Below are 41454 nucleotides of genomic sequence, written 5' to 3'. Positions count from 1 at the left end.
AGTCAACGTCGAGAAGAAGAATAAAATGAGTGTCATAAACGCTGTAAGAAATAAACTTGTACAACGTATTTTCTCCTGTGTAAGACAAAATAGAAAATATGAAAAAAATTATCTCAAATTAGTTGCTTAGATCATAGAAATCGAGGTACGAAGCTATCGCGAACTGTACAGGGTGAATATTAGAGAAGGACATAAGTAGCCATTGCCTTTATTTCTTATACGACATACTTGCGCCAGTGGGGGTAATAAATTTAAAGCTCAATTTCCTGCACCGCTTTAAACATTTTAACAATGCCCACAGGTAAAAATTTGTAATATGTAGTTAAAATTTTTAGTAATTCGGGTTTAATACCTTTTTTGTTTCTGTATTTGTCAAAAAGGTAGCCAAAACTATTAGAATAAGCTTCTTCAATACTCACTTTTTTTAACTCAAAAAACCATAATGGGATTTTTATTTTATAGAGGCATAATAATTCTATTTCCGAATTTTCACTTGGCTGCATTAATTCATCTGATAAATGAATTTTTATGTCGTTGATAACTAAGTTAATTATATTTTGAATTTTTGATTCATCCAAATTGTTATAATCAAGATAATCATCTGTTTTGTTTAACCCAAATCTTTCATTGTGTTTAGGGTATTCTTCTTTTAGCACAAACAAACCGAAAAACAATGGATCAAATAAATAATTTTCTATATTCCTTCTTTCACCATTACCTAAAACCATAACCTTTTCATTTGCTTGATGGTCATCGTCTCTATCAATAATCCCACAGATATTTTTATTCCCTGCAAGGTTTAAATCTTTCACCATTTTAATTACCCGAGTAAATCCACCGGCTGCGTTACCCACAGAGATAAAGTTTAAAATTATTTCTTTATCTAAATGTTGCGTTGATATTTTTTGATAGATAAATCCATAAAAATCTACGTCAAAATCCGCTTCCACAAAGACTTGCTTTTTATGTTCATAATAAATGCTCAAACTTTTTAAACCCGTGGTAAGTGATTTGATAGCAGTACTTTTATCTGTTTCTTTTAATATGCCATCTTCCATAAGAAAAATAGAATCGTCAGGTGCAAGAGCTACTGTAGATGGAGAGTGAGTGGTTATTATTACTTTAACTCTGTCATCTTCCATCAACACATTTTGAATGACATCTAAAAAGTACTTCGTTAAAGAGGGATGTAAACTTGCATCCGGTTCATCTAATACTATAACCTGTGGAATACTTGTAAAACCCTTCTGATTACTGCGTAGGTTATATAAGGCAAATATTAATGAAATAATTGTTTTTTCACCAGATGATAATTCATAAAGTTTGATAGGTATATTTTTAACTTTATGTATGAATATTGGCTCTAAAACCACATTATCAGCATCTAAATCGGGATGCTTAATTGTGTAATTAAAATTAGCGACTTCAACTATTTTTTCTAAACTCAACCAAGGAGCAATCTCCTTTTCCGCCTGTTCTCTATAATTCCAATATTTATAAGCATATTGATGATAAAGCTTTAATAAATTTGAAGAAAATAATTGATGTGTGTCAATCGGACTAAAAATTGTAAAATCAAAATATTTTAATTGTCCGAATTTCTTACCGCTATTTTCAGATATAGCTATAACACTCTGTAAATCTACGCTATTAAATATTTGTGTTCCGTGTGAAATGTTTGGGCTTAACACTGCATTAAACCTGTTGTTAACATTGTCAGCCGTTAATGGAGTCGTTTTGAAATATTCTTCTTGAGAACCTAAAAAGCTGTCTAATATTAATTGTTTTGCATATTGTTGCTGGTCATATTGAATTGAATGGTAATTCCCTAATGTTGGCTCAAAGCCATTTGCCGGGATATATTCAAATTGATCATATGGATTGCCATCGTCATCAAACAAGCATTCAGGGTGCATACTATCTGAAATAACTTCGAGTAATTTTGTTTTACCAGAACCATTTTCTCCGGTAATAAGTACAAAATCGGGCAATTTTAGCGGTGAGTTTTCTTTTAATATCAGATAATTGCGAGGTATTCTAAGTTCCATAAATAAGGCTTATGTGACCAAATATAATTAATTGAAATACTATTTATTGTAAAGGCGCTTCCCTCTGCTGACGCACGCGTGTCGCGTGTGCCAATATCGCAACCTCCCCTACTCCCGCTTGTGGTCCACATGCTAAGTATACACTATGTGATCATTACATTCAATAATTTCCTTGCTTCTCACCAACAAACGCACCACAAGGCAGCGCCTTGTGGTAGCAGTGATACGATTTAATGCACCCACTCACCTTCTAACACATAAGCAAGTTCATGGTCATAGTTCCATACGTACACTTTATTGCTGTAAACTTTTGCTTTTCTAAATGATTCCGTAAAGTCAACCCGGTTTTGTCCAATAGAGCCATCCTTGTTGGTTATATCAATATAAAAGCCTGGGTCAGACCACCAAACGGGTAAACCCCTGAGTTTTACATTTAAATTATTTATGGTATACGGGAGCTGACTAATATTAAAGGGTATGCTAATGAGTGTTTTATTAGGCTCTCTATCAGCATAAGCGTTGTTCCATATTTCGTCAAAATCAAAAGTGAGCTTACTGCCACGACTTAAAAGAACATCCAGCTTGTTTATTGTTATTTTTTTGATGATAAAGTTTTTGAGGGTATCGGTAGTACTGGTTAAATCTAAGTGAGCCGTTTTGCCGCCTATTACTGTATACTTCTTATTTACATCGTTTTGGTTGTGGAAAACCGCAATATCTGGACTGTTACATGAAAATATTTTAAACCAGTAAGTGCCCGGTTTAAATTTGGGATAAATCTTAGTGTATTTATAGGCGTAAGGTCCAAAGCTTTGATTGGTAAATACAGTATCAAAAAGCGGGGTTGCAAAAGGCGTGTTATAATCAATTTCTGATTTATAAATCAAAAGCCGCAAAGTATCAAAAATATTGGATGGCTTATTTTTCCAGGTAATTACCAGGGAGTCTGATTTGGTTAATACAGAATCATGCTTGGCTGGTATGGAATCGGGCTTGGTTATTTTAATAACAGGCTTATCGGCCAAATCGTTACTGTTTTTACTGCAGCTTTGAAAAATCAGCAAAAAAGCTACCAGATAGATGGAGGGTTTAAAATACATTTTGTGATAAAGTTTATATAAATGTACAATAAAAAATATGACAAAAATATTCAAGCGCTACCCTCTGCTGGTTCACGCGTGTTGCGTGTGTCAATTATCGCACCCGCTACCGCGAGCGCCCCGCTTGTGGTCCGCATGCTCAGTATGCATTATGTGATCATTACATTCAATAATTTTCTTGCTTCGTGCTGACCAATCAAACATACCACAAGGCAGAGCCTTGCGGTAGCGGCGACGCATGTCATTCCCGCAAATTGCTGATTCAGAGCTACCAGCTGTGCGATTGTTACCAAATTGGTGTTTTTTCCTGTTGCAAATAACACTATTTTGTGTTATCAATTTATAACCAAATGCGATCCATACGAAAAGACACCATTTAATCGTACTGGCACAAAGCTGCCGGTATTAAGTTCAGCAGATTATGAAAGCTTTAAAAACCCTGTTCATCGCTATAATATTATTAGCTGGCTGCTCCCGGGAAAAAGCCGGAGATATGCCCGCTCCTGTAAAGGACAACCCGAAAATTACGTCGCTGGAATATACCGATCAGCTTTTGTTTGTTAATAAAAATAATTACCAGATACTGACAAGTGAAGCTGCTACTTTTTCCTCCGCAGACCCGCATATTCAAATTACAAATTCGGGTTTGATCAGGCGGTTAACCTCAGCCGAAATCGTGCCTGTTGAAATTACCTGGAAAAATACCACTAAGCCTAAACTTATAATTTACGCGCTGGGTGCAACCGACATCAACCAGGATCTTCCTTATAAACATTACCATGGAGCTTTAGCCACCAATGCTTTTGCTGCTTATCAGCAAGGTTGGAAAACATTACAAACATTTCCGGCAAAGGGTGAAACCTATGCCATCGTGCTCAGGCATGCAGATGCAAGCATTGGTGTTGACTTTCCTGTGAACCATTCCTATATGGGGCCACCCAACTGGTGGAAATCCGCTGATTCTGCACTGGCAAGGCAACTGAACGCTCAGGGAGTACAAAGAGCCACCATATTGGGTCAGGTTTTTAAAGATCTCAGTTATCCGATTAAAAGAGTAATCAGCAGCGAGTTTAACAGAGCGCTGGAAACGGCAAAGCTCATCAATGCCGGCCCTGCGCCAGTCCTCGATGGCAGGATCAATCACCTCAGTTATACAGTATATCCCGATGGCTTGTTTAAAGGGATGCTGTCCATTATTCAGGAACAACCAGTCGATAATCAGATTACCCTCATCATCGCCCACCACCCCATCAATGAACCCCGGTCAGCTACGGGTTATCCCAGTTTCCCTGATGTGTCGCCTTTTAACTGGACGGGCGCTTATCTGATTAAAATAGCTCCTGATAAAACAGTTACTTATCTGGGTGCTGTATCCTGGGCCATGTTTAAATACTGGAGAGATATTAAATTCCCCCAAACCTGATCCTTCGCCGCTACCCGCCAGTTGACAAAAATCCCTCAATTACCACTTTTCGTTAAAATTAACAAAGCCATGGTCATAAAGTATGCAAGGCTTCGTCTATTTATACATTATTGGCTCATATTCATATAATTACAATCTTATGGCGCTTTTTATAATTAACTTTAAAGAAACAGCCAATTATCATGAGAAACATTTACCTGTTATGCATTACCATATGCATCGTTGTTTCGTCCTGTAAGAAAGATTCAACACAAAACCTAATTTCTCCCCCTGAAGTGGGTACAAAGCTCCATGAAGTTAGCTTTACGGTTCCTGGTTTCGAGAGCACCACCCAAAATTTAAGCACCAACAGTACCGGAGCGAACGCATTGTTAAAAGATCAAATAAAGTACCTGCATTTAGTTATTTATAAGGATAGGGGAATTGTAATGGATCCTCCATTCGAACAATATCCTCAATTCGCAGCAGGTCCTGTTAAAGATATTATTCAGAAGTCGACAGATGCCAATTTCGGAACTTTTAAAGCATCTTTAAGTGATGGGCAATATTGGTTTTATATAGTTGGCGATCAGCTGGCGGGTAAAATATCTGGTGATATTACACACGGTTCCGGCGGTATTTACTGGACGCTTCCATATTACCACCTGGATAATGCGCTTTTAACTTCGGGTATATATTTTGGCGGGTTTGATACCCTGATAAAGGCGCCTATCAGTAAAGCGATTACACTTAAGCGTATGGTAAGTAAGCTCACTGTTCGTATTACCGACGCGATACCCGCTAATGCTGCAAAGTTTATTTTAACATTAACCGATTACCCACCTGCTTTTGACCTGTTTAGCGGAAATGGAAAATTCCACGGAAGAGAGGACGTTTTTGATAGCGCGCTCTTTAGTTACAATATTAGTAGCTCACAAATTGGGAAATCAAACTTTGAATTTAGCACGATCGTTCTCCCTTACCACTCTTTCTATTCAAGTGAGATAACTTTAAATTGTGTAGATAAGCTGGGGAATGTTATAAATCATAAGGTTTTGCCGAGTCAGGGGGGTGATGGGGTTTGGATTAAAATAAACACCAATTATATATATACTGGCGCCCTTTTTACAAAGGCAGCACAATTTACAGTTAGTTTGGATACCAAATGGAATGCGCCGGTAAACATACCTTTCAGCGTCAGTTATTCGAAACACATTAAAACCAATTAAATTCATTAATTCCCAAGCGCTTTCAAAGCGTCGTCTTTTCTTCCGCTACCGCAAGCGTCATACTGGTTCGCTTGCTAAGTATGCATTATGTGATCATTATATTCAATAATTTTCTGGCCCGTTGCTACCAGGCAAACGCACACAAGGCAGAGCCCTGCGGTAGCGACAAGAATTATAAAAAGAAGAGCGTAAATTACCTTCCTTGCCGGCGCACATACACCAGGCAGCCATGGCCAAACTACTTTCCTTTTTCAGTTGCCCGAAAGGAAAAGTGGCAAAAAAAGGCTCATATCTTATCCTAATTTATATCTTTACGACAAAACAGGGATTAATTTTAAAAATTATCTAACCTTATTAATTTTTAAATATGTTAGCAAGCGATAAACAAACCAGGAATATAGCGTTAGATGTAATACGAGGTATTGCTGTATTAATGGTAATGTTTTTTCACATAAAAGAACCTATTATCGCGCTTTCGCAAAGTTTTACTGATCAGGTATTCAATATATTTAAATCGGTGATTTTATTCTTGAAAGCCGGCGGCTGGATAGGGGTCGATTTCTTTTTTGTGTTAAGCGGTTTTTTAGTTTCGGGGCTTCTGTTTAAGGAATATAAGTTAACAAATACAATAAATCCCGTTAGGTTCCTGATCAGGCGGGGGTTTAAAATTTATCCTTTATTTTTTGCATTTCTGATAGCAACCTTACTGTTCGAAATAATTTCCCTTCATTTTAATTTACCTGTAGCTGTTGAGGCTAAACAAAAATATTACTGGTGGGGTTACATTCTTGATGCCATGTTTATTCATAACTATGCAAATGGACGATGGGGCCATTCCTGGTCATTGGATGTAGAGGAGCATTTTTATATATTACTTGTACTATATTTTGTTTACCTGATTAAAAGAAAACATTCAAGTAAAAAATCACTTTCGCCTGTCGAAAATAAACTAAACTATATAGTTGTTACCCGAACCTATATATTTTTAACTGTTGTAGGTATATTGGCCCGATTGATAGCTAATATTTATCATCCCGTTTTTAGGGCCCCTACCCATTATGCAGCCACGCATTTCAGACTTGATGCATTGTTTTTCGGAGTTTATTTAGCTTATTTATATCAGTTTTACCCAGAAAAACTCGTGTTTTTTAAAAAGTACAAGGTTTATCTGCTGATACTAAGTATCGGTTATCTCCTAACAAATTACGTATTTGACCGGCAGGTTAATAAGTGGATGTCGGTTATATCCCTTGGTGTTCACCCCTTATGTTTCGGCTCCATCCTAATGATTGCTTTAGAATCAAAAAGCAGGTTTTTCAGGAGCATATTTATGGCCACAATCGGAAAGCTTTCTTATGCAATATATTTATGGCATGTATTTGTAGGCAGTTACATACTGGTTTATTTCCCTATTGTTGCAACTAACAAATTATATTGGATTTATTACCTGTTGGGCTATTTTATCATTTCATTGGTGGCTGGTAAGCTATTTACGGCATGGCTTGAAGTTCCCTTTTTAAATATCAGGAACAAATATTTCCCGGCTAAAACCCCGGCTCCTGTTATTGCGAACAGTGTAACAAGTGAATCACCCGCGGCTTCGGTACCGGTTGTTTAACTACTGAGGTGTGTCGTAATCAGGCTAAACACCCAAAAAGATGGACGGGAGGTGAACACCACCGAAACTTAAACCTGTTTAACAAATAAAACAAGCACTATGGCATTCCCGCGTTAGGGATGGCAGCGGATACCGGCCCTGTGCCTAACGCCTGCAGCAGTATGAGCGTACAGCCCGGCCCAAAGGAAACGCCCAAATCCTTCCCTTTACACACTTTACAATTTGTGTAAATAAAGTGTATAATTGGTTTACAATTTATACCGTCAATTGCAACTTAGTTTAATTAAAATTAACTTGTACTTAATACTGATTATAAATAAACCTAATACTAATTTGTTGCATCATGGCTGATTCACGCAAAGAGATCCAGGACGACAATAATCATTGGGATAAGCTGTTCAAATTATGTGCATATGTAATTGGTTGCGTTATCGTTTACTGCTTTTTAATAACTTTTGTTCCGATACCGAAAGATAATATAGAAACGGCGAGGCAGGTATTGATATTTTTTATAGGCACCCTGGTGGGTTATTGTTTTAACTTGCTGAGTCCGGGAATAACTTCAAAAAAATCCGTGCCATCACAACTGAATGTTACAGGCGATAATACCAGCATAGGCGGTACCACCACTACTGATATTGACCTTACCTCAAACGATCCTAAAAAACCGGCTTAAAGGGCCAAAGACATGCAGAGGGAACAAACCCCTCCCTGCCATTGCGCTCATAACAGCAGCACCCCTGCCTTAGGGAGGGAATTTTGGAAAAACTTCCGGCCCCTCCCTCGCTGCTGCACCCGGCTCCAGAGGTATTCGGAAGAATAAATTTCTAAAAAAACTTGTCATTTCGATAAAGCGGAGTTGGCAAGGGCATAGGGGCGAAAGAGAAATCTTCTACATAATGCAAAGCTTTAATTGCAAGTCTCATAAGATTTTTCGCTATCGCTCAAGAGATAGTTTCTCCTCGTACCTTGTTCGAAATGACAGTCCTTTTATTTCTTCCGAACAACTACCCGCACCCGGCTCCACGGAACCCCGAACCTAAAACAAATTCCGTATCTTTGCCGCAAATGCAATTAACAGACTCCATAACACCAACCTGGGAAAAGGGCTATAACAATTATGGACCCTGGCTGCGCGATAAATATAAAGGGCAACGGGTGTTTAAAGTTATTGTTGACGGTGGCTTTACCTGCCCCAACCGCGATGGCTCCAAAGGCTATGGCGGCTGTACATATTGCAATGTTGATTCGTTTACACCATCAGTAAGCCGAAACGCACCTACCGTGCGTGAACAGGTGATACAGGGTATGGAACGCGCCCGCAAAGGCAACAAGGCCGATAAGTTCATTATTTATTTTCAACCTAATACCAATACCTACGCCCCGGCGCATTATTTAAAGATGATGTATGACGAGGCGCTGAGCTATGGCACCGAGGATATTGTGGGCCTGAGCATAGGTACCCGTCCGGATTGTATTGATATGGAAAAGATAGCCCTGCTCGAGAGCTATACCGACCGTTTTGATGTTGACCTGGAAATGGGTATGGAATCGATATATAACGATACCCTGGCGCAGATAAACCGTGGCTGCAACCATGAGGAACTGATAAAAGCCCTTAAACTGGTTGAAAATACCAAGCTTGATATTTGCGTGCATACTATATTTGGTTTCCCCTGGGAAACACATGATATGATGCTAAAATATGCCGACGAGATAAACCGTTTCCCGCAAATTAAGTTCGTTAAATTTCACCACCTGCACATTGTTGAGGGTTCGGTAATGGGTGTAAAATACAAACGCGAGCCTTTTAAGGTTTTCAGCATTGATGAATATGCCGATTTCCTGTGCGAACTGTTACCCCGTGTGCGCCCCGATATTGTGATCCAGCGCCTCTTCGGCCTGAGCGACAGGGAACTGCTGATAGCACCCAACTGGGGCCTCAAAAAATCAGAGATACAATATTATATAGACCAAAGGATACTGAGCCGGGGCGTAGTGCAGGGTAGCAGCCTCACCTAAACGGCGAAGCCCACATGAACGTCGTAAAAATAAATTAAGTGTGAATAATCCTCTCCAAAGGAGAGGACTTTACTATGCAGGTTCAGATTTTTCTTCTTTGATGAGTATTTATTAAGGATGTTCTTACTCCCTCTCCTTTGGAGAGGGCCGGGGTGAGGCTCTTTGGTATCAGTTTTGTAAACCCCTGGTTGAAAAATATTGGTGTAAATAGTTAAATTTATAGCTACTTTGTCACAACGAGCGCAACAAAATTACATTCCTGCCCTAACCGGTGTACGCGCATTGGCCGCTTACCTGGTGTTTATATCGCATTTTGCCTATGTTTTTGATGAAAGTTTTCCTCATATTATGCAACGCTTTTTTGGCGAGTTTCACATAGGGGTAAGCATTTTCTTCGTGCTATCGGGCTTTTTAATCACTTTTAGATATTATAATAATTTTCATGGTTTAAGTAAGGATTGGTTTTTGCAATACCTCAAAAACCGGGTAGCCCGCATTTACCCCATGTACTTTTTACTTACCGTAGCGGCCTTTGTTTATTACTTTATCACGAAGGATCAAACCATTACCAAAGGCTATGCGCACCCGGTTGCCTTAATGCTCATGAACATTACTTTTTTACGCGGTTTCTTTTACCAGTTTTGGGATACCGGCATAGCCCAGGGCTGGTCACTAACGGTAGAGGAATGTTTTTACTTTTCGGCACCCATCATATTTTTAATAGCCAAGCGCTTTAATAAATTTTATATACAGCCGGTTATTATTACCTGTGCGGGCATTTTGCTGTACTTTATATTCAGCCATGTAAACTGGTTTGGCTTTTTTGGCAATTTTACGTTTGTAATGTTGTTTACCTTTTTTGGGCGCTGTTTTGAGTTTTTTGTGGGGATGCAACTTGCCCGTTATGTACTTAAAAAAGGGTTTAAACGTACCAATAAAGTAAATTATACCTATACAGGCTTTGTACTGATATTTGTTTGTGTGTTTGTAATGGCATTGCAGCCTGTGCCCAAAGGCTGGAACGCCGGAGTGGAGAGTCCGGTGGGCCTCATTGTTAATAATTACTTTTTATGCATTGCGGTAGCGCTTTTCTTTTACGGCATACTTACCGAAACCACCTTATTTAAAAAATTCCTGGCATTGCCTTTTATTGAGCTGCTGGGCAAAAGCTCCTACATATTTTACCTGGTACACCTGGGCTGGATATATAACCTGCTGCATGCGCAGTTTGATAGCTTAAATGATCATGTTTTTGAATTGTATGATAAATGGGGAGTAGCGTGGCATTCGCCTTTTGAATACGATAGCCTGAACCTCTTGTATGCTTTTATAATATTAAATATCATCTCTGTAACCCTGTTTAAACTTATTGAGGAACCGGTTAATCATTATATCCGCAAATCGGGGTTTTTGATCAAATATAAACCAACGCATACCAAATCAATTGTTTAAAACAGTTTTAATTAAATAACAATTAAAGCGGAAGGCATAACCTTGTTAATATTAATTAGCTGTTTCATTACTGTAGGCATAGCAATTTCTATGCTGTAAAAAGCGTATAAGCATATCGTATACCCGCTCTTGGCCGCGGGAGGGCCAGTTACTTTTGTCGCCACAAAAGTAACCAAAAAGGCTGTCAGCAGAAATGCTTCTTTGTGCTCTTAGCCCTTACCCTGCAAATCAATCAGAACCACGGGCTGCTAAATTTTGCCCTGCTACGCACGCTCAATTCCATTGCTTCTGCAAAATTACTAATGCCCCCTCCAACCCACACGGCCACCAAGTTCTGCCTGCTTTCGCCCGAAGCTTATCTGCTGACATGGGAGTTGAATAATTAAAAGTAAAATCTTGGCAATCTCTTAATCCTATAAATCCTGGTTCAGACAGTAGCCGCACAAGCCATCATGTTCTGCCTGCTTTCACCCGAAGCTTATCTGCTGACGGGGAAGAAGGTTCTACTAATTCTTTTCAGGGAACGATTTTGATTTGCTTGCATGATATTATCTAAATTCTAAAGTTCAGAAAATTCCATATAGATAAATGCAGCTCGCTTTGGGTGAAAGCAGACAGAACATTGGTGGCCCTTGAGCGTGGTAAAGGGCATAGCTAATATTTGCTGAAGCGGTGGAATTGTGTGAACGCAGTGGGGCAACTTTTTGCAGCCCGTGGTTCTGCCTGATTTGCAGGGCGAAGGCCTTGTGCGGCAAAAAAGCCTAAAAAGAAAAAAGCATTTTTGTTACTTTTGTTGCGACAAAAGTAAAGGGTCCCCGCGGCCATAGCGGTATTGAACTATTATCCTTTATAAACCCCAAACATCCTTTCAATAGCCCTTTCGCGAAAGGCGAATATTTGTTTAACCTTATTGCCAACAAAAACGCTATTGCTTAATCGGCCTATTACACCATAAGGTATGGCATAGTGTAAAATATCGTTCATTATAACACCACCAGCTACCTCCTTAAAATGATGCTGGTGGTGCCATAGCGCGTAGGGTCCGAAGCGTTGCTCGTCAACAAAATATTGTTTTTCTACAACGTGGGTGATCTCGGTCATCCAGTCCATCTTTATACCCAACAGCGGCGCTATTTTGTAGGTAATGATCATGCCCGCGTACACTTTGGTGCTGGTGGTTTGGTCAGACGTTACCACGAAGCTCATGTCGGCCGGCGTAATTTTGGCCAGGTTCAATGGCGACGAGAAAAATTCCCATGCCTCATCTAAAGTAATGGGTATGGCCTGCTCTGTTTTTAATACGTATATTTTCACCAATTGCTGACAAACTGTAAGGACTAATTGTTTTAAGCAGCCAGCAATTTACCGCCTGGTAGTGCCCACAGGCAGGTCACGGCGCGACCACTCGCTCCAGGAGCCAACGTAAAGTTTTGCCCCGCTGATGCCCGCATACTCCATTCCTAAAAGGGTATGGCAAGCTGTAACGCCCGATCCGCAGTGTACAATAACGCCGGTGTGCGCTACCTGATCAATGGCATCGTCATAAAGCTTCCGTAAAGTTTCGGCAGGCAGATATTTGCCATCGGCATCAAGATTATATATATAAGGCAGGTTAAACGCCCCGGGGATATGGCCTGCTATCAGGTCTATTGGTTCTGTTTGGCCCTGGTAACGCGGGGTTTCACGCACATCAATTACAATGCGGTTCGCGTCATGCGCGGCAACTCCGGTCTCTTCAATATCTACTGTGCCTTTAAAGCCATCAGTAACAGGGTATGGGCTAACCGGGGCTGGTGTATAAACATCCGTACTCAATGGGATGCCAGCGTTTATAGCAGCCTGTAAACCACCATTTAATACCTGTACATTGGTATGGCCAATTGCCCGGAGCATCCACCAAAAACGGGCACCGCCAAACGCGCCTGCTTTATCATCATAAATAACAACATGGCTTTGGGGTGTAATGCCTAATTTGCCTAACAAGGCTGCAAAGTCCTCAACATCAGGCAAGGGGTGCCTTCCGCCTATGGATGCATCGGTAACCGAGGCTGCCAGATCTTTATCCAGATCAACAAACGCCGCGTTTTTTAAATGACCGTCAAGATAGCGTTGGTGGGTATTTTGCCCGGCACGGGCGTCGATAAGAATGGTGTTCGCGCCGGACAAAGCCGGATCGTTGATTTCAATTAGTGGCGACATAGCATATTCGATTTATAGAAAAATCAAATATAAATACACCGCGGGTGTTTTACACTTTTTACTGCACTATTTTATTGGCACAGTATGAACTTGCAAAAGCCTCGGGTTTGGCCTTAAATACAAAGCCCATGCTTAAAATATAACCCATAGCCTCATGCAGCGCCTGGTTTGATTTAAACATTGGGTTGGTATTAATATCGGCATGTACCTCCAGCTCCACATCGTACAAATCAAGCAGATCGCAAAGTTTGTAGGCAATATCAATTGATTTTTGAACCTCGCTCAGCATACGCTCCTTAATGCTCATTTTTTGCGATGTACGCTCCTGATGGATGAACATAAAAGCTCCCCGCTGCTCGCGCACGAAAACAATAACGGTAGCAAAATCAGTAACGGTGCCTTTTACTTGTGAGTCGGTGCCTATACATACTTTGAGTTTGTTACCGAGGGCGGCTTCGCGTTCAATTGCCTTTTCAACCTCTTCCATAATGGGTGATTGGATCACCTCTCCACTGAATTTTCTCCAGGTCATAAAAATTGTTTTAAGTAAATTTTAGCTGACCTTTTTTATCGGTCTATAAAAATAAGCGATAAGATTCCATATTAACGTAAACAAGATATGATTTATTTGTTAACATTTAACTGAATATTAACAAGTTGTGGAATTTGTGTGAACCCTGGCTTTATGCCAATAACCTCAATATACACAGAAAATCGTTGTTTAAACAATCTAAAGCATAAATCAATAGAATGATTTACTGTTTGAGGGGACGCAAACAGCAGTAATAAAAAAGTATTCTGAAAATTCTATAATTCCGAAAATTCTGATTCAGACAAAATATCAGGATCCCAACGCTGCCCTGATCCGGTTTTCGGCTTCAAGCACAAGTTCTTCAATCGGGGCATTACCTGGTTCAATGGGGCTAAGTACTTCCCAGGTTATAGGGGTAAAAGTATTTAGCGGATACATGCCATATTGTATCATTTTCCAGGAATCTTTAATGGCGATAGGTACCAGCAGGGCTTCGGGGCACTTTTTTAGTATGGTAGCAATACCACCTACCTGGAAACTTTTCACCTCGCCATTTTTGGAACGTGTGCCCTCAGGAAATATCACTGCCGACCATTGATTCTCTTTCATGCGGTTGGCCAGTTTTATAATTTCGGCAACGGATTGACGCGAGTCTTTACGGTCGATATTGGCGCCGCCGCCATATTTTAAATTATAAGAGATAGAGGGAATGCCTTTGGTCAATTCAACCTTCGAAATAAATTTAGCATGGTATTTACGCAGGTACCAGATGAGCGGCGGTATATCAAACAGGCTTTGATGGTTGGCCAAAAATATAATTGGGCGACCGACTGGCAGGTTTTGCTTATTGATAAAAGTAATCGTATTGCCCAGCAGGTAAGCGGTACTTAGCAAACACAGGTTTAAAACATCAACAGCCCTTTTATGTGCTGCATAGCCAAATAAGCGGAAACATACCCACTGTATAGGGTGAAAAATAAGAAGTGCTAAAAAAAATGCTGCAGTAGCAAGCGGGGACAAAATATAGCCTAAAAACTTTTTCATCGACCACCAAATTTATACTTTTTTAAGTAAACCCATTGTTTTTATAAACGGTTTTCTGACAAAAGCAATTGTACTTTAAGCACAGCTGCTACCGTTATAGAATCGGTGATGCTGCCGTCACAAACCATGCGGTACACTTCAGCAAAAGGTACTTTGTTAACTATTAGCTGCTCAGTATCTTCGGGTTCGGCTTCAAACTGGGCCAGACCGCGGGCCAGGTAAATAATGCTCAGTTCATCGCTTACCGAGTTGCTCAGGTGCATACGCTGTATTTCGGTCCATTGGGTGGCTTTAAGACCGGTTTCTTCCAGCAGCTCACGCTTAGCAGATTCCAGCGGATCGGTACCTTCTGGTGCGCCGCCCTCGGGCATTTCCCAGCTATATTGATTCAACGCAAAACGGTATTGCCCTACCAGGTAGGTGTTCATTTCATCATCAAGCGGTAAAACGCCAATGGCCATGTTTTTAAAATGCACCTTGCCATAAATACCCGGATTACCCGATGGATTGATAACCTGGTACTCGGTAACGTTTATCCAGGGGTTATTATAAATAGTTTTTTCGGAGGTGATTGTCCAGGGATTTTCTTCGGGGTGATGCATGGCGTTAAAAATAGTAAAAGCCCCTCTAAATCTCCCCTAAAGGGGAGACTTTTATATAAATAGCAAGCTATTTCAGAAAGCTCCCCCTTTAGGAGGCTGGGAGGCTCTTATTTAAAAAACGACAAATAAATCTGTTTCACCACATGGTACGCCGCGAATGAGAAAAACAGTATGGCAATACCGGTATTGATGAACCGTGTGCTCAGGGCAAACTTTTCTTGAATATACTTAGCGAATTTGGCATAAAGGAACAGGCACAGGAAAGCCCCCGCTGCAGAGCCGATACTGAATATCACCAGGGCAATCCTTCCGTCCAGTATCCATTCATGGGTGATGAGGTAAGTACCTGTTACCATCCAAAAGGGTACCTGCATAGGGTTTAAAAAACCAAGCAGTATACCGTATTTGATGCTGGCATGTTCAGAATAATGTGTTTCGGGTGGTTTTTTACGGTGTATCCAGGTAATAGTACCCAAAACACCAAACAGGATCACCATGATCCAGTCAATAATAACGGTCAGCCTTAACTCGCCGGATAACCACCTGGCGGCGTGCATAATAAAGTAGGTGAAAAAAAATTCAACGCATGAAAAAGCTATAATAAAACGTAAAGCTTCTTTTAAGCCACGGTTTATGGTGATCTGTATTAAAGTAAGATTAATATTTCCGGGTGGTATATAACCAATAAAATTTGCAATAAGCCCGATAAAAAAGGTTAGGAAAATCATCGGCGCAAAGATAAGTTGTAAATGTGCAAATTTCAAATGTGCAGATGATGGATGTGCAAATGTGCAGATATGTAGATGTGCAGATGGTGGATGTGAAGATTACAGATGTGCACATCAAAAAATCATCCGCACATCTACATATCTGCACATCTGGTTTAAATCTGCACATCAAGACAATCATTTGCACATCAAATAAATCATCTGCACATTTGCACATCTGAAATCTTCACATTGATTAACATGCCAACTGATAAAATAGTTTCCTTACTGCCATCCGCTACCGAAATAGTTTGTGCCCTGGGTCTTGAAGATAACCTGGTAGGCCGCTCACATGAGTGTGATTACCCCGCATCGGTAAAACAATTGCCGGTATGTACCGAAGCTAATTTTCCCGATAACCTGGGCAGTGCCGAAATTGATGTGCGGGTAAAAGAGATCCTGGCCGATGCCCTATCAGTGTATACGGTAAAGCGCGAACAGATAAAACAGCTTGCGCCCGATGTAGTGATCACCCAGGACCAGTGCGAGGTTTGCGCTGTTTCATTAGCCGATGTGGAATTGGCATTGGATGATTATCTGGATAAAAAGGCACGTATCGTTTCCTTACAGCCCAATAGCCTGGAAGATATTTTTGCTGATATCACCACTATTGCCACAGCGCTCAACGTGCCCGAAGCCGGTGCCGATCTGCTGGAACGCCTCATAGAACGGGTTGATATCATTAAACATAAATTAAAATTCAGCGAAAGCAGGCCAACCGTTGCCTGTATTGAATGGCTCGACCCGATGATGGTATCCGGTAACTGGGTTCCGGGACTGGTGAACATTGCGGGTGGTACACCTATATTAGTTGCGCAGGATGGCAAACATTCCCCTTATGTGCAATGGGAAGATATTCGCACACAAGACCCCGAGTTTATAGTAGTAATGCCCTGCGGTTTTTCCATAGAGCGCACCATGAAAGAAATTAACCTGCTGCTGGAGCTCCCCGGCTTTGCCGATATGAAGGCGGTAAAGAACAACCAGCTTTTTATAGTTGATGGCAACCAATATTTTAATCGCCCCGGTCCGCGTATCGTTGATTCTATCGAGATACTGGCCGAGATCATCCGCCCCAAACAATTCGCATTTGGTTATGAGGGTGAGGGATGGATCAGGTTTGGGGTGTAGAGCGGAGACGACTCACCCCGACATCGCTACGCTTGTCGCCCCTCTCTTCAGCTTCGCTGGAAAGAGGGTTAGGGAAACTTATGCACGCGTCATTGCTGTAAGGCACGAAGCAATTAGCCCCACCCAACCCTCCCCGGAAGGGAGGGCTTAAAAAACAAAAGTCTCAGGGGGCTTCCTCGCAATGACGCCTTTTTTACGCCCTCTTTCCGCCGAAGGCGAAGAGAGGGATGGCGAGCGCAGCGATGCCAGGGTGAGTCTACCCACTATAGGTGTTGGGAAGAAATAAAAAGAAAGCTTGGGCCTAGTGCGATTCCTTCCTTGGGGAAGGGGGAGGTAGGGGTTTATTGAACATTACAGGTTTAATCGCACGTATAAACCCCTCCCTGCCATTTCACAATCCACGGCACCCCTCCCAAGGGAGGGAATATATACTGCAATTACAATCTTCCGAACACCTATGGTCTACCCACTGACTAGTTCCCACTTATTAAAATTATTTAAAAAGTATAGTTGAAATTTTGAAAGGTTATTTATATTTACCTTTCAATTCATTATCAATCAATACTAAACTATGCGCAAAATTTTTACAACGATGCTGATCGCGGCATTTTTTATGAGCACTGCTTTTACAAATACTGATGAAATAAAGTTTAAAGTGGCCGATCTGCGTATGACCTGGCAGGTGGTTGATAATAATTATCAAAACAAAAACCGGGCGCTAACTGCGTTGGTGATCACCAATAGCGGGCATGATGTATTGCCTGCCGGCGGGTGGAAATTCTATTTCAATTCGGGCCGGGGTTTTACCGAAAACGCGGTGAGTGGCAATGCAAAAATAAACCAGGTAAACGGCGATCTGTACAGCATCACCCCAACCGATGGTTTTAAGGAACTGAAACCCGGTGCATCTACACGCATTGAATATATTAATGACGACCCGGTAGTAAATGCTACTGATGCCCCCGAAGGCATCTACATGGTTTGGGATGCGCAGCCCGACAAAGGATATTCCATAACATCATTCAACATTGAATCCTATAAACCCACTTACCAGGGCCTGGTAACCCCTGAAATTGTTTTTGACAGGAATAAAACTACTGTCGATATACCTGCCGATCAGTTATCCAAAGTTTTCCCTACACCATTGAGTTACAGCGAAACAAGCGGCAGCTTCAGTATAGATGATAAAACCGGTATTGTTGCTGATAATGATTTTACAAAAGAAGCCGGCTATATTAAAAAAGATCTTGCCGGCTTGTTGGGTAAACAGCTGGTAAATACGGCTAAACCAACCGGTGCAGTTATAAATTTAACTAAAGTGAGCAGCATTGCCCCTGAAGGATATGAGTTAAAAGTAACGCCAAAAAGCATTACTATTAATGCCTCAACCGCTACAGGTGCTTTTTATGGTATCCAATCATTAAAAACATTGATACCAGGCTCCGCACTCGCTAAAACACAAAAATCCATTCAAATACCTTGTGTTGATGTTAAGGACGAACCCCGCTTTGGCTACCGTGCTGTAATGCTTGATGTTGCCCGTAATTTTCAACCTAAAAAGCAGGTATTGAAACTCATTGAGGCCATGAGCATATATAAACTGAATGCCCTGCACCTGCACTTAACCGATGATGAGGGTTGGCGTTTAGAACTGCCGTCATTACCTGAACTCACTTCGGTTGGCGCCAAACGCGGCCATACGCTGGATAGCAAACACTTTTTACCGGCGTCACACGGCTCTGGTCCGGATGTGAATAATACAGTTGGAACCGGGTTTTATACCCGTGCCGATTATATTGAAATTTTAAGATATGCTACCGACCGCCATATTACTGTGATCCCCGAAATTGAAACGCCGGGACATGCCAGGGCACCCATCAAAGCGATGGACGCTCGGTATGAGCGCCTGATGGCCGAAGGTAAAAAGGCCGAAGCTGAAAAATATCTGCTGCGCGATCTGAATGATAAATCGGAATACCGCTCGGTGCAATACTGGAACGATAACGTGATCGATGTATCACTGCCATCAACCTATAATTTTGTAGAAACCGTGGTGAGCGATGTTGCCGGTATTTACAAAGAAGCCGGTGCGCCATTGCCAACCATCCACTTTGGCGGCGATGAAGTACCTCCGCATGTTTGGGAAAAATCACCGGCATATCTGGCTTTAAAAGCAAGTCACCCCGAAATACAAGACACCAACGACCTGTGGTATTATTTTTATGGCAGGGTGAATCAGATCTTAAAAGTCAAAGGCATCCGCCTTTCGGGGTGGGAAGAAATGGCCCTGCGCAAAACCACCCTTGACGGTAAACCGGCATACGTACCCAATCCTGATTTTACGAATGAACATTTACAGGCCGATGTTTGGAACAATGTTTTAGGTGGCGGACAGGAAGACCTGGCTTATCGTTTAGCTAATGCCGGTTACAAGGTAGTGCTTACCTGCGTCACCAATTTGTATTTTGATATGGCCAATTATAAGGCCTTTGATGAGCCGGGCTATTACTGGGGCGCTTTTTTGGGTATCGATAAATTTTACTCATTTATCCCTTATGATTATTTTAAAAATGCCGATGTTGATAAGAATGGCAATCCCATTAACCCATCATTATTTATAGGCAAACAACGCCTAACCGATTATGGCAAAAGCAATATAGTAGGCCTGCAGGGCGCGCTCTGGGCCGAAACAGTAAAAAGCACCGAACGCATGGATTACATGATATTTCCGCGTTTGCTTGCTTTGGCCGAGCGCGCCTGGGCAAAGGATCCGCAATGGGCTACTGAGCCTGACCGGGTTAAAGCACAACAGGAATACCAGCAGGCATGGTCGGGTTTCCTGAATGTGTTGGGTAAACGCGAGCTGCCCCGCTTAAGTTACTATGAGGGCGGCTTTAATTACCGTATCCCAAAACCAGGTATCAGCCTGCAGGATGGCAAATACCTGAGCAATGTGGAGTTCCCGGGTTTAACCATCCGCTACACCACCAACGGTAAAGACCCTGACGAAAAAAGCAAGCTATATACAAGCCCGGTAAATTATAATGGCGGCGTGATCAAATTTCGCGCCTTTGACACCAAGGGCCGCGGCGGCAACATAGCCGAAGGTGGAAGCAACAGTTTGAATCCCTGATCTGTTGCCGGAGGTGTGGTTCGGGTAGCTTAAAATCTAAAATACATGCAGTCGCTCGGCTCCTGCCGAGTGACTATTATTTCCCGGCGTCCCGCCGCCGTATCATGATCATTAATTAACTCGCAGGCCAGAGGCCTGGTAATGGTCGTCACTCGGCAGGAGCCGAGCGACTGCGGAATCTTTTTCTTTTTTATTCTCGCTTCAAATTCCCTCCCCACGGGAGGGGTGTGGTTGGCTTGTGCAGTAGCAGGGAGGGGTTTCTGTGCTCAATTAAACCTGCAATGTTCAATAAACCACTACCCTCCTTCCCCAAGAAGGAATCGCACAAGCCCGTACTTTTATTACCAGTAGCACACAAAAAATCCTAACAATCCCTTAATCCTAAAAATCCCGGTTCAGACAAAATCTAAAAAACAACCCCCATCCCTACGGTATAATTCCGCAGCGGCGATGGATTATAATAGCGGTTGCCAACGGCGTTAAGGTCATTACCCAGGCTGTATTTTTCGTTCAGGATATTATCAGCCCCAGCATAAATTTCCAGGTGCGTTTTACGGCCGATGGTTGGCTGCCAGCTTACTTTGGCCTGTAACAGGTTGTAATGCCCGGCATAAACGGTATTGCCATCATTAAGCGGGATCCTGGAAGTATAGTTATGCTGCGCGAACAACGAAATATCCTGCGGAAATTTCACCTGCAGACTGCTTATAAAAACCTGCTGCGGAACGCCCGTAAGATCATTGCCCGAGTAACTGGTAGTAGCATTGGCATAATCCCTGAACTTAAATTTACTAAACGTGAATGATTCATTAAACTGTAACCCACGTATAAAATGGGTACTGTTTTGGCGGATGAGCCAGTCGGTAAATGACAGTTCAACACCCGGTTGGTTTGTTCCGCCGGCATTAATGTAATGCTCGGTTTCATCGGCATTTACACGGCGCACAATAGCATTGCTAATGCGGTAGTAAAAGGCAGATACATCCAGGAACATGGTTTCGTCCTGGTTGCGCAGGCGAAAACCGGTTTCATAGTTCCATCCGTATTGTGCTTGCAGGGCTGTGTTCACCATATTATCAGTTGGTCTCACTTCGGCAGTAGTTGGGGTAGAGTAACCCCGGCTTACCGATGCCCGCCAAATAAAATCGTTGGTTACCTGGTAGCTCAGGGCCAGCCTCGGCATCAGCTGCGGGGTAAAGTTGCGGTTGGTAAACCCGGTTTGGTTAAGCGGATAAATGTTTTTAAAATCGTACTCGTACCAGTTAAGGCTCAGGGCGGCTTCCAGGTGCAGGCGCTTAAACATATCGGCTGAGTAACGGGCAAATATAAAATGCTGATTGCTGTGTATATCATCACTGGTTTGGGTGGTGTCCTTTACCCCCCTGTTATTGCCGTAATTGCTGATGCGTGAGTTGGTTTGCTGCCACTCCATCCCCAGGTTAACCTTCCAGTTGATGTTTTCATGAGGCAGTCCGGCCAGTTCAAAATAAGTTCTAAAACCGTAGGTGTTTTCGCTGCGCTGTTCAAAATTAGTAATGAACGGATTGGCAAAATCAACATGGTTGCCAAAAACAGCCAGTACGTTACGGATACGGTCGCTGAAATGGTATTCATTAACCAGGCCGCCTAAATACATGGTAGTGGTGATACCAATATGCTGTTGAATAGCTCCCGGAACAACAGGCGTAGGCTGCCTGGCCTGCCGCGGATTGGCAGCTAACTGGGCAAGGTTTAACCCGCCTGGAGTTTCATAAGCCAGATCAGAATACAAGCCCAGGAAACGCAGTTCGTTTTTGCCGCTATAGTTCCATTTATCAGCAACTTGCACATAGTTGCGGCTCATGTTGCTGTTTTGACGATAACCCTGATAAGCCTGGTAACTTTGGTTTATGCTCAGCAGATTTTTGCCGAACTGCTGTTGTATGTTTACCTTTTCATGAAAAAGACCGTACGAACCGGTGTTGATGCCAATTGACCTGTAACTGCTATCGGTATATTTGTTTGTGGGACTTAACAACATAACGCCGCCCGAGTTGGCGCCAAACAAACTGCCATCAGGGCCCTTTAAAATTTCAATACCGGGAACGCTGGCAATATCAATGGCATTTAAATAAGTATTGCCGCCGGCATCGGTAAGCGGGATCTCATCAAAATAGATCTTTACATCGCGCACCCCAAAAGGCGAACGCAGTAAACTACCCCTGATAGATAATCTGTAGCTCCCCGGCGAACGCTCCTCGGCCCTTACGCCCGGGACGGTATTCAGCGCGCTGACAAAGGAATTATCGGGCTGTAACTTTAGCTGCGCCGCACCTAATACGCTTACTGAAGCCGGTACACTTAAAACAGGTTCTTCGCTCAAATAACCTTTAACGGTAACAGTTTGCAAGTGCGTTACTGTATCTTTTTTTTCAGTTGGTCTTTTGATTTGGGCACCGGCGCTTATTGCGGCAGCAAAAATGAAAAATATGGTAGTATAAGTTTTTAGCATGGGCTGATTGGCAGAAAGCCAAAAGTATGTGTTTTGGCCCATAAAACTATATTGCAGGGTGTAAACAAATTGTGACTCGCCAGGGTCATCATTTTTTTCCGCCTGATCCTTATTTATTATGCATGCATAACATCTACCTCAAAACAATTACTAAATTTGTGTTGACCAATTATTGCCCGCATGGAAAGCATTGCCCCATATAAATCCCAATACAAGATCCGTTTTGTAACAGCCGCTTCATTGTTTGATGGGCACGATGCTACCATCAACATTATGCGCCGCATATTGCAAAGCAGCGGAGCCGAGGTGATACATTTGGGCCATAACCGCTCTGTTGATGAAGTGGTTAACTGCGCCATACAAGAGGATGTTCAGGGTATTGCCCTCACCAGCTACCAGGGCGGTCACCTCGAATACTTTAAATACATGCATGATCTGTTGGTCGAGCGCGGCGCAGGTCACATCAAGATATTTGGCGGCGGCGGCGGCGTGTTCCTCCCCCACGAAATTGAGGAGCTGCAGGCCTACGGCATCACCCGCATCTACTCGCCCGACGATGGCCGCACCATGGGTCTTCAGGGTATGATCAACGATATGCTGCAGCAGTGCGACTACCCCACCGTTACCAAACTCAACGGCGAGCTTAAACACCTGCCCGAAAAGGATGCAGGTGCTATTGCCCGGCTGATCACGATGGCGGAGAATAGCCTCACCCCAGCCCTCTCTAAAGAAGCGGACTTCATCATGTATGGTCACCCCCTCTCCTTTGGAGAGGATTTAGGTGAGGCCGTAGTTCTCGGCATTACCGGCACCGGAGGCTCGGGCAAGTCGTCACTGGTTGATGAAATTGTACGCCGTTTCCTGATGGCGACCGACAAAACGCTGGCTATTATCTCTGTCGATCCATCCAAACGTAAAACCGGCGGTGCCCTTTTAGGCGATAGGATAAGGATGAATGCCATTAACAACCCACGGGTATATATGCGCTCGCTGGCTACACGGCAGGCCAACCTGGCGCTATCCAAACATGTGCAGGAAAGTATCGACATCTGTAAAGCTGCCGGGTATGATCTTATCATTGTGGAAACATCGGGCATTGGCCAGTCAGACACCATGATCACCGACTATTGCGATGTTTCCCTCTATGTGATGACCCCGGAATTTGGCGCGGCCACCCAGCTCGAAAAGATAGACATGCTTGATTTTGCCGACCTGGTGGCCCTCAACAAATATGATAAACGTGGCGCCCTTGATGCCATCCGCGATGTGCGCAAACAATATAAACGCAACCACCAGCTTTTTACCGCCAAGGATGATGAACTGCCCGTATTTGGCACCATGGCCTCGCAATTTAATGATCCGGGCATGAACACCCTGTTCACCGCCATCATGAAAACCATCCAGACCAAAACCAGTGTGGATCTATTAGAGCGTGGTTCGGGGAGTGGGGAGCGTGTAGCTGGAATAGAACCGGGTGAGGAATCTGAAAAGATCTACATCATTCCACCCGACCGTAATCGCTACCTGGCCGAAATTGCAGAAAACAGTAAGGCCTACGATGATTGGGTAAACGAGCAATGCAAAATTGCCCAACAGTTATTTCAGGTAAAGGGAGTGATGGAGCTTTTAGCCCCACCCAAACCCTCCCCGGGAGGGAGGGCTTTTGAAAAACAGAGCGGACAAAAAGTCTCCCCTACCGGGGGAGATTTAGAGGGGGCTTTTTCACGCCTCGAATCCCAACTTCATCCCGAATGCAAACGCCTGCTCAAAGAATGGCCCGAAACAGTTAAGAAATACAAAGCTGAAAACTTTATTTATAAAGTACGTGATAAGGAGATCAAACTGCCGTTGTATTATACTTCGCTATCGCAATTGCAGATCCCTAAAATAGCGCTGCCACGATATGAGGCCTGGGGCGATGTGCTGCGCTGGCTGCTTACCGAGAATGTACCTGGCGAGTTCCCTTATGCCGCCGGTGTGTTCCCGTTAAAGCGTGAGGGCGAAGACCCTACCCGCATGTTTGCCGGCGAGGGCGGGCCCGAACGCACCAACAAACGATTTCATTATGTATCGCTGGGTCAGCCGGCGCACCGGTTATCGACCGCCTTTGATTCGGTTACCCTGTATGGTGAGGACCCGCATATCCGCCCTGATATTTATGGTAAAATAGGCAACTCGGGCGTAAGCATAGCCACACTTGATGATGCCAAAAAGCTATACTCAGGCTTCGATCTGTGCTCCGCATCCACCTCCGTATCCATGACCATCAAMGGTCCTGCTCCTATGCTGCTTGGCTTTTTCATGAACGCCGCAATTGATCAGCAATGCGAAAAATACATCACCGAGCATAAGTTGGAACATTTAGTGGAGGCGAAGTTTAAGGAATTGTATGATGGTAAGGGATTGGATAGACCTGCTTACAGAAGCCTCACCCCGGCCCTCTCCTTTGGAGAGGGAGTTAAAAATATGCGAGGCAAAGTCCTCTCCTTTGGAGAGGATTTAGGTGAGGCTTCTTTACCCGCCGGTAACAATGGCCTCGGCCTCATGCTCCTTGGCCTTACCGGCGATCAGGTACTCCCTGCCGATGTTTATGAAAAGATAAAGGCCTACGCCATATCCACCGTTCGCGGTACGGTACAGGCCGATATTTTAAAGGAGGACCAGGCGCAGAATACCTGTATTTTTTCGACCGAGTTTGCGCTGCGCATGATGGGCGATATGCAGCAGTATTTTATCCAGGAGAAAGTACGTAACTTTTATTCCGTATCCATATCCGGCTATCACATTGCCGAGGCCGGTGCCAATCCTATTACACAGCTTGCCTTTACGTTATCGAACGGGTTTACTTATGTGGAGTATTACCTGAGCCGGGGTATGCATATTGATGATTTCGCGCCCAACCTGTCATTCTTTTTCAGTAACGGTATTGATCCCGAATATTCGGTGATCGGTCGCGTGGCCCGTCGTATTTGGGCCAAGGCCATCAAAAATAAATACAAGGGGAATGATCGTTCGCAAAAGCTCAAGTATCACATCCAAACCAGCGGACGGTCACTACACGCGCAGGAGATCGATTTTAATGATATCCGCACCACATTGCAGGCGCTTTATGCCATTTATGATAACTGTAATTCACTCCATACTAATGCTTATGATGAGGCTATTACCACTCCTACCGAAGAATCTGTTCGCAGGGCGATGGCTATACAGCTTATCATTAACCGTGAACTTGGTCTCGCTAAAAACGAAAACCCCATACAGGGCGCTTTCATTATTGAGGAGCTAACTGACCTGGTAGAGCAAGCCGTACTTACTGAATTTAAAGCACTGAACGAGCGCGGCGGCGTACTGGGGGCGATGGAAACCATGTACCAGCGCGGCAAGATCCAGGAGGAATCACTGTACTATGAAACCCTGAAACATTCAGGCGAATACCCCATCATCGGCGTTAATACTTTTTTGAATAAAAAGGGCTCACCTACCATTATACCATCCGAGGTGATCCGCGCTACTGAGGAAGAGAAGCAATATCAGATCGAGACTTTGCACGCCTTTCAGCAACGCAACCAGGAGCATATACCCCAATTAATTAAAAACCTGCAACACGCAGCTATAGCTGGCCACAATATTTTTGAAAGCCTGATGGAAGCCTGTAAATATTGTTCCTTAGGGCAGATCAGCCATGCGCTGTATGAGGTTGGCGGGCAGTACAGGAGGAATATGTAAGCCCCCGGCCCCCTGAAGGGGGAGTTATTAAGCAAAGTAAAATATAACTACACTGCGCTCGTCTGTGACCTAACATGTACCAATGCAAGTAGTTGTAGATGTTAAATATTTCCTATATGCATCAATTTGGCTAAAGCCAAACTTGTTGATTTTTATCCGTTGGCTAAAGCCAACGGCAATGATAAATACAGTGAATAACAACATGGTTGAAAAAATTCATTGCCGTCTCATTTATGGAACGGTTTAAGAAATTGTTACCTGGCCTTAGCCAAATAAACCCTGTCTGTCCATCCTGCGCTCGTCTGTGACCACAGGTGTTGGGAAGACGAAAATTCCAAAAAAATTGTCATTTCGATAGAGCCCGGGCGGCAAGAGCAAGAGGGCGAAAGAGAAATCTTCTACGCAATGCAAAGCTTTAATTGCAGATTGTATAAGATTTCTCCTCGTTCCTCGTCGAAATGACAACGTTTTTATTTCTTCCCAACACCAGTGGTTTTAAACGAGCGCAAGGTTAAAATATAGCGCAGGAAACATAAATTTGCCACATGCAACCTCAACATCAGGAAGACCAAACTTTTACCAAACTAACTGCCGACCAAATAACCGGGCATAGTCGTACTTATGAAAACTGCAAATTCATCAACTGTGATATTGCCTATGCAAACCTTTATAGCGTTGTGTTTATTGATTGCGTGTTTGAGGGTTGCAACCTGTCATTAGCCGATGTAAGTAGCGCTGGTTTTCAAAATATCACCTTTAAACATTGTAAACTAAGCGGAGTAAATTTTAGTAAGGCCCTTGACTTTTTGTTCGAAGTGCATTTTGAAAGTTGCATCCTGGATAACGTCGTCTTCTATAAAAAGAAGAATAAAAAAGCAAAGTTCAGTGATTGCTCTATGGTGGAAACAGATTTGACCGAGTGCGATTTGACCGATGCTAAATTCATCAATTGCAACCTGAACCGGGCATTTTTTAGTCGCACCATATTAAAAGGCGCCGATTTGCGGAGCTCCTATAATTTCACTATTGATCCTGATGGGAATACTATAAAAAAGGCCATGTTCTCGCTGCACGGCTTGCCGGGATTGCTGAGTAAATACGATATCAGGATTGAATAATATTGTAACTATTATTTAGTTATATTTATTCTTCACAATAAACCTTATGCGAAAATTACTATTGCTTGTTGGATTGGTGTTTTTTATACTTAGCGCATCTGCACAGGATTATAAAACAGTTTGCAATAAAATTAATGACCTCAATACAGCCATCCTTAACGGATCTGTCAAACGATCTGACGCTGCTAAACAATTTAAGGCACTTATCAATCAGCTAAGACAAAACAGACATGTACCTGAAGCATTAGACGAGTGGGTGTTTCCGCTTCGTGGATATAACTATCATGCCATTGGGGGGAACGGCAGTGGTTATTCTGACAAAGGGTATCATTACCTTGATGGAAATAAACATGCAGCACATCCTGCCCATGACATATTTATTAACGATAAAAATCAGGATTGCATAGACGACCATACTCATAAAACTGTTGATGTTTTAGCTGTTGATTATGGCATAATAATAGCCTGCAGTAATTTGTGGGAGTCCAATAGTAGTTTACGCGGCGGAAAATATATCTGGATCTATGATGATTATGGTAACATCATTTATTATGCYCATAATCAGGCTATATTTGTTAAACCCGGTGATGAAGTAAAAGCCGGTCAAAAAATTGCTGAAGTAGGCCGTACCGGCTATAATGCTTTTAAAAAACGGTCGCCAACGCATTTACATTTTTCGGCATTCCATTTGGTTAATGATCTGCCGGTTCCTTATAACCCTTACTCCCCATTAAAAAAGGCTAAAACGTTATGAAAAGCTTTTTGCTGCTGATAGGAATGTTATGCTGGATCAATCCGGGTAAAACAGACAATGTATTGAGCCGGTTTAAAATCCCTGCTGGCTATCAGCGTAGCACGACCACGGTAGGAGGTTTTGGTACATGGCTTCGGGCTTTGCCACTTAAACCTGTGGGTACACCAGCCAAAACTTACAAAGGCGACATTGCCCGTACCGAACTGTACACAGCGGCTATTGTTGATATGAGCATTGGCAACCAGGATCTGCAGCAATGTGCCGATGCCGTAATGCGCCTGCGTGGTGAATACCTGTACCAGCAAAAAAACTATAAAGCTATATCCTTCAACTTCACCAGCGGTTTCCGTTGCGATTTTGTGCATTATGCCAATGGTTACCGCTACAAGAACGACAACTGGGTTTTAAAAGCAAAAAAAGATTACAGCTATCCCAGTTTTATGCGTTATATGAGCCTGGTGTTTAGCTATGCGGGTACATTATCGCTGCAAAAAGAATTAAAAAGCGTTCAAAACAGCAGTACCCTTAAAACCGGAGATATTTTTATACGGGGTGGCTCACCAGGACATTGCTTTATAGTGATGGATGTGATTGAAAACGCGCAGCATCATAAAAAGTTTCTGCTGGCGCAAAGCTTTATGCCGGCGCAAAACATCCAGATACTGCAATATGATAGTGATCCCTGGTTTAGTATGGATAAACGTAGCGATATTTTGTACGGCGAATTGATCAGCAAGAATTATTTAAAGCGGTTTGAGTAATAACCGCTATGGCTTTATACCGAATTTGTCATTCTGAGGAACGAAGAATCTGTTCGGCGATTAGCAAGTACGTGAATAGATTTTTCACTACGTTCAAGAGTTAGTTCTTCGTTCCTCAGAATGACAAAGCTTATATATTATCTTTTCTCCACCCTATCATAAAACCCGCCGAAGGAATTCACTTTTACGGCCTCTTCATTAAAAAAGTCGCCGGGGAAACCGAGTTCAATGGCGCTGGCATCGTTTAACCTTTTTAGCTGATCCTGGCTTAGGGTCACGTCGACTGTTTTCAGGTTATCCAGCAGCTGATCTACTTTGGTAGCACCAACTATCGGGATGCAGGAAAAACCCTGCTGACGGGTCCAGTTTAAAGCGACATGGCTTTCTGATACGCCCAGCTCTGCAGCAATATCAACAACGGTTTGTGTAATTTTTTTACTGCGTTCGTCCAGTCGTTTGCTTTCGGGTTTAATGCGGCCATGATCACCGCGCAGGTATTTTCCGGTCAACGCGCCTCCGGCTAATGGCGCCCAGGGCGTAACCGTCATCCCGAAATGTTTAGCCATCGGGATCAGCTCGCGCTCGGCGGTACGGGCCAGCAGGCTGTATTCCACTTGTAAGGCAATGAACTGACTCCAGCCCATCAGTTCGGCCAGGGTATTGCCTTTGGCTACCACCCAGGCCGGCGTATCACTTATGGCGGCATAGGTAACTTTGCCTTGTTTTATGAGGTCGTCAAGGGCACGCAGCACTTCATCAATCGGGGTAATATTATCCCAAATGTGCAGGTACAGCACATCAATAAAATCAGTTTTTAAACGTTTCAGGCTTTCCTCCACGCTGCGCATCATGTTTTTGCGATTATTGCCCGATGCGTTGGGATTGGTCATATTATCCTTTAACGTGTATTTGGTGGCCAGTACAAAGTAATCGCGGTCATGATTACCCATGTATTCGCCTATTATTTTTTCGCTGGTGCCCAGTTTATAAATATTAGCAGTATCTAAAAAGTTGCCCCCGGCATTGGCGTAGGCATCCATAATGGCAAAGCTGGTATCCTTATCGGCACCCCAGCCGGCTTCGGTACCAAAACCCATAGTGCCCAAACATAATTCTGAAACTTTAAGGCCCGAACGGCCCAGTAATTTGTAATTCATATAAGTAATGTTTTTGATGAACGCTTTTGAACAAGTCATTGCGAGGAAGCCCCCTCTAAATCTCCCCCAAAGGGGGAGACTTAAAAAAAATATTTTAAAGTCCTCTCCTTTGGAGAGGGTTGGGTGAGGCGCTACGCTCGCAATTGACATAGAATGATATAGCTTATATAGCAAACAATAACAAAATTGCTTTGTAATATTAAACATTGCAAATGTATTACCATGAAAATTATAACCCTGCATAGTGCTATCCACATAGATGAGTTATACAACCTGTTGCAGCAAAAGCTCAACCAGTTTTTTCATGAGCGCAGGCAAAGCAATATTAACTTTATTATTGAGCGCAAGGGCGATACTATTGAAATAAGTCAGCCGGAAATGTATGAAGGCTTTTTGTTCAGCATAGTGGTAAATGGCACCCAGTTGCAGATAACCCGGTCTGAGCATTACGTGAATGATGTAAATTCACTAACCATTGAGTCCATACTAAACCATCTGTTTAAAGATTTATCGGGTAGCAAGGGTACCGATTTGGTACAGGAAGGTTAAAAGAATTGAAATATAATTTTTAGCTTTAGCATAAAATCTACCTGTTATGCCTAAAAATTATTACCTGCTTATCCTGCTTTTATTTGCTGCTTTTACAACACATGCGCAAAAAACGGTTGATGCCAAAGGCGAACCTGTAATTATTAACCGCGACACCCTCTTTAAATTTTATACCGGGCAGGGTTTATTTGACGCGAAAGAACGGGCAGGAATAGTGACCAAACGCATAGAAGCCCTGGTTGAGCGTATTGACTTTAATCCTGACTCACTTACCTTAAAAAACGACACCTCAGTTTCCGTAATTTCCTACAACTCGCAAATTATACTGGCTGTAAATAATAAGGATGCCACATTCTCTGAACTAAACCGCCCGCAACTGGCAGCCAGTTACCTTGACATTTTGAAAAAAAAGCTGGGTAATTATTTTACCAGTAACAATAGCAAACAGGTTATTATTAATATACTGGAGGCCGTTGCTGTTATTGTGCTGCTTATTGCTTTAATATGGGCATTGAATAAGGGCACAAGATGGGCAAAACTAAAAATATTAAGAAGTTGGGAAAGCCGGATGGATAAACTGGCTGCACAGGGTGCACCGGTTATGTATGCCAAACGCCTGTTACCGCTCATTACAGGTTTGTTACGCATAGTTAGGTTTATACTCATTATTATACTGATTTACCTGGCATTACCTGTTTTGTTCTTCATTTTTCCGGCATCAAAACCTATTGCGGTGCAGCTATTGAGTTACGTGGTAAACCCGTTTAAAAAAATATTGCTGGCCTTACTGCATTATATACCCAACCTGCTTACCATTGCTGTTATTTATATAGTAACACGGTATATAGTAAAGCTGATAAAATTTATTGCCAACGAGATTGCGCAGGGAGCCATCACCATTAATAGCTTTTACCCTGAATGGGCTATGCCTACTTATAATATCATCCGGGTGCTGCTGTATGCCTTTATGTTTGTGGTGATATTCCCCTATCTGCCTGGTTCAGATTCAAAGATATTTCAGGGAGTTACGGTGTTTTTGGGGATCTTGTTTTCGTTGGGATCTTCATCGGCCATAGCAAATATGGTATCGGGTATTGTGCTTACTTATATGCGTCCCTATAAAATTGGCGACCGTATAAAGGTTGGCGAAGCTACGGGCGATGTGGTAGAAAAAAATCTACTGGTAACCCGTTTGCGTACTATTAAAAACGAAGATATTACCATACCTAATGCTACCATACTAAGCGGACATACCACTAACTACACCACCGTAGCCAAAACTATGGGCCTTATATTAAATACAACCGTTACCATTGGGTATGATGTGCCCTGGCAAACGGTGCATAACCTGCTCATTACCGCAGCCGAAGCTACCGATGGCGTATCATCAGAGCCCAAACCCTTTGTACTGCAAACAGCGCTTAATGATTTTAATGTGAGCTACCAGGTAAATGCCTATACCGCCTTATCAAACCAAATGGCAGGCGTTTATTCCAGGCTGCACCAAAACATACAGGACAAGTTTAACGAAGCCGGTGTCGAGATCATGTCGCCGCATTACACCGCATTGCGGGATGGCAACYACATACAAATACCGGAAAATTATGTACCTGAAGGATACACAAAACCTGGTTTTAAAGTGGAGGGGGAATAAACGAAAAGCTTTACTGGGATGTGCGGTTCCCTCACTTGAGAGTAATAGCCCATTATTGGACATACGACGAGAATTAAACGCGGTACCGACTCACCCCGACATCGCTGCGCTTGTCACCCCTCTCTACGCTCCGCGTAAAGAAGGGATTTCAACATTTTTTTCCTTTACCCTCTTTGCGGCGAAGCCGGGAGGGTCGACAAGCGGAGCGTCGTCGGGTGAGTCAACTGTGGACGGTGCTATTTCTCCTCAAAGTTTGATAGCTGTGTTGGCTTGTGCGATTCCCTCCCAACGGGAGGGTGTAGGGAGGGGTTTATGCGGCCTGCATCACGAATAAACCCCTCCCTGCCATTACACAAACCATGCGCCCCTCCCCAAGGAGGGAATTTAACCTACTAAATCTTGTCCTATCAGCATATACCCTGCGTATAAGATCTCTCCTCGTACCTCGTTCGAGATGACAGGTTTGTTATTTTCCCTAAAACAAAAAGAGGCGCATCATCTGCGCCTCTTTCCAATATTTTATGAGAATAACCTATCCGTTTATCCAGCTGAATTTGTACTCCAGCATTGGGTTTTTCATCCGCTCGGCAACACGCAGTAAGCGCGATGGCAGGTTCATGATATAATCACGCGCCTTTTCGCCGGCTTCATTCAGGTCGGTAGTACTTTCAATGTGCCAGTCTTCTATCAGTTCTTTCAGTATATCCACATAATCAATAGCGGTATAAATACCTAAGCGCTGGGCAGCATCGGTAAAATGGCCAAAGGTTTGACCAATTTTTAAACCTACCTCACGTAAAAAGTGAGCAGGCATAACAATTTTTTTACGCATCATATCCTCAAAGGCAATCATGGCCTCGCTCGGATCAACCTCAAATATCTTTTCGATAAAATACTTATAAGCTTTTGCATGACGTGCCTCATCACCTGCAATAACACCGCACATTTTTGACAGCAGGGTATCACCATCTTTTTTAGCCTGTGAAGCCACGCGCCTGTGCGATACATTGGTAGCCAGCTCCTGGAACGAAGTATATATAAAGTTACGGTAAGGATCGGTACCGGTACCTATATCAAAGCCGTCGGCTATCAGGTACTGGGTTGATACTTCCATCATGCGCATATTAACACGGCCCGACAGGTAAAGATATTTGTTAAGCAGATCGCCGTGACGGTTCTCTTCAGAGGTCCAGTGGCGGGTCCATTTCATCCAGCCGCCTTCTTCGTCTTTCGAAACACCTTCAACCATGGTAAGCCATGATTCATAGGTTGGCAGAGCCTCTTCGGTAATGGTATCGCCAATTAAAACGGCAATAAGGTCATAGCTTAAACCCTGCGCGCTTTCCCGCAGTTCTTTAATTTCGCTAAAAAAAGAGTCTCTTGTAGAATCAGGTAAAAAATCGGATGGCTGCCAGATGGTATCAACGGGCTTTAAATATTCAAACATTTTTTCAAGCATAAATGTTTCAATATGCACCATTACTTCCTGACGTTTTTCTTCAAAAAATTTCATAACAACTCTTTATCACACAAAGGTAATCAATTAAAGAATAATTACATTATTTCATTTTTACAGCATCGTATCTAAATAGCGCTTTTTATGCAATCAGGCAGGGTTTTGATAGCTGGCAGGAGGATCCCGGTAGCAAGAGTAACAAAATCATGTTATCGCGAGGTACGAAGCAATCGTGAACTGCGCAGGTAATGAACGTGTATTGTTAATCACAAACGAGACGCTTGCGGTAGCGGGGAAGAATTAAGGCAGCAGAAAAACAAAGACCACGTCATTGCGAGGAACGAAGCAATCACGAACTATGCAAATTTGTAAATGGAAAGTGAGAGGACTGCGGCAATAGAAAAACAAAAACCATGTCATTGCGAGGAACGAAGCAATCACGAACGTTGCAGTTTATAAGTCATAAGCATCCCACTTGCAGAAGAGAGTGCTTAATTTTTAGAAATCTTTAAGGTTCTTTTTAACCTCTGTTTTAGAACTATCAAATTGATTTTTTATTTCCCAAGACTTTAATTCTGGATTATTGAATCCATATTGAAAAGATTGGTCAGTAGTTTTTTCGCAATGATCATTATACCGTACCCACATAAATGAATAAGCATATATTCCTCCATTCTCCCAACTGCTTGTGTAGTCTCCACCATCTAATTCCCTTGTTATTCCAGTTATCTTGTACAAACAGGTGTATACCTTTTTCGTGAATTCAGATTTGGGTTTACCGTATTTGTCAGACATCGCAGATTCAATAGAAGCGGAACCTTTACACTTTAATTCAATCAATTTATTTCTAAAATACTTTAACCTAACATTTTCTATATGAATATCGGAAACTACATATTCTGTTAAAAAATATTCCTTGACCTCTGGATGAGTGCTAAGCGATACAATATCATACGTTTTCGAAGGATTATGATGTAATCTTAACAATTGAACTACCGGATTTTGTGATGCATAGAGTAAATTTTCTGAATCATCACAATCTCTGACGTATTTGGCTGCTTTGCTGGCATAGGTTAACAACACGGAAGTGTCCGTTCCAATTTTAAATATACCAACTCCCATAAATTTATTGGTATCTATCACCATAGGTAATGGTTTAGGCTTAACTTTTACCTTTATTTGAGCATTAACATGCAAAGCAAGTAAGAAAGGTGAGATTAGGATAATAATGAATTTCATAGTTGTGGGATGTTATTCAGAAACATAAGTATCAATCTATTTCAATTTGTGGTGGATAGGAAATCCGCTCATTATCGTAGTTTACCTCAAGATTTTGTTGATATATCTCATTTTCTTTATTTTTAAAAGAAACCCTTATAGTAAACGGAATGCCTTTATAATATTCACTAATTGGGTCTTGATTCGAAAGATTTAAATTATATCTAACAGAAGAGTCTTTGGGAATTGTAGATTCGAGAGCACCGGTGATATTTATAATTTTGACCCCCCCAACCTTTGCAGAAATAATCTGCACGTCCAAAGCAATAAAGCCGATGTTACTAATCTCTACAAAACCGTTATTGGAATTAAAGTAAATATCTCTTATTCTCAGCTCGGGCATTATAGAATTTCTATGGCTTTTTTCGTAGGTTAAAGCAAGCTTGGTAAGTGAATCAACTTGTGCCTGAATTTTTATTGTGTCTTTTCGGGTATCCCAAAGCGCATAGACTGTACCTCCAAATGCTAACGTTGAAACTACAGCTGTAATCCAATCAGTGGTGACGGTACATAAAATCATTTGATAAAGTTTGGAGCATAAATATAACCAAAAAACTAATCAGGCTCACTCTTTTTTCTCCCCTCCCTACTGGCGCAAGTATATCGTGTAAGAAACGACGTAATGGCTACTTGTGCATATCTTCGAACTGTTTAATAAAGCACAAGTAGCCTTACCATTGGCCTGCGCTACATACTTGCGCCAGAAAGAAAAGTAATATAAAGACTTACGAAGTTTTTAAACGGCGAAGCCCTCAACAAAACCATAAAAAAACAAATAGCCTTGAGTTAAGCTTCGTAAGTCTGACAAACTCCTGGGTATACTGATACTTGTGAATTGGTTATTCTGAAAATTCTTAAATTTTGAAAATTCTGATTCAGACATAAAATCACCTGGACATTAACTTGTTAACCAAGCCTACAGCAATATGAAGTTCGCGGCTGATCTGGCGCTGGCTGAGGCCTTTGGCAGAGAGTTCAACCACTTTTTGGGTTAATAATTCCTGCTTCAGCATGTTGCGGGTACGCAGGTGCAGGCATTCGTGGCTATTGCCCTCAAACTCAAACTGCAAAAAGTTTTGGGGCTTTGCAATGCGGCAAAGGCATACATTATCTTCGCCATATACCTGTGCGGTGCTGCGTTGTTTAATTTGTTTGAGGTAACGCAGGCGCTGGTCGGCGCTGCTTGTACCTATGGCAAAGGCGCTATCGGCCAGGTTGATCAGCAGTTTGCTGCCATGCAGGTCATCGGCCGAGAGTGCCGAGCCGGGGTTACGGCGTTTGGGTGTATGAGCCAGTACCAATATGGACAGGTGATGATCGGCTTTGAGCGCTTTGAGGTTTTTCATGAGGCTGAGGGCCACAGCAGCGTTTTCGGTACCGCCGCGCAGGCAGCTGATGTTATCAATAATAAGTACAGTGGCTTTAACTTGTTTAATCTTGTACTCGAGGCCGGCAATAATATATTCATCATAGTTGCTGTAGTTGCCCTCCATTTCGGCATCGGGATTAAACTGAGCGCGTAAAAAATGATCAGTAAAACTGTAATTGCCTTGCGGGTGCGTATAGCGTTGATAGAATTGCTTGGTGCTAAGTTCAAAATCGATATAAAGCACTTTGCTGGGTTTAACATCCAGGGCAAACTGCGCAATTGCTTTGCCATGAGCTATGCTGTTCCCGATTTGCACGGCCAGCACAGATTTACCAACTATAACAGGTATAGATGATGAAAGTGGTGACAGTGTTTTGTCAGTAAGGCTGTATATGTATTTACCTGATTATCAGATGTTTTTTAGTGTTCATGAGCGTTCACGGGTGTGCATATGAACACTTTCGGGAAAGTATAAGCACAAGCAAACGCATCACAAGTCAGCGCCTTGTGGTATCGGGGTCATTCTGTATTGTACAATTATTTACCCTACAAATAACTATTCTTAAATTTGTTTGTTTAGTTAAATAACTGTTTAGCAATTTATTAATATTAAATTTCACGTTATGGCTTATCTGAAAAACACATCGCTGGCAATCGTATGTTTACTTTGCACATCGTTTACATTCTTTCATCATGGCTGGGCTAATTATGATCAGACTAAAGTGCTCGATTATAAAACCATCATTGAGGAATCTGTTTATGAAAATCCGCATGCTATTGCAAAAGTGAAATACCAGGGCAAGTTATGGACAGTTTACCTGGCACCTGCAGGCCGCATGACAGACCGTGGCCTTTCTGCGGATATGATTAAAAAGGGTACCTCAGTAAGAATAGTTGGCTATCCACATAAAACCATACAAACCGAGATGCGCGCCGAACGGATATATGTTCAGGACAAAAAATTTGAGTTGCGTTAATTGTGGCTCCTTTTATAGCTCAGTTTCTAAGCTGGTTAGAAGCTTCATCCTGGGCGGTTGGCATCCGTCAATCGTTATGGTTATACCCGGCTTTGGAAATTGTACATATCGTAGGAATAGTCATTCTTGTTGGAGCAGCACTTATGTTTGATCTGCGCCTGTTGGGTTTTTCCAGAAATCTTTCGATAGTATTTTTGGCCCRCCATTTATTACCCTGGTCACGCCGGGGATTGTGGCTTATCATTCCTTCCGGGATTTTATTGTTCATTACAAACGCGCAAGCTCTGGGTGCCGATCCAACTTTCTGGCTCAAAATGATCTTATTAATTCTGGCCGCACTTAATGTGCTTGTGTTTCACAGGTTTATTTTCCGGAACCGTTCTGATTCGGAAGTTCCGAATATTTCCCCTTTGAATAAGATATCTGCAATTATTTCCATTATTGTTTGGGTGGCAATTATAGCCTGCGGGCGTTTACTGGCTTATTAGTACAGCATTACGGTGGCGGGAGCGGAGTGCGGAGATATATGAAGCGCTGGGATAACAATTGCCAATCCCAACTATTGTAGAGACGCATCACAGGCGTCTTTTTTATGAGCCGGGATTTCTCTTTATTGGCTATTAAATAAGCCCACAGGGATTCTGAAGATTATAATCCCCGTATATATTCCCTCCCCACGGGAGGGGTGAGGTGATTGTGCAGTGGCCGGGAGGGGTTTCTACACACGATACAAACTTGCAATGCTTATTAAACCCCTTCCTCCCCCTTCCCCAGGGAAGGAATCGCACTACCCCAGGCTTTCTTTTTATGCAGTGGTGACCGTGTTTTGCCAGTAGGGTTCGATATGTAAATATGTGATTACCAGGCGTTCATTGGTGTTCCTTCGCGTTCACGCATGTGCATATGAACACCCCCGGGAGGAAAGTTGATTGCACAAAAAAGCCCTTGACTGTTTCCAGCAAGGGCTTGATTTAAGATTGGGCACCGACCTACTCTCCCACGTTTTACCGCAGTACCATCGGCTCTGGCGGGCTTGACTTCTCTGTTCGGAATGGGAAGAGGTAGACACCGCCGATATAGGCACCTGAATATTTTTAATGTTTTCTGGTTCGTGGTTCGTGTTGCCTGGTTTCAGTTTTACCCTTAACCCGCAACCGGACACCCGATCCCGATAAACAATGACATATTATTGAAAGAAGCAGTTGAGTCAGAGAAAACAACAGTATTAGTTTTTGCAGTGAGTGTACCCAAAGGCACACTCACCATTATTACCTGCTATGAGAAAGCTTCGGGCAATTAGTATCACTTGGCTATGATGTCACCACCTTTATACCTATGACCTATCAACGTAGTAGTCTCCTACGACCCTCAATGGAAGTCTCATCTTGTGGCTAGTTTCGCACTTAGATGCTTTCAGCGCTTATCTATTCCCAACGTAGCTACTCTGCAATACAGCTGGCGCCATAACAGATTCACCAGAGGTTAGTCCAACCCGGTCCTCTCGTACTAAGGTCAGCCCCACTCAAACTTCCTGCGCCCACAACAGATAGGGACCGAACTGTCTCGCGACGTTCTGAACCCAGCTCGCGTGCCACTTTAATGAGCGAACAGCTCAACCCTTGGGACCTTCTCCAGCCCCAGGATGTGACGAGCCGACATCGAGGTGCCAAACCTCCCCGTCGATATGAGCTCTTGGGGGAGATCAGCCTGTTATCCCCAGCGTACCTTTTATCCTTTGAGCGATGGCCCTTCCATGCAGAACCACCGGATCACTATATCCGTCTTTCGACCCTGCTCGGCTTGTCTGCCTCACAGTCAAGCAAGCTTATGCTATTGCACTCCACGTACGGTTACCAAGCGTACTGAGCTTACCTTTGAAAGCCTCCGTTACCTTTTTGGAGGCGACCACCCCAGTCAAACTACCCGCCAAACAATGTCCCCCGCTATGCAGGGTTAGACACCAAATACAGAAAGGGTGGTATTTCAACGTTGACTAACTGACTCCTAGCGAAGCCAGATCACAGTCTCCCACCTATCCTACACATCCTGTATCCGATATCAATGTTAAGTTGTAGTGAAGGTGCATGGGGTCTTTCCGTCCCGTTGCGGGTAACCGGCGTCTTCACCGATACCACAATTTCACCGAGCTCATGGCTGAGACAGCGCCCAGATCGTTACACCATTCGTGCAGGTCGGAACTTACCCGACAAGGAATTTCGCTACCTTAGGACCGTTATAGTTACGGCCGCCGTTTACCGGGGCTTCGATTCAATGCTTCGCCTTGCGACTAACATCCCCTCTTAACCTTCCGGCACCGGGCAGGTGTCAGGCCTTATACGTCATCTTTCGATTTTGCAAAGCCATGTGTTTTTGTTAAACAGTCGCCTGGGCCTTTTCACTGCGGCTTCCATTGCTGAAAGCGCCCCTTCTCCCGAAGTTACAGGGCCATTTTGCCGAGTTCCTTAGCCATGATTCACTCGAGCACCTTAGGATTCTCTCCTCGACTACCTGTGTCGGTTTACGGTACGGGTTTTTATAACCTGAAGCTTAGCGGGTTTTCTTGGAAGTCTGATTACCTGAACTATCTCGTCCCCCGAAGGTTTCAAGTACTATCAGCTTTCAGCATGGTCTGCGTACTTAACTACAGTCCATATACCTACGGCCTTTAACGAACTATTCCGTCAGTTCGCGTCAGTGTCACTACTCCGTCACCGCATCGCAGTTATAAAAAGTACTGGAATATTAACCAGTTGTCCATCGGCTACGCCCTTCGGCTTCACCTTAGGCCCCGACTAACCCTGATCCGATTAGCGTTGATCAGGAAACCTTAGTCTTTCGGTGGGCGGGTTTCTCTCCCGCCTTATCGTTACTTATGCCTACATTTGCTTTTCTATTCCCTCCACAGTCGGTTGTCCCTCCTGCTTCGCCGGATAATAGAATGCTCCCCTACCAGATGCATTGCTGCAAATCCATAGCTTCGGTATACTGCTTGATGCCCGTTTATTATCCATGCCCGATCGCTCGACTAGTGAGCTGTTACGCACTCTTTAAATGAATGGCTGCTTCCAAGCCAACATCCTAGCTGTCTGTGCAATCGGACCTCGTTAGTTCAACTTAGCAGTAATTTGGGGACCTTAGCTGATGGTCTGGGTTCTTTCCCTCTCGGCCCTGGACCTTAGCACCCAGAGCCTCACTCCAGCGTATATTATTCAGCATTCGGAGTTTATCTGGATTTGGTAGGATTTGACTCCCCCGCACCCAATTAGTAGCTCTACCTCTGAATAACTCAACCGCCAGGCTGTTCCTAAAAACATTTCGGGGAGTACGAGCTATTTCCCAGTTTGATTAGCCTTTCACCCCTACCCACAAATCATCCGGAAACTTTTCAACGTTTATCGGTTCGGTCCTCCAGTACCTGTTACGGCACCTTCAACCTGTCCATGGGTAGATCACAAGGTTTCGCGTCTACCTCCCCTGACTATACGCCCTATTCAGACTCGCTTTCGCTTCGGATCCGTGTCTTAAACACTTAACCTTGCCAGGAAAGAGTAACTCGTAGGCTCATTATGCAAAAGGCACGCCGTCACGGAACAAGTCCGCTCCGACCGCTTGTAAGTACACGGTTTCAGGTTCTATTTCACTCCCCTGTTCGGGGTTCTTTTCACCTTTCCCTCACGGTACTGGTTCACTATCGGTCTCTCAGGAGTATTTAGCCTTACCGGATGGTGCCGGCAGATTCCCACAAGGCGTCTCCGACCTCGCGGTACTCAGGATCCCACTATCCTATCATTACTTACCCGTACGCAGCTCTCATGCTCTATGGCCGGGTTTCCCACCCCGTTCCGGTTCATTTTGATATTCATGTTGTGGTCCTACAACCCCTAT

General features: G+C 43.1%; 30 protein-coding genes and 2 rRNA genes (1 of these 32 running past the window's edge). 16 read left to right on the top strand and 16 right to left on the bottom strand.

Annotated elements, in window-relative coordinates; translation table 11 throughout:
- Nucleotides 1–251: 251 nt before the first annotated feature.
- A complete protein-coding gene (locus AC1DRQ_RS04085; protein WP_477422322.1) occupies nucleotides 252–2048 on the bottom strand; it encodes an AAA family ATPase in 1797 nt (598 codons plus the stop codon).
- Nucleotides 2049–2278: 230 nt separating this feature from the next.
- The gene (locus AC1DRQ_RS04080) at nucleotides 2279–3148 is read right to left on the bottom strand and encodes a hypothetical protein (protein ID WP_477422320.1); all 870 of its coding nucleotides are present in this window, start codon (nucleotides 3146–3148) and stop codon (nucleotides 2279–2281) included.
- A gap of 421 nt (nucleotides 3149–3569) precedes the next feature.
- Here AC1DRQ_RS04080 and AC1DRQ_RS04075 point away from each other — a divergent pair, with 421 nt between their 5' ends.
- The 6 genes from AC1DRQ_RS04075 (at nucleotide 3570) to AC1DRQ_RS04050 (ending at nucleotide 10871) form a co-directional block, all read left to right on the top strand.
- Nucleotides 3570–4571 carry a histidine phosphatase family protein gene (locus AC1DRQ_RS04075; RefSeq protein WP_477422319.1) on the top strand — a complete coding sequence of 334 codons (1002 nt, stop codon included), beginning with the start codon at nucleotides 3570–3572 and terminating at the stop codon, nucleotides 4569–4571.
- Nucleotides 4572–4753: 182 nt separating this feature from the next.
- Nucleotides 4754–5779: a hypothetical protein gene (locus AC1DRQ_RS04070; protein ID WP_477422317.1), complete on the top strand. Its 1026-nt coding sequence runs from the start codon at nucleotides 4754–4756 to the stop codon at nucleotides 5777–5779.
- A 367-nt stretch (nucleotides 5780–6146) separates the two neighbouring features.
- Nucleotides 6147–7397 (top strand): acyltransferase family protein, encoded by a 1251-nt coding sequence (locus AC1DRQ_RS04065; protein WP_477422315.1) that lies wholly within the window; start codon nucleotides 6147–6149, stop codon nucleotides 7395–7397.
- 343 nt (nucleotides 7398–7740) lie between these two features.
- Complete coding sequence (locus tag AC1DRQ_RS04060) at nucleotides 7741–8073, top strand: hypothetical protein (RefSeq protein WP_477422314.1); 333 nt, start codon at nucleotides 7741–7743, stop codon at nucleotides 8071–8073.
- A 392-nt stretch (nucleotides 8074–8465) separates the two neighbouring features.
- Nucleotides 8466–9419, top strand: a complete 954-nt coding sequence (gene mnmL / locus AC1DRQ_RS04055; protein ID WP_477422323.1) for a tRNA modification radical SAM protein MnmL/YtqA — start codon at nucleotides 8466–8468, stop codon at nucleotides 9417–9419.
- Between the two features lie 228 nt (nucleotides 9420–9647).
- Nucleotides 9648–10871, top strand: a complete 1224-nt coding sequence (locus AC1DRQ_RS04050; protein WP_477422312.1) for an acyltransferase family protein — start codon at nucleotides 9648–9650, stop codon at nucleotides 10869–10871.
- A gap of 840 nt (nucleotides 10872–11711) precedes the next feature.
- Here AC1DRQ_RS04050 and AC1DRQ_RS04045 read toward each other — a convergent pair.
- The 6 genes from AC1DRQ_RS04045 to AC1DRQ_RS04020 form a co-directional block, all read right to left on the bottom strand.
- On the bottom strand, nucleotides 11712–12185 hold the full coding sequence (locus AC1DRQ_RS04045; protein ID WP_477422310.1) for an SRPBCC family protein: 474 nt from the start codon (nucleotides 12183–12185) through the stop codon (nucleotides 11712–11714).
- A 48-nt stretch (nucleotides 12186–12233) separates the two neighbouring features.
- Complete coding sequence (locus AC1DRQ_RS04040) at nucleotides 12234–13070, bottom strand: sulfurtransferase (RefSeq protein ID WP_477422309.1); 837 nt, start codon at nucleotides 13068–13070, stop codon at nucleotides 12234–12236.
- 58 nt (nucleotides 13071–13128) lie between these two features.
- A complete protein-coding gene (locus tag AC1DRQ_RS04035) occupies nucleotides 13129–13602 on the bottom strand; it encodes a ribonuclease H-like YkuK family protein (RefSeq protein ID WP_429401978.1) in 474 nt (157 codons plus the stop codon).
- Between the two features lie 309 nt (nucleotides 13603–13911).
- Nucleotides 13912–14646, bottom strand: a complete 735-nt coding sequence (locus AC1DRQ_RS04030; RefSeq protein WP_477422308.1) for a lysophospholipid acyltransferase family protein — start codon at nucleotides 14644–14646, stop codon at nucleotides 13912–13914.
- A gap of 41 nt (nucleotides 14647–14687) precedes the next feature.
- Nucleotides 14688–15248 (bottom strand): NUDIX domain-containing protein, encoded by a 561-nt coding sequence (locus AC1DRQ_RS04025; RefSeq protein ID WP_477422307.1) that lies wholly within the window; start codon nucleotides 15246–15248, stop codon nucleotides 14688–14690.
- A 107-nt stretch (nucleotides 15249–15355) separates the two neighbouring features.
- Entirely contained in the window at nucleotides 15356–15976 is a 621-nt protein-coding gene (locus tag AC1DRQ_RS04020; protein ID WP_477422306.1) for a LysE family transporter, read from the bottom strand.
- A gap of 240 nt (nucleotides 15977–16216) precedes the next feature.
- On the opposite strand from AC1DRQ_RS04020, the gene AC1DRQ_RS04015 reads away from it, so the two are divergent.
- On the top strand, nucleotides 16217–17146 hold the full coding sequence (locus AC1DRQ_RS04015) for a cobalamin-binding protein (RefSeq protein WP_477422305.1): 930 nt from the start codon (nucleotides 16217–16219) through the stop codon (nucleotides 17144–17146).
- A gap of 571 nt (nucleotides 17147–17717) precedes the next feature.
- Complete coding sequence (locus AC1DRQ_RS04010) at nucleotides 17718–20279, top strand: family 20 glycosylhydrolase (RefSeq protein WP_477422304.1); 2562 nt, start codon at nucleotides 17718–17720, stop codon at nucleotides 20277–20279.
- A gap of 406 nt (nucleotides 20280–20685) precedes the next feature.
- On the opposite strand, the gene AC1DRQ_RS04005 is transcribed toward AC1DRQ_RS04010, so the two are convergent.
- The gene (locus tag AC1DRQ_RS04005) at nucleotides 20686–22812 is read right to left on the bottom strand and encodes a TonB-dependent receptor (RefSeq protein WP_477422303.1); all 2127 of its coding nucleotides are present in this window, start codon (nucleotides 22810–22812) and stop codon (nucleotides 20686–20688) included.
- 138 nt (nucleotides 22813–22950) lie between these two features.
- Here AC1DRQ_RS04005 and AC1DRQ_RS04000 point away from each other — a divergent pair, with 138 nt between their 5' ends.
- The 4 genes from AC1DRQ_RS04000 to AC1DRQ_RS03985 all read left to right on the top strand — a co-directional run bounded on the left by AC1DRQ_RS04000 (nucleotide 22951) and on the right by AC1DRQ_RS03985 (nucleotide 29129).
- Nucleotides 22951–26496: a methylmalonyl-CoA mutase family protein gene (locus AC1DRQ_RS04000; protein ID WP_477422302.1), complete on the top strand. Its 3546-nt coding sequence runs from the start codon at nucleotides 22951–22953 to the stop codon at nucleotides 26494–26496.
- A 545-nt stretch (nucleotides 26497–27041) separates the two neighbouring features.
- On the top strand, nucleotides 27042–27614 hold the full coding sequence (locus AC1DRQ_RS03995; RefSeq protein ID WP_477422301.1) for a pentapeptide repeat-containing protein: 573 nt from the start codon (nucleotides 27042–27044) through the stop codon (nucleotides 27612–27614).
- Nucleotides 27615–27660: 46 nt separating this feature from the next.
- Entirely contained in the window at nucleotides 27661–28368 is a 708-nt protein-coding gene (locus AC1DRQ_RS03990; protein WP_477422300.1) for a M23 family metallopeptidase, read from the top strand.
- Nucleotides 28365–29129, top strand: a complete 765-nt coding sequence (locus AC1DRQ_RS03985) for a DUF4846 domain-containing protein (RefSeq protein ID WP_477422299.1) — start codon at nucleotides 28365–28367, stop codon at nucleotides 29127–29129. Before AC1DRQ_RS03990 ends, AC1DRQ_RS03985 begins: the two co-directional genes overlap by 4 nt.
- 137 nt (nucleotides 29130–29266) lie before the next feature.
- Here AC1DRQ_RS03985 and AC1DRQ_RS03980 read toward each other — a convergent pair whose 3' ends face one another.
- Nucleotides 29267–30286 (bottom strand): aldo/keto reductase, encoded by a 1020-nt coding sequence (locus AC1DRQ_RS03980; RefSeq protein ID WP_477422298.1) that lies wholly within the window; start codon nucleotides 30284–30286, stop codon nucleotides 29267–29269.
- A 222-nt stretch (nucleotides 30287–30508) separates the two neighbouring features.
- Here AC1DRQ_RS03980 and AC1DRQ_RS03975 point away from each other — a divergent pair, with 222 nt between their 5' ends.
- Nucleotides 30509–30835: a hypothetical protein gene (locus tag AC1DRQ_RS03975; RefSeq protein ID WP_477422297.1), complete on the top strand. Its 327-nt coding sequence runs from the start codon at nucleotides 30509–30511 to the stop codon at nucleotides 30833–30835.
- A 46-nt stretch (nucleotides 30836–30881) separates the two neighbouring features.
- Nucleotides 30882–32489: a mechanosensitive ion channel family protein gene (locus AC1DRQ_RS03970; protein WP_477422296.1), complete on the top strand. Its 1608-nt coding sequence runs from the start codon at nucleotides 30882–30884 to the stop codon at nucleotides 32487–32489.
- Between the two features lie 532 nt (nucleotides 32490–33021).
- Here the strand turns inward: AC1DRQ_RS03970 and AC1DRQ_RS03965 are convergent.
- From AC1DRQ_RS03965 to AC1DRQ_RS03950, 4 genes are all read right to left on the bottom strand, one after another.
- Complete coding sequence (locus AC1DRQ_RS03965; protein WP_429401950.1) at nucleotides 33022–34002, bottom strand: acyl-ACP desaturase; 981 nt, start codon at nucleotides 34000–34002, stop codon at nucleotides 33022–33024.
- A gap of 441 nt (nucleotides 34003–34443) precedes the next feature.
- A complete protein-coding gene (locus AC1DRQ_RS03960) occupies nucleotides 34444–35184 on the bottom strand; it encodes a hypothetical protein (protein ID WP_477422295.1) in 741 nt (246 codons plus the stop codon).
- A gap of 31 nt (nucleotides 35185–35215) precedes the next feature.
- Complete coding sequence (locus AC1DRQ_RS03955) at nucleotides 35216–35743, bottom strand: hypothetical protein (protein ID WP_477422294.1); 528 nt, start codon at nucleotides 35741–35743, stop codon at nucleotides 35216–35218.
- Nucleotides 35744–36110: 367 nt separating this feature from the next.
- Entirely contained in the window at nucleotides 36111–36917 is an 807-nt protein-coding gene (locus tag AC1DRQ_RS03950; RefSeq protein ID WP_477422293.1) for an AAA family ATPase, read from the bottom strand.
- Nucleotides 36918–37215: 298 nt separating this feature from the next.
- On the opposite strand from AC1DRQ_RS03950, the gene AC1DRQ_RS03945 reads away from it, so the two are divergent.
- Nucleotides 37216–37569, top strand: coding sequence for a DUF6152 family protein (locus tag AC1DRQ_RS03945; protein WP_477422292.1), 354 nt, complete (start codon nucleotides 37216–37218; stop codon nucleotides 37567–37569).
- 2 nt (nucleotides 37570–37571) lie between these two features.
- Nucleotides 37572–38057 carry a DUF6644 family protein gene (locus AC1DRQ_RS03940; RefSeq protein WP_477422291.1) on the top strand — a complete coding sequence of 162 codons (486 nt, stop codon included), beginning with the start codon at nucleotides 37572–37574 and terminating at the stop codon, nucleotides 38055–38057.
- A gap of 488 nt (nucleotides 38058–38545) precedes the next feature.
- Here AC1DRQ_RS03940 and rrf read toward each other — a convergent pair.
- Both rrf and AC1DRQ_RS03930 read right to left on the bottom strand, forming a co-directional pair.
- Nucleotides 38546–38657 (bottom strand): 5S ribosomal RNA (gene rrf, locus AC1DRQ_RS03935).
- A gap of 189 nt (nucleotides 38658–38846) precedes the next feature.
- Nucleotides 38847–41454: ribosomal RNA gene (locus AC1DRQ_RS03930) — 23S ribosomal RNA — on the bottom strand (it continues 272 nt past the right edge of the window).

It is taken from the genome of Mucilaginibacter sp. P4_E8 (assembly GCF_056401495.1).
The sequence above is the reverse complement of the archived record's forward strand: the minus strand, read 5'-3'. Positions and strand labels throughout refer to the sequence as shown.

Coding starts and splice junctions, on each gene's coding strand:
- AC1DRQ_RS04085 (WP_477422322.1), bottom strand. CDS start 2,048: ATGGAACTTAGAATACCTCGCAATTATCTGATATTAAAAGAAAACTCA.
- AC1DRQ_RS04080 (WP_477422320.1), bottom strand. CDS start 3,148: ATGTATTTTAAACCCTCCATCTATCTGGTAGCTTTTTTGCTGATTTTT.
- AC1DRQ_RS04075 (WP_477422319.1), top strand. CDS start 3,570: ATGAAAGCTTTAAAAACCCTGTTCATCGCTATAATATTATTAGCTGGC.
- AC1DRQ_RS04070 (WP_477422317.1), top strand. CDS start 4,754: ATGAGAAACATTTACCTGTTATGCATTACCATATGCATCGTTGTTTCG.
- AC1DRQ_RS04065 (WP_477422315.1), top strand. CDS start 6,147: ATGTTAGCAAGCGATAAACAAACCAGGAATATAGCGTTAGATGTAATA.
- AC1DRQ_RS04060 (WP_477422314.1), top strand. CDS start 7,741: ATGGCTGATTCACGCAAAGAGATCCAGGACGACAATAATCATTGGGAT.
- mnmL (WP_477422323.1), top strand. CDS start 8,466: ATGCAATTAACAGACTCCATAACACCAACCTGGGAAAAGGGCTATAAC.
- AC1DRQ_RS04040 (WP_477422309.1), bottom strand. CDS start 13,070: ATGTCGCCACTAATTGAAATCAACGATCCGGCTTTGTCCGGCGCGAAC.
- AC1DRQ_RS04035 (WP_429401978.1), bottom strand. CDS start 13,602: ATGACCTGGAGAAAATTCAGTGGAGAGGTGATCCAATCACCCATTATG.
- AC1DRQ_RS04030 (WP_477422308.1), bottom strand. CDS start 14,646: ATGAAAAAGTTTTTAGGCTATATTTTGTCCCCGCTTGCTACTGCAGCA.
- AC1DRQ_RS04025 (WP_477422307.1), bottom strand. CDS start 15,248: ATGCATCACCCCGAAGAAAATCCCTGGACAATCACCTCCGAAAAAACT.
- AC1DRQ_RS04020 (WP_477422306.1), bottom strand. CDS start 15,976: ATGATTTTCCTAACCTTTTTTATCGGGCTTATTGCAAATTTTATTGGT.
- AC1DRQ_RS04015 (WP_477422305.1), top strand. CDS start 16,217: ATGCCAACTGATAAAATAGTTTCCTTACTGCCATCCGCTACCGAAATA.
- AC1DRQ_RS04010 (WP_477422304.1), top strand. CDS start 17,718: ATGCGCAAAATTTTTACAACGATGCTGATCGCGGCATTTTTTATGAGC.
- AC1DRQ_RS04005 (WP_477422303.1), bottom strand. CDS start 22,812: ATGGGCCAAAACACATACTTTTGGCTTTCTGCCAATCAGCCCATGCTA.
- AC1DRQ_RS03995 (WP_477422301.1), top strand. CDS start 27,042: ATGCAACCTCAACATCAGGAAGACCAAACTTTTACCAAACTAACTGCC.
- AC1DRQ_RS03985 (WP_477422299.1), top strand. CDS start 28,365: ATGAAAAGCTTTTTGCTGCTGATAGGAATGTTATGCTGGATCAATCCG.
- AC1DRQ_RS03980 (WP_477422298.1), bottom strand. CDS start 30,286: ATGAATTACAAATTACTGGGCCGTTCGGGCCTTAAAGTTTCAGAATTA.
- AC1DRQ_RS03975 (WP_477422297.1), top strand. CDS start 30,509: ATGAAAATTATAACCCTGCATAGTGCTATCCACATAGATGAGTTATAC.
- AC1DRQ_RS03965 (WP_429401950.1), bottom strand. CDS start 34,002: ATGAAATTTTTTGAAGAAAAACGTCAGGAAGTAATGGTGCATATTGAA.
- AC1DRQ_RS03960 (WP_477422295.1), bottom strand. CDS start 35,184: ATGAAATTCATTATTATCCTAATCTCACCTTTCTTACTTGCTTTGCAT.
- AC1DRQ_RS03955 (WP_477422294.1), bottom strand. CDS start 35,743: ATGATTTTATGTACCGTCACCACTGATTGGATTACAGCTGTAGTTTCA.
- AC1DRQ_RS03945 (WP_477422292.1), top strand. CDS start 37,216: ATGGCTTATCTGAAAAACACATCGCTGGCAATCGTATGTTTACTTTGC.